General features: G+C 64.0%; 58 protein-coding genes and 1 riboswitch (2 of these 59 cut by a window edge). Of the genes, 31 read left to right on the top strand and 27 right to left on the bottom strand.

The genetic code is table 11. The features are described from left to right. From A3AU_RS0118080 to A3AU_RS0118070, 3 genes are all read left to right on the top strand, one after another. Window positions 1-95: the final stretch of an HlyC/CorC family transporter gene (locus tag A3AU_RS0118080; RefSeq protein WP_027054115.1), read on the top strand. The gene continues 796 nt to the left of window position 1, outside the view; only the last 95 of its 891 coding nucleotides appear in the window; its start codon lies off the left edge, out of view; it ends in the stop codon at window positions 93-95. Between the two features lie 84 nt (window positions 96-179). Further along, window positions 180-980 carry an alpha/beta hydrolase gene (locus A3AU_RS0118075; RefSeq protein WP_027054114.1) on the top strand — a complete coding sequence of 267 codons (801 nt, stop codon included), beginning with the start codon at window positions 180-182 and terminating at the stop codon, window positions 978-980. Between the two features lie 112 nt (window positions 981-1,092). Beyond that, a complete protein-coding gene (locus A3AU_RS0118070) occupies window positions 1,093-2,646 on the top strand; it encodes an acetolactate synthase large subunit (protein WP_027054113.1) in 1,554 nt (517 codons plus the stop codon). 30 nt (window positions 2,647-2,676) lie between these two features. On the opposite strand, the gene A3AU_RS0118065 is transcribed toward A3AU_RS0118070, so the two are convergent. Then, window positions 2,677-2,979 (bottom strand): BolA family protein, encoded by a 303-nt coding sequence (locus A3AU_RS0118065; RefSeq protein WP_027054112.1) that lies wholly within the window; start codon window positions 2,977-2,979, stop codon window positions 2,677-2,679. Window positions 2,980-3,159: 180 nt separating this feature from the next. Here A3AU_RS0118065 and A3AU_RS0118060 point away from each other — a divergent pair, with 180 nt between their 5' ends. The 4 genes from A3AU_RS0118060 to A3AU_RS0118045 all read left to right on the top strand — a co-directional run bounded on the left by A3AU_RS0118060 (window position 3,160) and on the right by A3AU_RS0118045 (window position 7,831). Beyond that, window positions 3,160-3,789 (top strand): J domain-containing protein, encoded by a 630-nt coding sequence (locus A3AU_RS0118060; protein ID WP_032917612.1) that lies wholly within the window; start codon window positions 3,160-3,162, stop codon window positions 3,787-3,789. A gap of 123 nt (window positions 3,790-3,912) precedes the next feature. Next, on the top strand, window positions 3,913-4,899 hold the full coding sequence (gene cobS / locus A3AU_RS0118055; RefSeq protein ID WP_027054110.1) for a cobaltochelatase subunit CobS: 987 nt from the start codon (window positions 3,913-3,915) through the stop codon (window positions 4,897-4,899). 11 nt (window positions 4,900-4,910) lie between these two features. Beyond that, window positions 4,911-6,809, top strand: a complete 1,899-nt coding sequence (gene cobT, locus A3AU_RS0118050; protein WP_027054109.1) for a cobaltochelatase subunit CobT — start codon at window positions 4,911-4,913, stop codon at window positions 6,807-6,809. Continuing rightward, entirely contained in the window at window positions 6,806-7,831 is a 1,026-nt protein-coding gene (locus A3AU_RS0118045) for an esterase-like activity of phytase family protein (protein WP_027054108.1), read from the top strand. The genes cobT and A3AU_RS0118045 overlap by 4 nt, the downstream gene beginning before the upstream one ends. Window positions 7,832-7,849: 18 nt before the next feature. On the opposite strand, the gene A3AU_RS0118040 is transcribed toward A3AU_RS0118045, so the two are convergent. From A3AU_RS0118040 to rpmB, 3 genes are all read right to left on the bottom strand, one after another. Continuing rightward, complete coding sequence (locus A3AU_RS0118040) at window positions 7,850-8,530, bottom strand: spermidine synthase family protein (RefSeq protein WP_027054107.1); 681 nt, start codon at window positions 8,528-8,530, stop codon at window positions 7,850-7,852. Window positions 8,531-8,610: 80 nt separating this feature from the next. Beyond that, window positions 8,611-9,291, bottom strand: coding sequence for a queuosine precursor transporter (locus A3AU_RS0118035; protein WP_027054106.1), 681 nt, complete (start codon window positions 9,289-9,291; stop codon window positions 8,611-8,613). 160 nt (window positions 9,292-9,451) lie between these two features. Further along, window positions 9,452-9,748, bottom strand: a complete 297-nt coding sequence (rpmB, locus tag A3AU_RS0118030; protein ID WP_027054105.1) for a 50S ribosomal protein L28 — start codon at window positions 9,746-9,748, stop codon at window positions 9,452-9,454. Window positions 9,749-10,007: 259 nt separating this feature from the next. On the opposite strand from rpmB, the gene A3AU_RS0118025 reads away from it, so the two are divergent. Genes A3AU_RS0118025 through A3AU_RS0118015 form a run of 3 tightly spaced genes read left to right on the top strand, consistent with a single transcriptional unit; the run spans window position 10,008 to window position 12,414 of the window. Beyond that, the gene (locus tag A3AU_RS0118025; protein WP_027054104.1) at window positions 10,008-10,796 is read left to right on the top strand and encodes a DUF3108 domain-containing protein; all 789 of its coding nucleotides are present in this window, start codon (window positions 10,008-10,010) and stop codon (window positions 10,794-10,796) included. Window positions 10,797-10,834: 38 nt separating this feature from the next. Next, a complete protein-coding gene (gene yddG, locus A3AU_RS0118020) occupies window positions 10,835-11,743 on the top strand; it encodes an aromatic amino acid exporter YddG (RefSeq protein WP_027054103.1) in 909 nt (302 codons plus the stop codon). Beyond that, on the top strand, window positions 11,740-12,414 hold the full coding sequence (locus A3AU_RS0118015; RefSeq protein WP_027054102.1) for a lysoplasmalogenase family protein: 675 nt from the start codon (window positions 11,740-11,742) through the stop codon (window positions 12,412-12,414). The genes yddG and A3AU_RS0118015 overlap by 4 nt, the downstream gene beginning before the upstream one ends. Here A3AU_RS0118015 and A3AU_RS0118010 read toward each other — a convergent pair. Together A3AU_RS0118010 and gloB are read right to left on the bottom strand one after the other, a co-directional pair. After that, window positions 12,389-12,829, bottom strand: coding sequence for a cupin domain-containing protein (locus tag A3AU_RS0118010; RefSeq protein WP_027054101.1), 441 nt, complete (start codon window positions 12,827-12,829; stop codon window positions 12,389-12,391). The two genes, A3AU_RS0118015 and A3AU_RS0118010, sit on opposite strands and share 26 nt — an antisense overlap. 19 nt (window positions 12,830-12,848) lie before the next feature. Next, complete coding sequence (gene gloB, locus A3AU_RS0118005) at window positions 12,849-13,616, bottom strand: hydroxyacylglutathione hydrolase (protein ID WP_027054100.1); 768 nt, start codon at window positions 13,614-13,616, stop codon at window positions 12,849-12,851. Window positions 13,617-13,757: 141 nt separating this feature from the next. Between gloB and A3AU_RS0118000 the strand changes: the two genes are divergently transcribed. The 3 genes from A3AU_RS0118000 to A3AU_RS0117990 all read left to right on the top strand — a co-directional run bounded on the left by A3AU_RS0118000 (window position 13,758) and on the right by A3AU_RS0117990 (window position 17,383). After that, on the top strand, window positions 13,758-14,546 hold the full coding sequence (locus A3AU_RS0118000; RefSeq protein WP_027054099.1) for a class I SAM-dependent methyltransferase: 789 nt from the start codon (window positions 13,758-13,760) through the stop codon (window positions 14,544-14,546). 127 nt (window positions 14,547-14,673) lie between these two features. Then, window positions 14,674-16,491 carry an ABC transporter ATP-binding protein/permease gene (locus tag A3AU_RS0117995; protein WP_027054098.1) on the top strand — a complete coding sequence of 606 codons (1,818 nt, stop codon included), beginning with the start codon at window positions 14,674-14,676 and terminating at the stop codon, window positions 16,489-16,491. Window positions 16,492-16,579: 88 nt separating this feature from the next. Beyond that, window positions 16,580-17,383 (top strand): DUF1194 domain-containing protein, encoded by an 804-nt coding sequence (locus tag A3AU_RS0117990; protein WP_027054097.1) that lies wholly within the window; start codon window positions 16,580-16,582, stop codon window positions 17,381-17,383. Between the two features lie 62 nt (window positions 17,384-17,445). Here the strand turns inward: A3AU_RS0117990 and A3AU_RS0117985 are convergent, their stop codons facing one another. After that, the gene (locus A3AU_RS0117985; RefSeq protein ID WP_027054096.1) at window positions 17,446-18,360 is read right to left on the bottom strand and encodes a glycosyltransferase family 2 protein; all 915 of its coding nucleotides are present in this window, start codon (window positions 18,358-18,360) and stop codon (window positions 17,446-17,448) included. Between the two features lie 348 nt (window positions 18,361-18,708). Between A3AU_RS0117985 and A3AU_RS0117980 the strand changes: the two genes are divergently transcribed. After that, window positions 18,709-19,029, top strand: coding sequence for a DUF1330 domain-containing protein (locus A3AU_RS0117980; RefSeq protein ID WP_027054095.1), 321 nt, complete (start codon window positions 18,709-18,711; stop codon window positions 19,027-19,029). Between the two features lie 14 nt (window positions 19,030-19,043). On the opposite strand, the gene metW is transcribed toward A3AU_RS0117980, so the two are convergent. Together metW and metX are read right to left on the bottom strand one after the other, a co-directional pair. Beyond that, a complete protein-coding gene (metW, locus tag A3AU_RS0117975) occupies window positions 19,044-19,658 on the bottom strand; it encodes a methionine biosynthesis protein MetW (RefSeq protein WP_027054094.1) in 615 nt (204 codons plus the stop codon). A 58-nt stretch (window positions 19,659-19,716) separates the two neighbouring features. Continuing rightward, window positions 19,717-20,886: a homoserine O-acetyltransferase MetX gene (metX, locus tag A3AU_RS0117970; RefSeq protein ID WP_027054093.1), complete on the bottom strand. Its 1,170-nt coding sequence runs from the start codon at window positions 20,884-20,886 to the stop codon at window positions 19,717-19,719. Between the two features lie 106 nt (window positions 20,887-20,992). After that, window positions 20,993-21,070, bottom strand: a riboswitch (SAM riboswitch). Between the two features lie 136 nt (window positions 21,071-21,206). On the opposite strand from metX, the gene hisC reads away from it, so the two are divergent. Together hisC and A3AU_RS0117960 are read left to right on the top strand one after the other, a co-directional pair. Continuing rightward, window positions 21,207-22,316 (top strand): histidinol-phosphate transaminase, encoded by a 1,110-nt coding sequence (gene hisC, locus A3AU_RS0117965; RefSeq protein WP_027054092.1) that lies wholly within the window; start codon window positions 21,207-21,209, stop codon window positions 22,314-22,316. Between the two features lie 19 nt (window positions 22,317-22,335). Next, window positions 22,336-23,271, top strand: a complete 936-nt coding sequence (locus tag A3AU_RS0117960; RefSeq protein ID WP_027054091.1) for a prephenate/arogenate dehydrogenase family protein — start codon at window positions 22,336-22,338, stop codon at window positions 23,269-23,271. Here A3AU_RS0117960 and A3AU_RS0117955 read toward each other — a convergent pair. Then, a complete protein-coding gene (locus A3AU_RS0117955) occupies window positions 23,268-24,197 on the bottom strand; it encodes a sugar kinase (protein ID WP_027054090.1) in 930 nt (309 codons plus the stop codon). The two genes, A3AU_RS0117960 and A3AU_RS0117955, sit on opposite strands and share 4 nt — an antisense overlap. Before the next feature lie 7 nt (window positions 24,198-24,204). Next, window positions 24,205-25,203 (bottom strand): DUF2125 domain-containing protein, encoded by a 999-nt coding sequence (locus tag A3AU_RS0117950; RefSeq protein WP_027054089.1) that lies wholly within the window; start codon window positions 25,201-25,203, stop codon window positions 24,205-24,207. Between the two features lie 137 nt (window positions 25,204-25,340). Here A3AU_RS0117950 and A3AU_RS0117945 point away from each other — a divergent pair, with 137 nt between their 5' ends. From A3AU_RS0117945 to A3AU_RS0117935, 3 genes are all read left to right on the top strand, one after another. After that, entirely contained in the window at window positions 25,341-25,862 is a 522-nt protein-coding gene (locus tag A3AU_RS0117945) for a gamma-glutamylcyclotransferase (RefSeq protein ID WP_027054088.1), read from the top strand. Between the two features lie 123 nt (window positions 25,863-25,985). Beyond that, complete coding sequence (locus A3AU_RS0117940; RefSeq protein WP_027054087.1) at window positions 25,986-26,933, top strand: aldo/keto reductase; 948 nt, start codon at window positions 25,986-25,988, stop codon at window positions 26,931-26,933. A gap of 87 nt (window positions 26,934-27,020) precedes the next feature. After that, entirely contained in the window at window positions 27,021-27,647 is a 627-nt protein-coding gene (locus A3AU_RS0117935) for a LysE family translocator (protein WP_032917606.1), read from the top strand. An 18-nt stretch (window positions 27,648-27,665) separates the two neighbouring features. Here A3AU_RS0117935 and A3AU_RS0117930 read toward each other — a convergent pair whose 3' ends face one another. Both A3AU_RS0117930 and A3AU_RS0117925 read right to left on the bottom strand, forming a co-directional pair. After that, window positions 27,666-28,454: a lysophospholipid acyltransferase family protein gene (locus A3AU_RS0117930; RefSeq protein WP_027054085.1), complete on the bottom strand. Its 789-nt coding sequence runs from the start codon at window positions 28,452-28,454 to the stop codon at window positions 27,666-27,668. Between the two features lie 72 nt (window positions 28,455-28,526). Next, window positions 28,527-29,438: a LysR family transcriptional regulator gene (locus A3AU_RS0117925; protein WP_027054084.1), complete on the bottom strand. Its 912-nt coding sequence runs from the start codon at window positions 29,436-29,438 to the stop codon at window positions 28,527-28,529. Window positions 29,439-29,539: 101 nt separating this feature from the next. Here A3AU_RS0117925 and A3AU_RS0117920 point away from each other — a divergent pair, with 101 nt between their 5' ends. The 3 genes from A3AU_RS0117920 to A3AU_RS0117910 all read left to right on the top strand — a co-directional run bounded on the left by A3AU_RS0117920 (window position 29,540) and on the right by A3AU_RS0117910 (window position 31,382). Then, entirely contained in the window at window positions 29,540-30,091 is a 552-nt protein-coding gene (locus A3AU_RS0117920) for a carboxymuconolactone decarboxylase family protein (RefSeq protein ID WP_027054083.1), read from the top strand. Window positions 30,092-30,150: 59 nt separating this feature from the next. Further along, entirely contained in the window at window positions 30,151-30,621 is a 471-nt protein-coding gene (locus tag A3AU_RS0117915; RefSeq protein WP_027054082.1) for a nuclear transport factor 2 family protein, read from the top strand. A gap of 128 nt (window positions 30,622-30,749) precedes the next feature. Further along, complete coding sequence (locus A3AU_RS0117910; RefSeq protein ID WP_027054081.1) at window positions 30,750-31,382, top strand: pyridoxamine 5'-phosphate oxidase family protein; 633 nt, start codon at window positions 30,750-30,752, stop codon at window positions 31,380-31,382. An 18-nt stretch (window positions 31,383-31,400) separates the two neighbouring features. Here the strand turns inward: A3AU_RS0117910 and A3AU_RS0117905 are convergent, their stop codons facing one another. From A3AU_RS0117905 to ftsE, 3 genes are all read right to left on the bottom strand, one after another. Beyond that, on the bottom strand, window positions 31,401-32,126 hold the full coding sequence (locus tag A3AU_RS0117905; RefSeq protein WP_027054080.1) for a YdcF family protein: 726 nt from the start codon (window positions 32,124-32,126) through the stop codon (window positions 31,401-31,403). A gap of 111 nt (window positions 32,127-32,237) precedes the next feature. Next, complete coding sequence (locus A3AU_RS0117900) at window positions 32,238-33,224, bottom strand: cell division protein FtsX (protein WP_027054079.1); 987 nt, start codon at window positions 33,222-33,224, stop codon at window positions 32,238-32,240. Then, complete coding sequence (ftsE, locus tag A3AU_RS0117895) at window positions 33,217-33,876, bottom strand: cell division ATP-binding protein FtsE (RefSeq protein ID WP_027054078.1); 660 nt, start codon at window positions 33,874-33,876, stop codon at window positions 33,217-33,219. The genes A3AU_RS0117900 and ftsE overlap by 8 nt, the downstream gene beginning before the upstream one ends. 189 nt (window positions 33,877-34,065) lie before the next feature. Here ftsE and A3AU_RS0117890 point away from each other — a divergent pair, with 189 nt between their 5' ends. From A3AU_RS0117890 to A3AU_RS0117880, 3 genes are all read left to right on the top strand, one after another. Beyond that, window positions 34,066-34,710 (top strand): hypothetical protein, encoded by a 645-nt coding sequence (locus A3AU_RS0117890; RefSeq protein ID WP_027054077.1) that lies wholly within the window; start codon window positions 34,066-34,068, stop codon window positions 34,708-34,710. 22 nt (window positions 34,711-34,732) lie between these two features. Further along, a complete protein-coding gene (gene hpt / locus A3AU_RS0117885) occupies window positions 34,733-35,275 on the top strand; it encodes a hypoxanthine phosphoribosyltransferase (protein WP_027054076.1) in 543 nt (180 codons plus the stop codon). 118 nt (window positions 35,276-35,393) lie between these two features. Next, window positions 35,394-35,765 carry a response regulator gene (locus tag A3AU_RS0117880; RefSeq protein ID WP_027054075.1) on the top strand — a complete coding sequence of 124 codons (372 nt, stop codon included), beginning with the start codon at window positions 35,394-35,396 and terminating at the stop codon, window positions 35,763-35,765. Here the strand turns inward: A3AU_RS0117880 and A3AU_RS0117875 are convergent, their stop codons facing one another. Then, complete coding sequence (locus A3AU_RS0117875; protein ID WP_027054074.1) at window positions 35,766-36,713, bottom strand: DMT family transporter; 948 nt, start codon at window positions 36,711-36,713, stop codon at window positions 35,766-35,768. Window positions 36,714-36,935: 222 nt separating this feature from the next. On the opposite strand from A3AU_RS0117875, the gene A3AU_RS0117870 reads away from it, so the two are divergent. Next, window positions 36,936-37,793 carry a LysR family transcriptional regulator gene (locus A3AU_RS0117870; RefSeq protein WP_027054073.1) on the top strand — a complete coding sequence of 286 codons (858 nt, stop codon included), beginning with the start codon at window positions 36,936-36,938 and terminating at the stop codon, window positions 37,791-37,793. Between the two features lie 48 nt (window positions 37,794-37,841). Here A3AU_RS0117870 and A3AU_RS0117865 read toward each other — a convergent pair whose 3' ends face one another. From A3AU_RS0117865 to argH, 5 genes are all read right to left on the bottom strand, one after another. Continuing rightward, entirely contained in the window at window positions 37,842-40,445 is a 2,604-nt protein-coding gene (locus tag A3AU_RS0117865) for a TIGR02302 family protein (RefSeq protein WP_027054072.1), read from the bottom strand. Window positions 40,446-40,561: 116 nt separating this feature from the next. Further along, entirely contained in the window at window positions 40,562-41,503 is a 942-nt protein-coding gene (locus A3AU_RS0117860; RefSeq protein ID WP_027054071.1) for a threonine/serine dehydratase, read from the bottom strand. 29 nt (window positions 41,504-41,532) lie between these two features. Then, entirely contained in the window at window positions 41,533-42,801 is a 1,269-nt protein-coding gene (gene lysA / locus A3AU_RS0117855; RefSeq protein WP_027054070.1) for a diaminopimelate decarboxylase, read from the bottom strand. A gap of 69 nt (window positions 42,802-42,870) precedes the next feature. Beyond that, window positions 42,871-43,077, bottom strand: a complete 207-nt coding sequence (locus A3AU_RS0117850) for a hypothetical protein (protein ID WP_027054069.1) — start codon at window positions 43,075-43,077, stop codon at window positions 42,871-42,873. A gap of 118 nt (window positions 43,078-43,195) precedes the next feature. Next, window positions 43,196-44,596 (bottom strand): argininosuccinate lyase, encoded by a 1,401-nt coding sequence (argH, locus tag A3AU_RS0117845; RefSeq protein ID WP_032917602.1) that lies wholly within the window; start codon window positions 44,594-44,596, stop codon window positions 43,196-43,198. Window positions 44,597-44,633: 37 nt separating this feature from the next. Between argH and tlpA the strand changes: the two genes are divergently transcribed. Next, entirely contained in the window at window positions 44,634-45,314 is a 681-nt protein-coding gene (tlpA, locus tag A3AU_RS0117840) for a thiol:disulfide interchange protein TlpA (protein ID WP_027054067.1), read from the top strand. A gap of 1 nt (window position 45,315) precedes the next feature. Here the strand turns inward: tlpA and A3AU_RS1000000138025 are convergent, their stop codons facing one another. Next, a complete protein-coding gene (locus A3AU_RS1000000138025; protein ID WP_335336348.1) occupies window positions 45,316-45,492 on the bottom strand; it encodes a hypothetical protein in 177 nt (58 codons plus the stop codon). 356 nt (window positions 45,493-45,848) lie between these two features. Here A3AU_RS1000000138025 and A3AU_RS0117830 point away from each other — a divergent pair, with 356 nt between their 5' ends. From A3AU_RS0117830 to A3AU_RS0117815, 4 genes are all read left to right on the top strand, one after another. After that, window positions 45,849-47,201 carry an extracellular solute-binding protein gene (locus tag A3AU_RS0117830; protein ID WP_027054066.1) on the top strand — a complete coding sequence of 451 codons (1,353 nt, stop codon included), beginning with the start codon at window positions 45,849-45,851 and terminating at the stop codon, window positions 47,199-47,201. Between the two features lie 111 nt (window positions 47,202-47,312). Continuing rightward, the gene (locus A3AU_RS0117825; protein ID WP_027054065.1) at window positions 47,313-48,197 is read left to right on the top strand and encodes a carbohydrate ABC transporter permease; all 885 of its coding nucleotides are present in this window, start codon (window positions 47,313-47,315) and stop codon (window positions 48,195-48,197) included. 7 nt (window positions 48,198-48,204) lie between these two features. Continuing rightward, window positions 48,205-49,119, top strand: a complete 915-nt coding sequence (locus A3AU_RS0117820) for an ABC transporter permease subunit (protein ID WP_027054064.1) — start codon at window positions 48,205-48,207, stop codon at window positions 49,117-49,119. 13 nt (window positions 49,120-49,132) lie between these two features. Further along, complete coding sequence (locus tag A3AU_RS0117815) at window positions 49,133-50,233, top strand: sn-glycerol-3-phosphate import ATP-binding protein UgpC (RefSeq protein WP_027054063.1); 1,101 nt, start codon at window positions 49,133-49,135, stop codon at window positions 50,231-50,233. Window positions 50,234-50,327: 94 nt separating this feature from the next. Here A3AU_RS0117815 and A3AU_RS0117810 read toward each other — a convergent pair whose 3' ends face one another. The 4 genes from A3AU_RS0117810 to A3AU_RS0117790 all read right to left on the bottom strand — a co-directional run. Next, on the bottom strand, window positions 50,328-51,410 hold the full coding sequence (locus A3AU_RS0117810; RefSeq protein WP_027054062.1) for an ABC transporter ATP-binding protein: 1,083 nt from the start codon (window positions 51,408-51,410) through the stop codon (window positions 50,328-50,330). After that, entirely contained in the window at window positions 51,407-52,987 is a 1,581-nt protein-coding gene (locus tag A3AU_RS0117805) for an ABC transporter permease (protein WP_027054061.1), read from the bottom strand. Before A3AU_RS0117805 ends, A3AU_RS0117810 begins: the two co-directional genes overlap by 4 nt. Before the next feature lie 163 nt (window positions 52,988-53,150). Beyond that, complete coding sequence (locus tag A3AU_RS0117800; protein ID WP_027054060.1) at window positions 53,151-54,158, bottom strand: iron ABC transporter substrate-binding protein; 1,008 nt, start codon at window positions 54,156-54,158, stop codon at window positions 53,151-53,153. 153 nt (window positions 54,159-54,311) lie between these two features. Further along, on the bottom strand, window positions 54,312-54,319 hold the end of the coding sequence (locus tag A3AU_RS0117790; protein WP_027054059.1) for a cytochrome P450. The gene runs 1,219 nt beyond the window's last position; only the last 8 of its 1,227 coding nucleotides appear in the window; its start codon lies beyond the right edge, outside the window; its stop codon occupies window positions 54,312-54,314.

Raw genomic sequence — 54,319 nt, 5'->3', positions numbered from 1 at the left:
AGAAGCAGGCCTTCACCTTCCACGGCAAGCGTTTCATCGTCATGAAGCGCGACAAGAACCGCATTGCCCGGTTGAGGATCAGGCCGGTCGCCTGACGCCACCTGGGCGACGTTACCAATCCTTCATTGGAACTTCGCGGCGTCCCGGTGCATTTTGCGCCGGGCGGTCAGGAGAAGATGATGATCGATCGGCGAACCCTGCTTCTGGTTTCGATCGCGGCTTTGCTACCAGCCGCGGCGTTCGCGCGACAGTCGCCGCCATCGGCCAAAACCTTCGACTACGGCCCGGCCAAGCTCGACATCTATGCGCCGGACGGCGCGAAAGACCTGCCTGTCGTCTTCTTCGTCCATGGCGGCGCCTGGGAGTTCGGCAAACGCAGCCAGGTCGGCGCCAAGCCGGCCTTCCTGCTTGCCAACGGCTTCTGCTTCGTCTCAATCGACTACCGCATGTTGCCGCAGGCCGATGTCGCCACCCAGGCCGCCGATGTGGAAAAGGCTTATGCCTATGTCAGGGCCAACATCGCCGGGCATGGCGGTGACCCAAAGCGCATCGTCGGCATGGGCCATTCGGCCGGCTGCCATCTGATCGCCTTGACCGGCCTGCGCGGTGGATTGCCCGGCGTCGCCGGGCTGCTGCTCGACGATACCAGGGCCTATGATCTCCCGGCGCTTCAGAAGAATGGCGGCATGGTGCGGGCCTATGCACGGGTCTTTTCCGATCCGTCGCAATGGGCCGCGCTTTCGCCGGCCAGCTATGTCGACGGCCGCAAGCATCCGCCGACCTTCATCGCCTATTCGCGCGCCGAAGGCCGTGGCGAGGAATCCAAAGCCTTTGCCGAGCGCCTGCGCGCCGCCGGCACCAAAGTCACCCTGTTCGACGGCAGTGCCTATACGCATATGTCGATCAACCGCGACTTCGGCAGGGATGGCGACGCGCTGACCGCTGCCGCACTGACATTCCTGAAATCGACGGTCGGCTGATCCCACCGATGTCCGCTCGCCCGTTGCCTGGATCAGGCTAAAAGCGGCGGCGGGATATTGCCGTGTAAGCGTCACTGGGTGCAATTGCTCCTCGTGAATGGGAGAAAATTGCATGAATGGCGCCGATGTCCTGTGCGACGTGCTGCTGGCAAATGATGTGACGGTGTGCTTCGCCAACCCCGGCACCTCCGAAATGCATTTCGTTGCCGCGCTCGACCGCAAGCCTCAAATGCGCTGCGTGCTCGGCCTGTTCGAAGGCGTGGTGACGGGTGCGGCGGACGGCTATGCGCGCATGACCGACCGCCCGGCCGCGACTTTGCTGCATACCGGCCCAGGTCTGGCCAACGGTCTGGCCAACATGCACAACGCGCGCCGCGCAAGGACACCGATGATCAACATCGTCGGGGACCATGCTTCCTATCATCTGCCGCTCGACGCGCCGCTCACCAGCGACATAGAGGGCCTTGCAGCGCCGATGTCGAACTGGGTTCGCCGCATCGCAGGACCCGACGATGTCCAGCGGGCCACGGAGGCGGCCTTTCGCGCCTCGCTGACGCCGCCCGGCGTCACGACGCTGATCCTGCCGGCGGATGCCGCCTGGGGCGGCGCCGACCCGGCCGCACCGGGCAAGGTCGTCCTTGCGCCGCCGCCGGCGATCGACATGGATGCCGTGCGCGAGATTGCTGCTGCGATCCGTGCCGCTCCGGGCCGTGTCGGAATGGTCCTTCGCGGGCGGGCGGCGCGCGCCGATGCGCTTGAGATCGCCGGGCAGATTTCGACGGGCAGCGATGTCCGCCTGTTCAGCGAGGTTCTGATCGCCCGCATGCAGCGCGGGCGCGGTCGTGTCGCGCCGACCCGCATCCCTTATCCGGTCGATGCGGCAATAGCGGTCCTGCGGGATATCGATGTGCTGGTGCTGGTCGGCGGCAACGAGCCGGTCGCCTTCTTCGCCTATCCGGGAAAACCGGGCAGGCTCGTCCGCGAAGACTGCCAGGTGCTGACGCTCGCCGCCCATGGCCAGGACCTGCATGCGGCGCTGGAGGCGCTTCGCGGCCAGCTCGGCGTCAGACCGTCGCAACAAACGCTGTTCGCGACCGCTTTCCCGGATGAGCCAACGCCGAGCGGCGGACTGACGGAAGACGCTATAGCGCTGTCGGTGGCGCGAAAACTGCCGGACAATGCGATCGTCTGCGACGAAGCGGTCACCTCGGCGCGGCGTTTCTTCGCGCTGTCGGCCTTCGCCGCGCCGCATGACTACATGATGGGTACGGGCGGATCGATCGGCGGCGGCATTCCGATGGCAACCGGGGCGGCGATCGCCTGTCCCGACCGCAAGGTGATCAATCTCGAGGCCGATGGCAGCGGCATGTACACGGTGCAGGGGCTGTGGACGCAGGCGCGGGAAAATCTCGACGTGGTGACGGTCGTCTTTTCCAATCGCACTTACGCGATCCTGCATGGCGAGATGCGCAATGTCGGCGTCAATGCGATCGGCGAGAACGCCAGGCGGATGCTCGACCTCGACCATCCGGCGCTGGACTGGGTCTCGCTGGCCAAGGGGATGGGCGTGGAGGCAGCCCGCGCCGACACATGCGAGCGCTTCGACGCACTGCTGGACAGCGCTTTGTCGCGGCGCGGGCCGTTCCTGATCGAGGCGGTGATCTGAAGGTTCCGGATAGTGCCTTGACGGTCTGAGCTACCAGCGCGTCTGTTCGCCCGGCGCCGCCGGCTCGATCGCCAGCGCGTGCACGCCGGCCTTCAATTCGTCCGCGAGCAGTTCGTTGACGGCGCGGTGGCGGTCGATGCGGCTCATCCCGGCAAAGGCGGCAGAGACGACGCGGACGCGAAAATGCGTCTCGCCGGTGCCGTCATAGGCGCCGTGATGGTCTGAGCCGTGATGATGATGGCCGGCGTGGAGATGGCTTTCGTTGATGATGACCAGACGCTCCGGCGAAAATGCCTTGTTGAGCTTGTCTTCCATGGTCGCCTGTATGGACATAGCCGTCTCCGTTCACCACATATGGCTGGCGCGCTTGGGTAAAAACCGGAAACCGGTTTCACAAGGGGCGCTGCCGCGCAACAAAATCCGTCATTCGCCTGCTTTATGCCGCGATTCAGCGGTTAGGGCGATGATCGTGAAAATGTCAATTCTTGTTTCGCATCTGCGAACGCCCCATAAATGGGTGAGATGAAGCCGTATCCCAAATATTTCGAGAAGATTCGCGTCCGCCCCGACAAGGACGCGGAGGTGAAGTCGCATTCGCCAATCTGTCAGTGGGACGGCTGCAAGGAAGCCGGCACGCACCGCGCGCCGGTCGGGCGCATGAAGGAGGGCGAGTATTTCCGCTTCTGCTTCGACCATGTGCGCGAGTACAACAAGGGCTTCAACTATTTCTCCGGCGTGCCGGACACCGAGGTCGCGCGCTTCCAGAAGGAAGCTATGACCGGCCACCGGCCGACCTGGAAGATGGGTGTCAACGGCGCCTCGACGCGTTCGTCGCCTGATATGGCGCAGATGCGCTCCGGCCGCGCCGGCTATTACAACCGCATGCGCGACCCGTTCGACCTGTTCAAGGGACCGAAGGATCCGCGCGAGGCGCGTGAGCGCAAGGCGAAGCCGCTTGAGGCCAAGGCGCTGGAAACGCTTGGCCTTGATACAAAGGCGACTGGCAAGGACATCAAGGCGCGCTATAAGGAATTGGTGAAGCGTCACCATCCGGATGCGAATGGTGGCGATAGAGGTTCGGAAGACCGGTTCCGCGATGTGCTGCAAGCCTATCGCGTGCTCAAACAGGCGGGCCTGTGCTGAGCGACCCTACGGTTCGTGTCGTTTTCCAACTTTCATAAGGTTGGAAAAGGCTCTAAGACCGCCCCCGAACAAAATCGATTGCCGGCGAAACGGGATGTTTCGCCCGTGGAGACGTTGAGAGATATGAACAAGGTCGATCGCGACATCGCCAACCTGCCCGACACGACGGTGTCGGTGAAGGAAAAATTCGGCTTCGACTCCAAGATGGTGGTGCCGGCCTATTCGGTGACATCGGAACATGTGCCCGATGTCGATCCGGACTATCTTTTCGACAAGGCGACGACGCTGGCGATCCTCGCCGGCTTTGCCTACAACCGCCGCGTCATGGTGTCGGGCTATCACGGCACCGGCAAGTCGACCCATATCGAGCAGGTCGCCGCCCGCCTCAACTGGCCCTGCGTGCGCGTCAACCTCGACAGCCATGTCAGCCGTATCGATCTCGTCGGCAAGGACGCGATCGTCGTCAAGGACGGGCTGCAGATCACTGAATTCCGCGACGGCATCCTGCCCTGGGCCTACCAGCACAATGTGGCGCTGTGCTTCGACGAGTATGATGCCGGCCGCCCGGACGTGATGTTCGTCATCCAGCGCGTGCTGGAATCCTCGGGCCGGCTGACGCTGCTCGACCAGAGCCGGGTGATCCGTCCGCATCCGGCGTTCCGGCTGTTCTCGACCGCCAACACGGTCGGCCTCGGCGACACCACCGGCCTCTATCACGGCACGCAGCAGATCAACCAAGCGCAGATGGACCGCTGGTCGATCGTCACCACGCTGAACTATCTGCCGCACGACAATGAGGTGAACATCGTGCTGGCCAAGGCCAAGCACTATCGCGACGGCAAGGGCAAGGACATCGTCAACAAGATGGTGCGCGTCGCCGACATGACGCGCTCGGCCTTCATCAATGGCGATCTGTCGACCGTGATGAGCCCGCGTACCGTCATCACCTGGGCCGAGAATGCCGAGATCTTCGGCAATATCGGCATGGCATTCCGGCTGACCTTCCTCAACAAGTGCGACGAGCTCGAGCGCTCGGTGGTGGCCGAGTTCTACCAGCGTGCCTTTGGCGAGGATCTGCCGGAGAGCGCGGCCAACGTGGTGCTGGGCTAAGCAGAGCCTCGATGGCGGGTCCGGGCGACAATACGCGCAACAAGTCGAAGACGGGGTCTGAAGCCGACAGCTTCAAGCGCGCCGTCACTGTTTGCATGCGCGCCATTGCCGGCGACAAGGACATGGAGGTCGGCTTCGCCAAGGACAGGCCGGCGCTGGCCGGCAGCCGCGCGCGTTTGCCCGAACTGCCGAAGAAAGCGTCGAAAACCGACATCGCCATCACCCGCGGCCTTGGCGATTCCATGGCGCTTAAGCGCGCCTGCCACGATCAGCGCATCCACACCAAGCTGGCGCCGGAAGGCAAGGCGGCCCGCGCCATCTATGACGCCGTCGAGCAGGCCCGCGTCGAGGCGATCGGCAGCCGCGCCATGCAAGGCGTCGCCGACAATATCGGCTCGATGCTGGAGGACAAATACGCCAAGGCCAATCTGGTCGACGTCAAGGACAAGGCAGACGCGCCGATAGAGGAAGCGCTCGCGCTGATGGTGCGCGAGAAGCTGACCGGCCGGCCGGTGCCGAAGAGCGGCGAGCGGCTGGTCGAACTCTGGCGGCCCTGGGTCGAGGAGAAGGCGAAGGCCGACCTCGACGGGCTGTCGGCCAAGCTCGACGACCAGCAGGCCTTCGCCCGCGTCGTGCGCGACATGCTCGCCTCCATGGAGATGGCCGAGGAACTCGGCGACGACCAGGAAACCGACGATTCCGAGGACAATGACGACAACCAACCGCAAGGCGAGGAGCAGAGCGAGGAGGGCGGCGAAGAGGATTCCGGCTCCGAGCAGTCGCAGTCCGAGGATGCCGAGGCTTCGGCCGATGACGAACAATCGTCCGAGACGGAGGCATCCGACGCCACCGCCGACGACCTGTCCGACGATGACGATGCGGATGCCGAGACGCCCGGCGAGGCGCGCCGCAACGACAATCCCTTCGCCAATCTGCCGAAGGAAATCGACTACAAGGTCTACACCACGGCCTTCGACGAGACGGTCGGCGCCGAGGAATTGTGCGAGGAAGAAGAACTCGACCGGCTGCGGGCGTTCCTCGACAAGCAGCTGGCCAATCTGTCCGGTGTCGTCGGGCGGCTGGCCAACCGGCTGCAGCGCCGGCTGATGGCGCAGCAGAACCGTTCCTGGGATTTCGACCTGGAAGAGGGCTATCTCGATCCGGCGCGGCTGGTGCGCGTCGTCATCGATTCGATGCAGCCGCTGTCCTTCAAGCAGGAGCGCGACACCAAATTCCGCGACACGGTGGTGACGCTGGTGCTCGATAATTCGGGCTCGATGCGCGGCCGGCCGATCACGGTGGCCGCGACCTGCGCCGACATCCTTGCGCGCACGCTGGAGCGCTGCGGCGTCTCGGTCGAGATCCTCGGCTTCACCACGCGGGCGTGGAAAGGCGGCCAGGCGCGCGAGAAGTGGCTGAAGGACGGCAAGCCGCCGAACCCCGGCCGCCTCAACGATCTGCGCCACATCATCTACAAGTCCGCCGACCATCCGTGGCGCCGCGCCCGGCGCAATCTCGGCCTGATGATGCGCGAAGGCCTGCTCAAGGAAAACATCGACGGCGAGGCGCTGCTGTGGGCGCACAACCGGCTGATCGCCCGGCCGGAACAGCGCAAGATCCTGATGATGATCTCGGACGGCGCGCCGGTCGACGATTCGACGCTTTCTGTGAATCCGGGCAACTATCTCGAACGCCATCTGCGCGCCGTCATCGAGCTGATCGAGACGCGCTCGCCTGTGGAGCTCCTGGCCATAGGCATCGGGCATGACGTCACGCGCTATTACAGGCGCGCCGTCACCATCGTCGATGCCGAGGAACTGGCCGGAGCCATGACCGAGCAACTGGCTTCGCTGTTTGCCGAGGAAAGCGCCCGCGACACGCGGCGTGGCGGCATGCGGCGCGCCGGATGATCTTTTCGCGGGCTGCGTTTCGGCGAACGGTCCTTGCCGCTAGCGCGCTCGCCGGCGTGGCCTTTTCGCCGGCGATTGCCGCCGGGCCGGCCGCAGTCGAGCCGGTCGAGGTGTCGGCGCGGCCGATAAGCCAATTCAAGATCGGACATGAAGAGAAGCAGTTCGGTCCGCTCGAATTCGTCGGCGGGCTGGAAATGACCTCGAAATCGCGTAATTTCGGCGCGCTGTCGGCTTTTCGCTTCCTGAAAGCGGGTAGCGATTTCATCGGCGTGGCCGACACCGGCTACTGGTTCTTCGGCACGATGGCGCGCGACGCCGACAGGCGGCCCGCAGCCGTCCAGAACTTCCGCATGCAGCAAATGGTTGACCAGAGCGGCCAGCCGATCGACGAGAAATGGGAAGTCGACGCCGAAGGCCTCGCCGTCAAGGATGGCGTCGCCACGGTCGGTTTCGAGCGCAACCACCGCGTCGCCCAGTTCCGGCTCGATCCGCCCAACATGAAGGCACCATTCAAGCAGCTGGATTTCCTGGTGCCGGCACGCGAGCTGCGCCAAAATCGCGGCTTCGAGACCGTCACCCATGCCAACGCCAACGGCCAGCACGAGGGCGGTCTCGTCGTGGTCTCGGAAAAGAGCCTCGACAAATCAGGCAACATCTATGCCGCCATCATCGAAGGGCCGCACAAGGGCGTCTTCACCGTCAAGCGCAACGGCGATTTCGACATCACCGATGGCGCCTTCCTGCCCGATGGCGATCTGTTGCTGCTGGAGCGCAGTTTCACCATGGCTGGTGGCCTCAAGACGCGGCTGCGGCGCATCCATGGCGAGAGCGTCGAGAAGGGTGCTGTCGCCGACGGGCCCGTGCTGCTGGACGCCGACATGGGCTACCAGATCGACAATATGGAAGGGCTCGACGTCTGGACCCGCGACGACGGCGCGCTGATGGTGTCGCTGATCTCCGACGACAACCATTCGATCCTGCAACGCAACCTTTACCTGGAATTCATCCTGCATCAGGATTGAATGGCGGGGGCCTGCTCGTCACGTCCGCGAGCCGTTGACCGCTATCCAGATGACATGACGCGCGCCACGCTTGCCGTTGGCGCGCGTGTTGACCTCCTCGACCGTGAAACCGGCCTGCTTCAGCCGTCGTGTGAAGCCGGCATCCGGTCCTTGCGACCACACTGCCAGCACGCCGTCCGGTTTCATGGCCGCGCGCGCGGCGGCGAGGCCAGCGAGGCTGTAGAGGGCATCGTTGCCCTTGTGGACGATGCCTTCCGGGCCATTGTCGACATCGAGCAGGATGGCGTCCCAAGCAGCGGGCTCGGATCGTATCAAGTGCCCGACATCGGTCTCCCTGACGGTGACGCGGGGATCGTCGAGGCAACCGCCAAACACGTCCGCCATCGGGCCGCGTGCCCAGGCAACGACCGCCGGTACCAGTTCGGCGACGACGACATCGGCGTCGTTGGCGAGTTCTGCCAAGGCGGCGCGCAAGGTGAAACCCATACCAAGGCCGCCGATCAGGACCCTAGGCCGCGGATGGCCCGCAATCCTCTGGCAGGACAGGTTCGCCAACGCTTCCTCGGAGCCGCTGAGGCGGCTGTTCATAAGCTCGTTGGTGCCGAGCATGATCGAGAATTCGGCGCCGCGCCGCTTGAGGCGCAGCTCCTGCGCACCGTCCGGGGTCTTGGCCGAATCAAGCTGGACCCAGGGGATCATGGTGTTTGTCCGACCGTGATCTTTTCCGAAAACCGGAGACCAGGTTTCGCTGACGCGGACCTTCGGTTCGGGATCATGGTCTAAGCCGCGACTGTCGGCTGGCTCCAGCGAGCGGCAAGCAGCCGGTAGGGGATGAGCGCGACCACGGCGATGATCAGCTTCACGCTGAGGTCGCCGAACGCCCAGGACACCCAGCGCATGGCATCGATATGGAAGATGCCCATCAGCGGCGCCGTTTCGAGTGCGAAGCTATCGTTCGGGCCGGCAAAGGCGAAAGCGGCCGAGAAAGCCACGGTGAAGAAGACCATCGTGTCGAACACCGAGCCGACCAGCGTGCCGACGATCGGCGCCCGCCACCAACTCTGCCGGCGCAGCCGGTTGAACACGGTGACGTCGAGCAGTTGCGCGGACAGGAAGGCTGCACCGGAAGCGGCGGCGATGCGCACAAGCCGGTCGGCCGCCGTCTCGAATTCGATCAGGCCGTGGCGAAACAGGAAGGGCGGCACCAGGATCGAGCAGACAACTGCCGTCATGAAGCCGACAAAGACGATCCGGCGCGCCACGGCAGGCCCATAGCGGCGGTTGGCAAGGTCGGTGACCAGGAAGGAGAAGGGATAGGTGAAAGCGCCCCAGGTGAGCAGGTCGGCCAGCGACAGGCCGCCGATCTGGCCCTGCATCGGGAATTGCACGAGGATGTTCGACGCCACGACGACAAGCGCCATAGCGGCCACGAAGGGCAAAGATCGCGAGAAGGAAGTCATTTTTTTATCCTGGGTAATGGAACCAGCGGAGCATTTTGCCGAAACCGGATCACGCTCGCTTTGTTCGAGCATCGAAACTATCAACCGCTTCGCGGCCTCGATCCGATGCTCCGGCCAACAAGAAGTTGGCCGGGCGGTTGTCCCCCGCCTGAAAGACGAATTAAGCGGCGGCCTGCTCGGCGATCTTCTTGGCGATCTGCTTCTTCAGCAGACGCGCGCGCTGCGACAGTTCCTTGACGTCGGCCTTGGCCAGGAAAGCGTCGAGACCGCCGCGATGTTCGACCGAACGCAGCGCGTTGGCCGAGATGCGCAGGCGCACATTCTGGTTCAGCGCTTCCGAAATCAGCGTCACATTGACGAGGTTCGGCAGGAAGCGACGCTTGGTCTTGTTGTTGGCGTGGCTCACATTGTTGCCGGTCATGACTGCCTTGGCAGTGAGTTCGCAGGTGCGGGACATAATTCTAACCTTCAATTCTCTCGGGACCTGCCAAACCTTTGTGCCCACGCCGGGTGGCGCGCGGTTCTGGTCAGGCGGCCTTATGGAAAAAGTTGGCGTTCCATAGTTGCATTTCACCGATGCGTCAAGCTCCGGCTTCGCCACGGAAGCGCCCGGCATTTCATATTAAGGCCGGATTTCATCCTATAAGCAGTCTCATAGGGACATGCCAGACCGGAGTCGCCCGCCTCCGGCCGAAAATCAAGGATCCGATCCCGCCATGCCTCGTTTGCCTCACGCGCTCGTCGCCGCGCTTGCCATCGCCTTGCCGTCCGCCGCATCGGCGGCCTCGCCACAGTCTTTCAAGGGCGAATACACGGTGTCGTTCTTTGGTCTCTCAATCGCGAGATCGACTTTCTCGAGCCACTACGAAAACGGCGCCTATGCGATCGAAGGCAGCGTGACCGCTGCCGGTCTGGCCAAACTGTTCGACGACACGCGCGGTACGATCTCGTCCAAAGGCACTATTGCGGGCAAGAAGATGGTGCCGCAGGCGTTCCGGGCCGACTACACCTCCGGCAAGAAGGCATCGGTGGTCGATATCCGCTTTGCCAATGGCGCGGTGACTTCGACGCAGGTCATCCCGGCACCGGGCAAGCGCGACCCCAAGGCCTGGGTGCCTATCGGTGCCGGGGACCTGGCATCGGTGCTCGATCCGATGGCCGCCACCGTGATCCATGCCGACAGTCTCGACCAGGTCTGCGGCCGCACGGTGAAATTCTACGATGGCGAGATGCGGGCCGACCTGACGCTGGCCTACGATTCGAAAGGCACGATCTCGGTGCCGGGTTACAAGGGCGACACCATCACCTGCCGGATGGGCTTCGAGCCGGTGGCGGGCTATCGCAAGGGCCGCAAGGCGCTCAACTATCTCAAGAACAAAAGCCGCATGATGGTGACGTTTGCACCGCTCGGCCAAACCGGGGTATATGCGCCGATCCACGCCACGGTTGGAACGCAGATCGGCACCTTGACCATCAGCGCCGGGCGTTTCGAAGCGGTACAATAGGCCTGCCCCCGGGAATTGGGCGCGCCACGGGAGAGGGCATGGCGCGCGCAACACTGATCGGCTTTTCGGCGGTCGCCATGTGGGCGCTTTTGGCGCTGCTCACGGATGCTTCGGGCAGAGTGCCGCCGTTCCTGTTATCGGCGATCACCTTCTCGATCGGCACCGGCGTCGGTCTTGTCGCGCGGCTGTTCATGCCGACCGCCGACAAAAGGCAGAAGATACCGCCGCAAGTGTGGTTGATCGGCATTGCCGGCCTGTTCGGCTACCACTTCTTCTATTTCACCGCGTTGCGCAACGCGCCGGCGGTCGAGGCAAGCCTGATCGCCTATCTGTGGCCGCTGCTGATCGTGCTCGGCTCGGCGCTGATGCCAGGCGAAAAACTGGTCTGGAACCATGTCGTTGGCGCGCTGCTCGGCCTTGCGGGGACAGTGCTGATCGTCACCAAGGGCGGCGGGCTGGCCTTCGATGCGCGCTACGCCTTCGGCTACGCCATGGCCGCCGTCTGCGCGGTGCTGTGGTCATCCTATTCGCTTTTGTCGCGGCGCTTCCCGTCGGTGCCGACCAGCATCGTCACCTGGTTCTGCGCGGCGACCGCCGTGCTCTCACTTGTCTGCCATCTGGCGCTGGAGCAAACCGTGCTGCCTGATAGCACCGGCCAGTGGCTGGCGGTGCTCGGCCTTGGCCTGATGCCGGTGGGCGCCGCCTTCTATGCCTGGGACATCGGCGTCAAGCGCGGCAACATCCAGGTGCTGGGTGCGGCAAGCTATGCGGCGCCGCTTTTGTCGACGCTGGTGCTGATCGCGGCCGGCGTCGCCGAGCCGTCGCTGCGCATTCTAGCCGCCTGCGTGCTCATCACCGGTGGCGCGGCCCTTGCGGCGAAGTCGCTGTTCCAGCGCAAGCCGACAACAGCCGAGGGCGGGGCATCCGAAGGCGGAGCCCGGGCATGACCATGCCGTTTGCCGGCGGCATCGACGCCAATGCCAATGCGACGCTGATCTTTTCGCTGGTGGCGGCGGTGATCTATGCCTTCACGCTGGGCATGCCGCCAACGCTTGCCCGCTCGGCGGCAAAGACGCTCGCAGTGGCGATGCTTGCCGTGCTTTCAGCACTGCAAGGCGGCCCGCTGTTGCTGGTCGTCGCCCTAGCGCTCAGCGCCACTGGCGACGCCTTCCTGTCGCGCGACGGAGAAAAGGCATTTCTCGGCGGACTGGCGAGCTTTCTCGTTGCCCACATCGTCTACATAACGCTGTTCCTGCATGTTGGCGGCGGTCTGGGATTGCTTGGCGCCGAATCCTGGCGCGGGGTGATCGCGCTGGCATTGGCGGTGTTTGTCATCGTCATGCTCGCCGCGCTGTGGCGTCGCGTCGGCCCCAGCCTGCGTATCCCGATCGCCATCTATGTCGTGGCGATCCTGGCGATGGGCATGGCGGCGCTGACCACCAACAGCACCTGGGTTATCGGCGGCGCCGTGCTGTTCATGGCATCGGACGGGCTGCTCGCCACGGAAAAGTTCCTGGTGGCGGCCATCTCGCCGCATCGCGGCTGGATGCGTTTTGCCGTCTGGGTCTTGTATTACGCCGCCCAGCTGGCGATTACGCTGGGTTTCCTGCTGGGGTAGGAGTCCAGCCCGGCTCGGCCAGTTCGAAGGCGGCGAACTCAAAACCCGGCGCGACCGTGCAGCCGACCAGCGTCCACTCGCCCAGGCTGCGCGCCGACTGCCACCAGCCCGCCGGCACGATGATTTGCGGCCGTTCGCCCCCGGCGAGATCGATGCCCAGCACCTGCTCTATAACAGCGCTGCCGTTTTCCCACATCGACAGCGCCAGCGGTGCGCCGGCGTGGAAATGCCACGCCTCGGCGGCGTCCCTGACCCGATGCCAGGCCGAAAGCTGATGCTCCTCCAGCAGAAAGTAGATGGCGGTCGAATGGCCGCGCGGACCGCCGGCTTCGTCGCGGAAGGTTTCCGCGTACCAGCCGCCTTCGGGATGCGGTTTCAGTCCGAGTATCGCGATGATTTCTGCTGAACTGGTCATCGGTCGAAGGCCCGCACGCTCAAAAATTGTCCTTGCGCTTGCGGATCTCGGCGAACACCTCGGCATCCCCGGCCTTTTCCATGCCGAGATGCTTGCGGATCGCCGGATCGTGCCAGCGCAGGAAAGGATTGGTCGACAATTCCTCGCCGATCGTCGTCGGCAGCGTCGGCTTGTTGTCGGCGCGCAGCGCCTCGATCCTGGCGGCGCGTTCCTTCAATGCCGAATTGGTCGGGTCGACGCTAAGCGCGAAACGAGCGTTGGCGAGTGTGTATTCATGGCCACAATAGATCACCGTCTCGGCGGGAAGGGCTGCAAGCTTCTTCAGCGATTCGTACATCACCGACGGCTTGCATTCGAACAGCCGCCCACATCCCAGCGCGAACAGCGTGTCGGCGGTGAACGCCACTTTCGACGCCGGCAGATGATAGGAAACGTGGCCGGCGGTATGGCCGGGGGTGGCGATCACTTCGATGCGCTCGTCGCCGAGATGAAGGACGGAGCCCTCTTCGACGGTTTCGTCGATGCCGGGGATCTTGGCCTTTTCCGCCTCCGGGCCGACGATGCGCAGCTTGAAGCGCTCCTTGAGCGCCAGATTGGCCTCGACATGGTCCATATGATGATGCGTGGTCAGGATCATCGTCGGCGTCCAGCCGGTGCGCTTGAGCGCGGCCAGGATCGGCGCTTCCTCAGGGGCGTCGATGATCGCGGTCTGCCCGCTTTTGGGATCGTGCACCAGCACGCCGAAATTGTCGCTGCGGCACATGAACTGTTCGATTTCGACCGCCATCACATCTCTCCGTCGGTTGCCGCAGACATAGGGCGTCGGCGCGTGGATGTCATCCTGGCGATGACAAATGTCACTCCTGGATGTCGGCCACAGTGGAGCGCCTTTGTTGAAACCTGCCGGTATCGCGGCTACATCCCTGAAATGCATTCCGACATCGTCGACCTTCGTTCCTTCTATTCGACAACGCTCGGCCGGTTCGCCGAGCGCTCGATCACCATGGCGCTGTCGTCGATATGGGCCACTGTCCCCAATGAACGGCTGGTTGGTCTCGGCTATACCTTGCCCTGGCTGGAGCGTTTCGGCACCGATGCCGAGCGGGTGTTCGCCTTCATGCCGGCGACGCAGGGCGCCGTGGTCTGGCCGGCGACAGGGCCGACGTCGACGGCGCTGGTCTTCGACGAGGAACTGCCGCTGGTCGATTCCTGCATCGACCGCATGTTGCTCGTCCATTCACTCGAACATGTCGAAAATCCGCGCGAGACGCTGAACGAGATCTGGCGGGTGCTGTCGCCCGCGGGCCGCGTCGTTATCGTCGTGCCCAACCGGCGCGGTGTCTGGGCGCGCTTCGAGCATACGCCGTTCGGCAATGGCCGGCCGTTCTCGCGCGGGCAATTGACGGAGCTGCTGCGCGAGGCGAATTTCACGCCTGCCGCATGGTCCGACGCGCTGTTTTTCCCGCCATCGCGGCGGCGCTTCATGATGCGCTTCCACAATGTGCTGGAGCGCGCAGGCCGGCGGCTGTGGCCGATCTTTTCCGGCGTCATCGTCGTCGAGGCCCAAAAGCGGCTGTATCAGGGCGTGCCGGTCGCCCAGCGCGCCTCGCGCCGCGTTTTCGTGCCTGTGCTGTCGCCACACGGCGCGACGCGGCTCGGACGTCGGGCCGAGGCCGGAGGCGCGACCGCACCGGCTCGCCAAATGAAACCTTCGTGATCAAGGTGGTAACCTTGCTCGCGCGGCATTTTTCCGACCTATCTCTCTCCCGGACTGGTTGACCGGCAGCGGCGGTCGGCTCTCTTCATCCGGTTCAGCATCGCACCTGAACGCAAGGACCTCTGATATGGCTGATCAATTGGACAATCAGGCCACCGTTCAGCCGGTCGCTGTGGCCAGCAGCCTGCGCGATCAGGTGACGACGATCAAACAAGCGCTGGTGGGCTCGCCGGTTCGCAAGTGGCTGCTGTGGACATCAGTCGGCATCATGGCCGTCATCATCGCGACGTCGATCGGCCAGGTCCTGCTCAACCGTTGGAACCAGCCCTTCTACGATGCGCTGGCGCGCCGCGACATGGCGGCCTTCCTGCACCAGCTCCTCGTCTTTGCGATGATCGCCGGCGGACTGCTGGTGCTCAATATCGGCCAGACCTGGCTCAACCAGATGATCCGGCTGAAGCTGCGCGAGGCGCTGACGCTGGACCTGATCGACCAGTGGATGCGACCGGCGCGCGCCTTCCGGCTGGCCAATGCCGGCGCCATCGGCGTCAATCCCGACCAGCGCATGCAGCAGGATGCGGCGCATCTGTCTGATCTGTCGACGGACCTCGGCGTCGGGCTCTTGCAGTCGCTCATCTTGCTCGTGTCCTTCGTCGGCGTGCTGTGGGAGCTGTCTTCGGGCTTCGTCTTCCACGTCAATGGCTGGGCGCTGGCCATACCGGGCTACATGGTCTGGGCCGCGTTCCTCTATGCCGGCACCGCCTCGTGGCTGAGCTGGCTGGTCGGACGACCGCTGATCAGCCTCAACAGTGACCGCTACACACGAGAGGCGGAGCTGCGCTCCTCGATGGTGCGGGTCAACGAGAATGTCGATGCCATCGCGCTTTATCATGGCGAGGATGATGCCCGGCGACGGCTCGAGCTCGACCTCGGTACGGTGCTGGGCGCCATGCGGCGCATCTACACAGCCCAGATCAACCTGTCCTGGGTGACCGATACCTATGGCTGGATCACCGTCGTGGCGCCGATCCTGGTCGCCTCGCCTGTCTATTTCTCGGGCGATATCAGCTTCGGCGGGTTGATGATGGCGGTCGGCGCCTTCAACCAGGTCCACTCTTCGTTGCGCTGGTTCATCAACAATATCGGCAGCATCGCCGATTGGCGGGCCACGCTGATGCGCGTCGCCGATTTCCGCATCGCGCTCAATGAAACAGATGTGCTGCACGACACCGAAAAGCGCATCAACTTCGATCAAAACGCCAATGGCAGCCTGACCTTCGAGACGCTTCATGTGGCTTCGCCCGAGGGCTGCACAAAACTCTCCGACAAGCATGTCGAGATTCGAGCTGGCGAACGCGTTATGATCACGGGAGAGCCGGGCGCCGGCAAGACGCTGTTCTTCCGCGCCATTGCCGGGCTTTGGCCGTGGGGCAGCGGAACCATAGGCCTGCCGGCGGGAGAAACCCTCATCTTCGTGCCGCGCGTCCCGTATTTGCCGGCCGGCACCTTGCGCGAAGTGCTCAATCACGCCAACGGGCATGCGCCGGCGACCGATGCCGACATTGCGGCGGTGCTGGCTGAGGTTGGTCTCGAGCGGCTGTCATCCTCGCTCGACCGTGTCGGGCGCTGGGACCATGAATTGGGCGATGACGAACAGCGTTTGCTGGGTGTGGCCAGGCTCGCATTGCGGCAGCCGAAATGGGTAGTCATCGACGAAGCCATGGATGCGTTCGACGGGCCCTCGCTGCGACGCGTGCTGTCGATGCTGGAGAAGCATCTGAAGGGCGCCACGATCATCAACATCGGACGCGGCCAGCACAACCCCCAGTTCTTTCCGCGCGGCCTGACGATCGTGAAGGATTCCGATGCTCAGGCGCTGAAGCCCTCCCGCGTCCGGGCCGGCGCCATCGACCCGCCGCCGGCTGCCGCCCGCCGCAAGAAATAGGGCCGTTTTCGCGTACTGTCGCGGCGAGCTTTATTTTGCCGCGATCGCAAGGGAAGATTTCCCGGAGAAGCGAACCTTGGCGGTGGCGATGCTCGATGCCCTGCGCCTGCTTGCCTGTCTTGCCTGTACCCAGCCAATGCCCGTTGCTTCGCCATCGGAGGCGCTGGCTGTCGACGTCGAACTGGTGCTGGCGGTCGATATCTCGCTGTCGATGGACGAGAAGGAATCTGCCCTGCAACGCGCCGGTTATGTCGAGGCGCTTCGGCATACCGACTTCATCCAGGCTGTCCGATCCGGCAATACGGGCCGCATCGCCATCGCCTATTTCGAATGGGCCGGCACGGTGCGCGATGACGCGATCATCGGCTGGCAGATCATCGACAGCGCCGAGAGCGCCAACAGCTTCGCCGGCAAGGTGGCGGCGCGGCCGTTCCGGAGTTTTCGCGGCACCTCGATTTCCACTGCTCTTGCCTTCGGCGCCGGGCTGTTCGACGGGACGAATTTCAAGGGCGAACGCAGCGTCATCGACATATCGGGCGATGGTCCGAACAATATCGGGCCGCCGGTCACCGCGATGCGCGATGCGGCAACCGCCAAAGGCATCGTCGTCAACGGCCTGCCAATCCTGATTAATCCGTCGCCGACCTTCAGCCATCTCGACCAGTACTATGCGCAGTGCGTGACCGGTGGTCCTGGTTCCTTCGTGCTGCCGATCCACGCGGCTGCCGAATTCTCAACCGCCATCCGGCGCAAGCTGATTCTCGAAGTGAGCGGCGTCCAGGACAAGGCCAGGGTCATACCCGTCGACGCCGACACGCCGATCGACTGTCTGCGGGGCGAACGCGACAGGCGGTTCCTGTCGGATCCCTATTTCCCCGAACTCGACCGGTGAGCCGCCGGCGGTCAAGCCGGCGCGGCAATCTGAAAGGGTTCTCTTCAGCGCAGCTATGAGCGTTAGCCGCGAACTTCATTGTAGAGGTCGCGACGCGTGCGTCGGCCACAGACATAGCCATTGACCAGTTCCGGCAGGGAATAGCCGAGCGCTGACGATGAGCGGTTGGTCATGTATCCGGCAAATGCCTGAGGTATACGGCCGTTGAGAAGATCGGCGAGGATCTGCCGCGCGATCATGAAAGGCGGGATGTGCGGATAGCGGCGGGCGATATCCGGATGTTTGGCCATCAGGCTCGCATAGGCTTCGATATAACCGCCCCGGCGGCTCGAGATCGAGTTCTGCGAATTGTGCTTCGTCCAGTCGATGTCCCCGGACAATTGCGCGCCGAAGCGTGCGGCGAGACGCAGCAGCAACTCCCGGTCCTGCATCCGGTTGATGTCGCTGTCATAGCCGCCTATGGCCAGCAAGGCCTCGCGACGAGCCGTTATCGCCGAACCGGCGACGAAAGCTGTCTGCACAAACACCGCGCGCTCCAGCATGGGCGGGCTCAGAAAGGCGGTGCGGTTGACACAATTGGTGGTTCGATTTCCTTTCAGGGAAACGTATGAGGAGAGCAGCACCTGAAGTGCTGGATTGTCCTCGAACCAGGCCAAGGTCCGTTCGAGCCGGTGCGGCAGGTAGACATCGTCGGAATCAAGAAATGTCACGACAGGCGCGCTCGCCCGCTCGATGCCGGCATTCCTGGCGGCGTTGGCGCCGCGCCATTTCGCGCCGATATAGACCAGCCGTGGGTCGTGAATGCGGGCCAGCGCGGCCCCGGTGCCGTCGGTCGAGCCATCATCCACGACAATGTGCTCGAGCCGCCGCATGGTCTGGGAAAGCACGCTTTGCACGGCGCGCAACAGCGTCTCACGCCTGTTATGCGTCGGCGTGACGACCGTGATGAGGGGAGGGGTGTCTGCGTTTTCGGACACGTCGTGTCGGCTCAATCCCCGGCTAGGCGGCTTCGATTTTTTGCAGTGACCGGACGGATACAACCATCCCTTTTCACGTCTCGGCTCAGATACGAGACGCTACAGAAGACATGTCCTGATGTCATGCTTTCGACCAGGGTTCCAGTCTCGCGAAGACGGTGAATTCGCCGTTCCGTGACTCGATGGCAACACCGCTGCGGGCTGAACTCCGTGCGGTCGCGTGTCTTCGTGCGGGTTGCTGCCGCGCCTTTTCCATTACCTCTCGCGTAATCGCACTCCCTCCTGCCCCCTGGCACATTGCGTCCATCGAGCCGGTAAATCGGCTTCGATCGACAAAGGAGTTGCGTCATGACCGCCTACGCCGTTGCCCATATGCGCCAAGTCACGATGGGTCCGCAGATCGTCGAATATCTGCACAGGATCGATGCCACGCTGGAACCTTTCGGCGGCCGCTTCCTCGTCCATGGCGGCGATGTCGAGGCGGTCGAGAACGAATGGCCGGGTCATCTGATCATCATCGAGTTCCCCGATCGGCGACGGATGCGCGGCTGGTATGGGTCGCCCGCGTATCAGGCGATCCTCTCGCTGCGCACCGATAACTCAGACTCAGTCGTCATCATGGTCGACGGCGTCGAGCATCCGCACAAAGCGACGGATGTTCTGCGATAGGTTGGCCGATGCGCCTATCGCTTCAGCAGGAACACCGCCTGCTGGCCGAAGAAGTTCCAGAACCACCAGGGCATGGACAGGCCGATCTTCTGGCCGGCGGCATCGAGCGCGGTTGCCTTTTCCACCGTCGCGCCGAGTTCCTCGCACAGATTGACGAAATCGCGGATGGTGCAGAAATGGATGTTGGGCGTGTCGTACCAGGAATAGGGCAGGTCCTTCGTTACCGGCATGCGGCCGTTGACGAACAGCGACAGGCGCACCCGCCAATGGCCGAAATTGGGGAAGGACACGATTGCCCGATTGCCGATCCGGAGCAGTTCGTCGAGTACCAGCTTCGGATTGCGGGTGGCCTGCAAGGTCTGTGACAGGACGACGAAGTCAAAACCCTTGTCGGGATAGAATTCGAGATCCTTGTCGGCGTCGCCCTGGATGACCGAGAGGCCGCGCGCAACGCATTCGTTGACGCCACGCTGCGACAATTCAAGCCCGCGGCCGTCGACCTGCTTGGTCTCCTGAAGCAATTCGAGCAATGAACCGTCGCCCGACCCGACGTCGAGCACGCGCGACTGCGGTGGGATGAGGTTGGCGACGACCTCGAGATCGACGCGCTGGCTGCCGTTGACACTCATGATGTCGCCTCCTGGATGGGGCGTGATCCTGGACGGACAAGTCCGCGACTTTCCCGGGTCATGCGCTCAGCCCCCTGGCGCGAGCCGCCGAGCCGATGAAGCCCTTGATGGCGGCAAACAGTTCCGGCTCGTCAAGCAGGAAGGCGTCGTGGCCGCGGTCGGTCTCGATCTCGACGAAGGATACCGAGGCGCCGGCGGCGTTGAGCGCATGCACGATGGAGCGGCTTTCTTCGGTCGGAAACAGCCAGTCCGATGTGAACGACACCAGGCAGAAACGGGTCTTGGTGCCGGCAAAGGCGTCCGCCAGCCTGCCGCCATGGTCGGCGGCGAGATCGAAATAGTCCATCGACCGCGTCATGTAGAGGTAGGAATTGGCGTCGAAGCGGTCGACGAAGGTCATGCCCTGATGGCGAAGATAGCTTTCGATCTGGAAGTCGGCGTCGAAGCCGAAAGTCAGGTGGTCGCGATCCTGCAGATTGCGGCCGAATTTGCGGTGCAGGGCGGCCTCGGAAAGGTAGGTGATGTGGGCAGCCATGCGCGCCACCGCCAGGCCCTTTTCCGGGCGCTTGCCGTGCTCGAAATATTTGCCGCCATGCCAGTCCGGATCGGCCATGACGGCTTGTCGGCCGACCTCGTGGAAGGCGATGTTCTGTGAGGAATGGCGGGCGCCGGTGGCAATCGGCAGCGCCGAAAAGACGCGCTCGGGGTAGCTCGACGCCCATTCCAGCACCTGCATGCCGCCCATCGAGCCACCGAGCACGCAAAACAGTTTTTCGATGCCGAAATGGTCGATCAGCATCTGCTGCGCGCGCACCATGTCACGGATGGTGATGACCGGCAGGTCGAGCCCATAGGGCTTGCCGGTGGCGGGGTTGGTCGAGGCCGGCCCGGTGGAGCCGAGGCAGCCGCCGATGACGTTGGAGCAGATGACGAAGAAACGGTTGGTGTCGATGATCCTGCCGGGGCCGATCAGCACTTCCCACCAGCCCGGTTTGCCGGTCACCGGGTTGGTGCTGGCGACATGCTGGTCACCGGTCAATGCGTGGCAGACGAGGATGGCATTGGAGCGGGCATCGTTCAGCGTGCCATAGGTCTGGTAGGCGATCTGGAACGGCGACAGAAGCGTGCCGGCGTCGAGCTTGAGCGGCTTGTCGGGCCCAAAGCGCAACACCGGGCTCGACGGCTGGTCGGCCTCGTTGTTGGTCTTTCCTGCACGCGGAGCGGCCATTCTCGTCTCACTTGCTGCATCGTATCAGCCGACAGATCGCCCGCCGATGCGTCGTCCGGCCGGCAGCGGACAATAAAAAACCGGCATTGCCATTCGCAAAGCCGGTTACGTCACGCAAACGGCCCTTTAGCGAATTGTTTAACGTGGCTGCAAGCCGACCGGCCAAATCACCACGGGACTGTCATTGTTCTTCTAGAACTCGTCCGCTCCGCCGTCAATGCCGTCTGCTGGCCCCACTGCCACCTCTCGACATTGCCGCCCATGGCTTGTATTTCCGCTGCGGCCTCCAGATGGGGGCATTTCGACGGATTTTACTGAAAATGACACAGACACCGGATCAGGCACGTCCAACCCCGCGCGCGGGCATCATGGACATCGACGCCTATGTGCCCGGCAAGAGCACGGCGCCGGCCGGCGTCGCCAAGGTCTACAAGCTGTCGTCGAACGAGAATCCGCTCGGTCCGTCACCGAAGGCGATCGAGGCCGCGCGGGAGATTGCTGGAAAGCTCGACATCTATCCCGATGGCACCGCCAGGCGGCTGCGTGAGGCGATCGCCGAGGCGCATGGCCTCAATGCGCAGAACATTATCTGTTCCAACGGTTCCGACGAGATCCTCGGTCTTCTGGCTCAGACCTATCTCGCCCCTGGCGACGAGGCCGTGTTCACCGAACACGCCTTCATGGTCTACAAGATCTACATACAGTCGGCAGGCGCGGTGCCGGTTGTGGTCAAGGAGACCGACGAGCGCGCCGATATCGATGCGATCCTGGCCGCCGTCACGCCGCGTACGAAAATCGTGTTCCTCGCCAACCCCAACAATCCGACCGGCACCTATGTGCCGTTCCAGGAGGTGCGCCGCCTGCATGCCGGCCTGCCCCGCAATGTGCTCCTGGTGCTCGACGCCGCCTATGCCGAATATGTCCGCCGCAACGATTACGAAGCCGGCATCGAACTGGCCGGCAGCGCCGAGAATGTGGTCATGACCCGCACCTTCTCCAAGATCGGCCTCGGCGGGGCGCGGATCGGCTGGATGTACGGACCCATGCACATCGTCGACGCCATCAACCGCGTGCGCGGTCCCTTCAACGTCAATGCGACGGCGATCGAGGCCGGTATCGCCGCGATCCGCGACCGCGCCCATGTCGAGCGTAGCGTGGCGCATAACGAGACCTGGCTTGCCTGGCTGAGCGCGGCGATGACCGGGCTCGGATTGCGGGTGACGCCGAGCGTCGGCAATTTCCTGCTCATCCATTTTCCCGACGACCAGAAGCATTCGGCGGCGGCGGCAGACGACTACCTGACGGCGCGCGGCTATATATTGCGGCGCGTTTCCGGCTACGGTTTCCCCAACGCGCTGCGCATGACCGTCGGCACCGAAGAGGCCAATCGCGGCGTCGTCGCCGCGCTGACGACATTCCTGAAAAGCTAGAACGCCCGAAAGCCGCACCATGACATCACCGATGTTTGAAAAGATCGCGCTGGTCGGCATCGGCCTGATCGGCTCGTCGCTGGCCCGCGTCATCCGCCGCGAAGGCCTGGCCGGCCACGTCGCCATCTCCACCCGCAGCGCCGCGACGCTGGCGCGGGCGCGGGAGCTTGGACTGGGCTCGTCCTACACGACGGATGCGAAGGAAGCGGCTCGCGACGCCGATCTGGTCATCGTCTCGGTGCCGGTCGGCTCATCGGGGGCGGTGGCGCAGGAAATCGCCCCGGCGCTGAAGCAGGGTGCGATTCTTACCGATGTCGGCTCGACCAAGGCCTCGGTCATCGCGCAAATGCAGCCACATGTGCCTGGCGGCGTCCATTTCATCCCCGGACATCCGCTGGCGGGTACGGAAAAATCCGGACCGGATGCCGGCTTTGCCGATCTGTTCGACAATCGCTGGTGCATCTTCACGCCTTTGCCGGACACCGATCCGGAGGCGCTGGAAAGGCTGTCGGAATTCTGGCGCCGCTGCGGCGCCAACATCGACACGATGGACCCGCAGCATCACGACATGACGCTCGCCATCGTCTCGCACCTGCCGCACATCATCGCCTACAACATCGTCGGCACAGCCGACGATCTGGAATCGGTGACCAAGACCGAAGTCATCAAATATTCCGCCTCCGGCTTTCGCGACTTCACGCGTCTGGCAGCATCCGACCCGACCATGTGGCGGGACGTGTGCCTGCACAACAAGGACGCCATCCTCGAAATGCTGGCGCGGTTTTCGGAAGACCTGGCGTTCCTGCAGCGCGCGATCCGCTGGGGCGACGGCGACAAGCTGTTCGACCTGTTCACCCGCACCCGCGCCGTGCGCCGCTCGATCATCGAGGCCGGCCAGGATATCGACGCGCCGGATTTCGGCCGGCAGGCGGTCGAGCGCCCGGCGAAGAGCTAGGCTGTTGCAGGCCAGGTCGCCGCGACCATCGCCAGCGTCTCGGGCCGGTCCGGTGCGCCGAGCCTGCCGCCGAAGCGCAGGCATTTGAGCGCGGCGGCGGCACTGGCAAAGCGCAAGGCCTGCTCGACCGGCATGGCTTCCGCCAGTCCGACGGCAAAGGCGCCGTGAAAGACATCGCCGGCGGCCAGTGTGTCGACCGCCTTGATCTTTGGCGCCGCGACATGACGGCATGATCCGGCTGTTCGATCGAACCACCATGTGCCTGCCGCGCCGCCGGTGACCGCGACGAATGCGTCGGTGCGGGAAGCCATGTCCTTGCAGGCCGTCTCCATATCCAACGCCTGGCCGCATATGATGCGGACGGCTGGCTCGGAGGCGACGATGTGCGAGGCCAGCGGCAACAGCTGCTCCAGCACCGCCAGCGGTGCTGTGTCGGCATCGAGGATCGCCGGCCGACCGGCGGCGCGCGCCGCCTTCAGGGCTAGCGCCGCGGCACCCGGCCAGCGCACGTCGACCAGCACGGCATCGAACACAGCGATGTCCGTGAAAGGCAAAGTCCCGGGATCGGCCTGCGCCAGACTGTCGTAGAAAGGCACGATGATGCGCTCGCCATGGGCGTCCACCAGGATCGAGGCCAGTGCCGAACGGGCGCCACTGACGCGGCGCACGTGGCTGCAATCGACACCCTCAGCCTCGATGCCGGCAATCAGCTGATCGCCGACTGTGTCATCGCCGACGCTCGCCCACAGCGACACCTCGGCGCCCAGGCGGTGCGCGGCGCAGGCGGCACTCGTGGCCATACCCGAGGCGATCTGGATACCGTCGGCGGCGATGAACTTTCCCTGATGCGTGGGCAGCGTTTCGACACGCAGGATGGTGTCCAGCGTCAGCGCGCCGACACTCAGGAGCCTCGCTGGGATTGCCATGGCCGCGCTATTGAACCGGCTTGATCTTGCCGAGCGGGATGAAACCGAGCGAGGCCTTGCCCTTGACCACTTTGAGCGGCATCGACGGTTCGCTGCCGAGCATGGCCAGCGCGGCAAAACCCTGCTCGATTGCATTCTTCTGCTCGGGTACGGCACCGGCCAGGATGGTCGCCACGGCTTTCGGATCCTTGATCCGGATCATCAGGTCGGCATCGACCAGGCCTTCCGTATCGACCGACAACGGCCCGGAAACGGTGACCCGCGCCGTGCCCGAGGACAGATCGAGGTTGCGGATCTCGACCTTTTGGCCGCGCAGGCTCTTCACCTGCGTTCCAATCAGCGCCACACCATTCTTCAGCGTGGCGTCGCCGCCGGCATCGAGCGCCGGCAGCACGCGCCCGCCGATCGCGTCCGGGTCGATCTCCAGATCGGTGAAGCTGCCGACATAGTCGATATCCCCGCCGTTCGGCTGCAGCTGGCCTGATGCCTTGCCGGCGCTGAACAACTCCACCGGATCGGTGTCGTCGGCCGGATCGGTCTGGCCCGACAGGCCGTCCGCCTGCAGTGCGATACGCCGTGGTAGCGGCCATGACAGTTTGACGTTGGCCTGCAGGTTGTCCCAGTCGATCCACAGCGGCACCATGCCGGGGACGGAGGTCCTGAGCGGGCCGCGCAGATCGGCGACGGGCGACAAAGGCTGGATGATCTGGGCGACGGCATTGAAGGAGCCGGCCGAGGCCGCGATATTCCTGGCATCGTCCTCATACGCCAGATTGTCGCAAGACACGGCAAAGCTCAGGGGATAACCGCTGACCTGGAGATTGGCGCAGCCGGCCTGGATGCCGCTCTTGTTGAGCGTGGCAACCGCCTTGTCGGCTTCCGTCCTGACCCTGTTGGCCAGGTAGAACCAGCCGGCGCTGTAAATGGCAAACAGCACAACGATGAACGCCACGAGCCAGAACAGGCCGCGGCGGGACTTTGGTTGGCGTTCGTCACTTGACGTCATGCTTTGGCTCTCATTAACGCATGGGTATTGGTGGACGGACCTTCGATTCCGACAACACTAGGTAGACAGAGACGAGCGGAAAAAACACCGGTTTCCGGTGCGGTGTTGCCATTCTTTTTGCAATCAGGCGCGGCGATATGGGCGATTTTTGGGTGTTTGGCTACGGTTCGCTGATCTGGCGGCCGGGTTTCGCGCATGTCGAGACACGGCGCGCCCATCTGCACGGCTACCGCCGCTCGCTTTGTGTCTATTCCTTCGTGCATCGCGGCACGCGCCATCGGCCCGGACTGGTGCTCGGCCTAGACCATGGCGGCTCCTGCGTCGGCCTTGCCTTCCGCGTGCCAGGCGAATTGCGCGACGAGGTCATCGCCTATCTGCGCGAGCGCGAGCTCGTCACATCAGTCTATCTCGAGCGCACGCTCAAGGTCCGCCTCGATGGTGGCGCGGCGGTCGAGGCGGTGGCCTACATCGTCGACCGCAAGCATGAGCAATATGCCGGGGCGCTGGACGCGGCGGATGCGGCGGCAATGGTGCGCGGCGCGGTCGGCCAATCCGGCAACAACGAGGATTATGTGCTCAGCACGCTGAAACATCTGGAAGCACTCGGCATCCGCGACCATTGGCTGGAGGAGGTGGCGCGGAAGATAGCACCTTTGTGAAGCGCTGGCTCTGCGGAAAAGGCCGCCAGGCCTTTGACCTCGATGCGGCAAGACCTAGGTTAGGGTCCGAACCCAGTGAGCGGGCGTCCTGCGCCCGGCCCCAAATCATCACGGAGATCAGTCTTGCAGAAACGCCGTCTCGGTCGCACCGACCTTTCCATCGCGCCGCTGGTCCTGGGCGGCAATGTGTTCGGCTGGACCGCCGACGAGAAAACCTCGTTTGACCTGCTCGATCGCTTCGTCGCAGGCGGCCTCGACGCCATCGACACGGCCGACGCCTATTCGCGCTGGGTGCCGGGCAACAAGGGCGGCGAATCGGAGACCATCATCGGCAACTGGATGAAAGATCGTGGCAACCGCGACAAGGTCGTGGTGATCACCAAGGTCGGCTCGGATATGGGGCAAGGTCACAAGGACCTGTCAGCCGCCTATATCGAAAAGGCCGTCGACGCCTCCCTGAAGCGGCTGCAGACCGATGTCATCGATCTCTATCTGTCGCACTGGCCGGACCCGACGACGCCATACGAGGAAACGCTCGGGGCCTACGAGAAACTGCTCGCCAAGGGCAAGGTCCGTCATGTCGGCTGCTCGAACCTCGACGCCGGCCAGTTGCGCGCCGCGCTCGACGTGGCAAGCCTGCGCGGCCTGCCTCGCTACGAGGTGCTGCAACCGGAGTATAATCTTTACGACCGCTCCTCCTTCGATGGGCCGCTGCGCGATCTGTGCGTGGCCGAGGACATCGGCGTCATCACCTATTTCAGCCTGGCCAAGGGTTTTCTGAGCGGCAAATACCGCAGCGAGGCCGATCTCGGCCAAAGCGAGCGCGGCGGCGGGGTGAAAGACTACCTCAATGCGCGCGGCATGCGTATTCTCGCCGCCCTTGACGCGGTATCCGCCAGGCATTCGGCCAAGCAGGCCGAGGTCGCGCTTGCCTGGGTCATTGCGCGGCCCGGCGTCACCGCGCCTATCGCCAGCGCCACCAAGCCCAGCCAGATGGACAGCCTGATCAACGCGGCGTCGCTGAAACTGACAGCCGACGACATGGCCGAGCTCGACAGAGCGAGCGGCTGAGGCTTCGGCCGCCTCCGCACGAACGTCCAAGACCACCCACCCTGTCTTGCCTTAGCGTCCTGCGCTCAAGGCAAGACAGAGGGTGCAATGACTGAGCCGCTTCTCTCGCAGCCGGAGCTTTGGCGACCGCTGCTCGCGCTGGTGTTGGCCTCGATCGTTGTCATGGGTAGCCCGGGGCCGGCAACGATAAGCGTCACCGCCGTTGGTGCCGCCTTCGGCCTGCGCGATTCGCTGCGCTATGCCTGGGGGGTCGTTCTTGGCACGATCGCGGTGCTGCTGGTTGTGGCGACCGGGATCACGGCGGCGCTTTCCTCGATGCCGAGGCTGGCGCCGGTGCTGGTTGTCGGCTCGGCGGCCTACATTCTCTATCTCGCCTTCAGGATCGCCACGGCGCCCCCGCTCGCGGCGGGCGCCGCCGACGCTTCGCGCCCGACCTGGCTGGCCGGGTTTCTTCTGGCTGTCGCCAACCCCAAGGCCTATGTGGCGATCGCCGCCGTGTTCGCCGGCGCCTCGTCGAAACAGGGTGGTGCCGAACCCGGCCTCTGGCTGGAGCTGGCGGTGCTCGCCGCGATGATCCTTGTCATCCACGCCTTGTGGCTGCTGGCTGGCGCCGCGTTCGCGCGCTTCCTGCGCAGGCCCGTCGCCTCGCGGATCATCAACCTGGTGTTCGCCGCGACGCTGGTGCTGACCACGGTGCTGGCTGTCTATGGCTGATTGCCTGCAGGAGGACCTTCAGGCCTTCGCGCCGAGCTCCCGCAACCGTTTCACCGCCGTCGGCGGCAGGGCCGGCGGGTTGGGCGCGCGCGATGCCTCGACGAGCATCTGATCGCAGGCGGCTTCGGTTTCGCCGATGAGCCGCGCCATGAATTCCTCCTTGCCGAGGCCCGGCGGAATCGGCTGCAGGAAGCGTGCCTTGATGGTGCCGGGATAGCGCAGGAATTTGCGGCGCGGCCAATAGAGGCCGGCGACATGGGCGACCGGCACCACCGGAACGCCAAGCTGCGTATAGATTTCGACGATGCCGTATTTGTAGGCCGGCTCGTCGCCCGGTGCGCGGCGCGTGCCCTCGGGATAGATAATCAACTGGCGTGGGTTGCGCGCCATCTCTTCCTTGGTCGCCGCGACCACCGCCTTCAAGGCCTTGGAGCGGCTGCCGCGATGAACCGGGATCATGCGCATCTTCATGATGTACCAGCCGAAGAACGGGATCCAGGTCAACTCGCGCTTGAGGATGTAGAGCGGGTCCTGAAGGAAGGGAAAGAACGCAATCGCGTCCCAGAACGACTGGTGCTTGGGCGCCAGGATGAAGGAGCCCTCGGGCAGGTTTTCCTGCCCGGCGATGTCGCTCCTGGTGCCGGCGATCTTGTCATAGAGCCACATGCAGCTGCGCGACCAGAATTTCGGCACGAACCAGGCGCGGTGACGGGGCGACAGGAAATAATAGGGGGTCCAGAGGATCATCTGGACTATCAGATTGACGTAAAAAACGAAGTTGAACGCCAGCGATCTGACATAGAGCATGGGGGAGGTCCGGTGAGGAAGTGTGCGTTGGTTACACCAAGCGGGCGCAAAAAGGAAACACCGCGATGCGGCTCATTCCTGCCAGGTCGCCTGCGCCAGACGTTCCCTGAGGCGCGGCGCGGCGAAGTCGAGGAAGGCGCGAAGTTTCACCGGCAACCGGCTCTGGCCCGCATGCACCAGGTTTACCGGCCAAGGCTCGGGTTCGAAATCCCTGAGCACGGGACGCAGCGCTTCTGACCGCACAGCGGCGACGACCTGGTAGGAGAGCACCCGCGTCAACCCGACCCCGGCGATTGCCGCGTCGATCGCCGCCTCGGCAGTGTTGACGCGGAGCCTCGAGCGGACCGGCACGGCAAAGTCGGCCTTGTCCACCGCGAAGGTCCAGGTGGCGAGAGAACTGAGGCCCTCGAAAGTGATGCAGCTGTGCGTCGCGAGACCTCCCGGGCTTTTCGGAGTGCCCCGGTCCGCCAGATAGGCCGGACTTGCGCACACGACATGACCAATCGAGCCGACCTTGATGGCGACCATGCGCGAATCCGGCAACCGGCCGATGCGGACGGCGAGGTCGATATGGTCCTCGGCCAATTGAGCTATCCTGTCACCGAGCGTCAGGCGGATATCCACCTGCGGGTACGCGGCGAGGAAGGCAGTGACGACCGGCAGCACATGAAGGCGGCCAAAGACAATCGGCGCGGTGATGATCAGCTCACCCGTGGGAGCGCTGTATTCCCCGCCGGCGATGCGTTCGGCCTCGCCGACCTCGTCGAGAATGCGGCGGCAGGCGGCAAGGTAGGCGTCGCCGGCATCGGTGAGCGTCAGCCGCCGTGTCGAGCGGTTCAGCAGGCGTGTCTTGAGATGCAGTTCCAGTTCGGACACCTTGCGGCTGACTGTGGCCAGCGGAACACCCGAACGGCGTGCGGCGGCTGAAAGACTGCCGTCTTCCGCCGCCGCGATGAAAAGGGACATGGCTTCCAGGCGATCCATCACTTCTTCCAGAAATTGGAAAGGTTGATTGCAAATATGGCACCTACATCCATTCTGTGGAAGGGTGCATATACGCCGTGCACATCAAGAAGGAAGGTTCCATGTCCCGCATCGCTACGCCAACGTCTATTGCCACGGCTCCCGCCGCAGCGCAGCCCCTGCTGCAGGCGGTTGAAAAACAGCTCGGTGTCGTGCCGAACCTGTTTCGAATGGTCGCCAACAGTCCGGCCGCGCTCGGAGGCTATCTGGGCATGTCGGGGGCGCTGGCCAAGGGCCGGTTGCCGGCGTCGACACGCGAGCGCGTTGCGTTGGCCATCGCCGAGATCAATGGCTGCAATTACTGTCTTTCCGCGCACACCTACCTGGGCAAGAACCTCGCGAGGCTCGACGAAGCCGAGATCATGGCCAATCGCCATGGTGGCTCCACGGACCCCAAGGCGGCCGCGGCTGTGCATTTTGCCGCCCGGGTTGCGCAAAGCCGTGGGCATGTCGGCGACGGGGATCTCTCTGCCGTCAGGCTGGCGGGCTACGATGATGGGGAGATCATCGAGATCGTCCAGCATGTCGCCCTCAACGTCTGGACCAATTATATCAACGAGGTTGCCCAGACTGTGATCGATTTTCCGGTTGTTTCCGCCCGCGATGCAGCCTGAATGTGGACAGGGTCGGCGGTGTCGGCCGATCCACCCCTTCATGTCGTCAGAGGAATGTCATGTCTGAAAGCCGCCCGCCACTTCCTCCCTTCACCGCCGAGACAGCAGCGCAGAAGGCGCGCATGGCAGAGGATGCGTGGAATTCGCGCGATCCGGCACGAGTAGCGCTCGCCTATACGGCCGACAGCCGCTGGCGCAACCGCGCGGAATTCCTGCAAGGCCGCGAAGCCATCCAGGCCTTCCTGACGCGTAAATGGAGCCGCGAGCTCGACTACCGGCTGATCAAGGAGGTCTGGGCCTTCCACGGTAACCGCATTGCCGTGCGCTTCGCCTATGAGTGGCGCGACGACTCGGGTTCCTGGTTCCGCAGCTACGGCAACGAGAACTGGGAGTTCGACGAGCACGGGCTGATGCGCCTGCGCATCGCCAGCATCAACGACCTGCCGATCGCGGAAGCCGAGCGGAAATATCACTGGCCGTTCGGGCGCCGCCCGGACGATCACCCAATATTGTCGGAGCTCGGACTTTAGACCGGTTCAGCGTTTGATGGAATCGCCGAACCGCTCTAACTCTTTGTTTTTACGCAATTCCGGACGGAAAACCGTTACACACTTTTCCTGGAATTGCTGGAGGCCGGCTCGAATTAAGGAGGCTTTCGATGAACGCGCATGCTTTCACCAGCGACGTCGCCTTCACGCCGACCGTCAAGGCGATCCAGGCGCGCAAGGGCTCGCGCCAGTCCTATGCCCGCGTCGAGGAGCGCGGCGGCTGGCAGGGCGTCATCACGCCAGACCTTGCCGCTTTCATCGCGCTGCAGACCAGCGTCTTCCTGTCGACGGCCAACAGCGATGGCCAGCCCTACATCCAGCATCGCGGCGGCCCGGCCGGCTTTCTCAAGGTGCTGGACGACAAGACGATCGGCTTTGCCGATTTCTCCGGCAATAGGCAGTTCATCACGCAGGGCAACCTAACAGACAACCCGCAAGCCTTCCTGTTCCTGATCGACTACATGCTGCGACAGCGCATCAAGATCTGGGGCACGGCCCGCGTCGTCGAGAACGATGCCGAGCTGATGGCGAAGCTGATGCCACGGGATTACAAGGCACGGCCCGAACAGGTCATCCTGTTTACCGTCTCGGCCTGGGATGCCAACTGCCCGCAACACATCCCGCAGCGCTTCGAGGCGGCTGACGTGGCGACAGCTCTCGGCGAGCGGGACCGGCGCATTGAGCAGCTGGAGCAGGAGGTTTTACGCCTGAAAGCCGCGTCGAAGGGGACAGACGAGGAATGACGGGGTCTCGCCGGGGGCTCAGCCGCCGGCCGCCGTCTCGGCCAGTGCGATGCCGTCAGGGGTCGGTTTCATCGGTACGATGCCGCGCGCCAGCGCCAGCAGGTATTTGGCGTATTCGGTGAACAGTACCCGCAAGGCCCGTGGCTTGGTCAGCCAGCCCCCATTGTCGAGATTGGAGTTGACCACTGGATAGGGTTCCAGCTTGGCGCCATGCAGCAACCGGCCCATTTCCAGCAGGCTGCGCGGCATGTGGTAGTTGTTGGTGACCAGGATCACCGTGCCATAAGCATGGCTTTCGACCCATTTGGCGCTTTCCTCGGCATTGCCGATCGTGTCGAGCGCGGCGCGGTCGATGTCGACGCAGCAGGAAAACAGCTTCTTGTCGCCACCGGTCGCGGCCTGGAGCTGGCGCCGGCTGGCGGAAGGATGCACGCCGCTGATCAACAGCCGCTCGCCCTTGCCCGACGCCAGCAGATCCATCGCCGCGTCGAGGCGAGACTGGCCGCCGGTCAGCACGATAATGGCATCGGCCTTGGCCGGATTGGCGGGGGTGGTCAGATGGGCGACCTTGTTGGCGAACCAGCCGAAGCCGGCGGCAAACAACATGACAAGGACGAGGAGGGAAAGCGCGGATATGCGCAGCGCGGTCCTTAAACGGCTAACTGGGCTGCGGTCGCGCAAACGAGCAACCACCACTGGCATCTGCCCAGCCGTCCCGGTCGAGTCCCGCACGTCCATAGCCATATGGTTAATCCCGAAATGCGGCCTTTGGTAGGTAAAAGACGCACTTTGCGTTACGCCGTTTCTCCATCCGTGATCACCCTGCTTCCATTCCCGCCAAAGCATGCACCCTTTTCATGCATCGGGCTGGCGAACGTCGATGTCGCTGAGATAGGCGACGACGGTGGCATGTGAGGTTGCCGCCGTCAGCGCGCCGATCACCAGCACCATCAGGACGACGCCGAGATAACCTGCCGAGCCGATGGCGAAATTGCCGAACAAAGCGGTTGCCTGATCGGCTTGCGGCGTTGCCATGTTGCGCGACGACCACCAGGAAAAGACGATGAAGACCAGCACCGCCGCAGCTCCGCCGGCGGCGGCGCCCTTCATGCCGGTGACCAGGAAATGGCGGCGGAATTCGCGTGCGATGAAGGTCGCCTCGGCGCCGACGAAATGCAGCACCTCGATGATGTGACCGTTGCCGGCCATGGCGCCACGGGTGGCGAAGACGACGGTCAGCACCGTGGCCGACAGCATCAGCGCCAGCACGGCGATGCCTATGGTCACCGTGGTGCGGGCCATGGCCACCAGCCGGTCGACCCAGGTGCGGTGATCGTCGAGCGACGCGCTCGGCAGCTTCGGCGTGATGGCGGCGCGCATGGCGGCGAAGTCGGGCGGGCTGTTCTCGTCGATGGTAACGATGATCAGGCGCGGCACCGGCAGTTCGTCGATGTTGAGGCCCGAACCCAGCCATGGCTCCAAGAGCCTGGCGGTCGCCTCGCGATCGATGATCCTCGTCGACTTCACACCGGGGAATTCGCCGGCGATCTGCGAGGCCTGGGTGAGGGCTGCCTCCATGTCGAGGCCGTCGGCCGGCTTGATCTGGATCGTCGCCTCGCGCGAGATCTGGTTCTCCCAGACCGAAGCGGTGTCGCGCACCAGCGTCACCGCGCCGAAGGTCAGGCAGGACAGGAAAGTCATGATGGCGATGACCAGGACGAGTGCCCGGCCGGCGATGTTCTGCGCCGGCACGATCGGCGCCATCCGACGCTGGGCGCGTGGCCTTGCCTCGGCCGCCTCGGCGTCCTGCTCGTCAAGGTGTTCGGCGGACAGCTCAGTCATAGATGTCCAGCCTTCCGCCGGCCAGGATCATGCGGCGCGCGTCGACCTGTTCCATCAGGCCGAGGTCGTGCGTGGCGATCACCACGGCGGTGCCGAGACGATTGAGCTCGATGAACAGCCGCAGCAGGCGCCGCGCCAGCGGAGGATCGACATTGCCGGTCGGTTCGTCGGCCAGCAGGATCTCCGGCTGCTCGATCAAGGCACGCGCGATGGCGGCGCGCTGCTTCTCGCCGCCCGACAGGACCGGCGGCAGCACATGCATACGCTCGCCCAGCCCCACCCATTTCAACAGCTCGGTGACATCGGTGCGGTAGCTCGTTTCCTCGCGCCCGCGCACCCGCAGCGGCAGCGCGACATTCTCATAGGTGGTCATGTGGTCGAGCAGGCGAAAATCCTGAAACACCACGCCGATGCGGCGCCGCAGATGCGGCAATTCGGTGCGCGAGATGCGCGAGCGGTCCTTGCCGAAAATGGTGATCAGCCCGCGCGTCGGTTTGAGCGACATGAACAAAAGGCGCAGCAACGTCGTCTTGCCGGCGCCCGAAGGTCCGCTCAGGAACTGGAAGGAGCGCTCCGGTATATGCAAGGAAATGTCACGGAGGATTTCCGGACCCATGCCATAGCGGAGGCCGACATTTTCGAAGCGAATCAATTTCGACGACCTGAGATTCCGGGTGGCGGCGAGCCAGCCTGTTCTGGAAGAAGACCATCGGCCGGCATGGTTAACCGGCGGTTAATTCCTGGGTTCTTTCGGCTCTTCAAGAGGGCTCCGGTGGGGAAGCGTTAACCATTTGTGTTTACGCAAAAGAAACGAAAAGCGAACACGCGCAATAACGGGGCCTTGATGGCTGACGAACGAACCGCGCGCCCGGTTTCCGGCGAAATCATGACCGATCCCCCGGGAATCGCCGTGGCGGACCGGATCGTGCGCGGCCCGGCGGCCGATATCGTCGATGCGGACTATGTGGTGATCTCGCGACCAATCCCACCGGTTGAAAACGTTTCGCCACAGCCGCGCTTGATCGTCACGCCGCCCATCGAGGGCATGGACATGTTGCGCAAGCCGGAAGCGCCGGCGGAACGGCCGCCGGCCGCGCGCGGCGGGCCGATCTTCTGGATCGCCGGAATCAGCGCCGCGTTGGCCGCCTTCTGGGTCTCCGGCGGGCATGCGCTGGTGCGCCAGGCACCGTTCCTTTCCGGGGCGCAAGCGTCGGCGTTGACGATTTCAGGCGTCACCTCGCGCGTCGACGCCTCGGGGGCGAATCCAGTGCTGTTCGTCGATGGCGAGGCGGCCAATGACGGGGTGGCGCCGGCGACAATGCCGCCGCTCGAAATCCGGGTTACAGGCAATGACGGCCGCACGACCCGCTATACGTTGGGGACATCCGGCCATTCGCTGGCATCAGGCGAAAGATTCGGCTTTGCCAGCCGGCTCGACGTGCCTAAGAACGGCGTAAAGACCGTTTTGGTTACTTTCGCTGACTAGGCGATCACCGGGGAAGACCACAATGCCAATCGTACGCGACAAGGACATCGAAGTCCTGTTTTCGGCATCAGCGATCGCACGGCGTAATCTCGAACTCGCCAAGGAGATCGCCGGGCACGACTATCATGATCTCTTGGTGATTTCGGTGCTGAAGGGCTCGTTCATCTTCGCCGCCGACCTTATCCGCGCCATGCATGATGTCGGCCTGTCGCCCGAGGTCGAGTTCATCTTCATCTCCAGCTATGGCGCCGGCACCACCAGCGGCGAGGTGAGGGTGCTGCGCGACATTGACAATGAGGTTGCCGGCCGCGACGTGCTGCTGATCGACGACATTCTGGAATCGGGCAAGACGCTGACCTTCACCCGCGACCTGATGCTGTCGCGCGGCGCGAGAAGCTGTTCCATTGCCGTGCTGCTCGACAAGCGCATGCGCCGCCAGACCGCGCTCACCGCCGATTATGTCGGCTTCGACTGCCCCGATTATTTCGTTGTCGGCTATGGCATGGATGTCGCGCACGCCTTCCGTGAATTGCCGTTCGTCGGCGTCGTAAAAGGCGATGCGTGAGGCCACCGCCGCCTGCCGACGAGGTCTGAAAAAGGCCTTAACGGCGTGGAAAAATTAGGCCCGTCGGCCGGTGGGTCCTTTCAGGAAACATCAACTTTTCGCGGCCAAATTGCCGGCCATGGCAAAGCTTCTGATCGTCGAGGACGATGAGTCCGTCCGCACCCTCGCTGCCCGCGCGCTGGAACGCGCCGGCCACGCAATCGATATCGCCGCCGACGGCGCTCAAGGCCTGGCGCTGATCCGCGCCGCGAGCGGCGGCTACGATCTCGTCGTCTCCGACATCCGCATGCCGGAGATGGACGGCATCGAGATGGCGATCGCGGCGGCCGCCCTTTTCCCGGCAATGAAGATCATGCTGATGACTGGCTATGCCGACCAACGCGAGCGCGCCGAGGAGTTGAACGGCATCATCCTCGATGTCGTGCAAAAGCCCTTCACGCTGGCCGAAATCCGCTCGCGCGTCGAACGGGCGCTGATCTGCTTCGCCTGATCACACCGGATCGGCGGTTGCAAGCACCGGCGCCGCGCTCTTGCGCCGTGCCGTGTTGAGCGCCAGCAGGCCAGCGCCGATGATCAGCGCCGCACCGATGACCGTGGTCGACCTGGGCACCTCGGCGAAGAACAGGAAACCCCACAGCGGCGACCACAGGATGCCGGTGTATTCGAAGGTGGCTACCCGGTTGGCCGGCGCCAGCCTGTAGCCCTGCGACAAAAGGATCATGCCGGCGGAGGCGACGAAACCGCAGGCGGCCATCTTGAGGAAATCCGGCAGTGTAGGCCATATCCACGGCCGCACCAGGAATTCGACGCTCGGGTGAACGGCGTGGGTTATGCCGGCAAGGTGGAATGTGCCGGCAACGACGGCTGCGCCAACGAGATAAGCACCGTTCTGGTAAAAGGCCATGACGGTGGACGATTCGGTATCGCCGATCTTGCGGGCCATCAGTTGCGAGAATCCGTAGAGCGCTGCCGAACCTAGCGACAGCAGCGCCGCCCAGTCGAACAGGCCGGCGCCGGGGCGCACCATGACGATGACGCCGAACAGCCCGATCAGCACGGTCGCCAGCGTCCGCCAGGACACGCGCTCGCCGAGATAGGGTCCGGCCAGCGCCATGATGAACAGCGGCGCCATGAAATAAAGCGCCACCGCGTCGGCCAGCGGCAGCGCTGCGATGGCCAGATAATAAACCGTGTAGGAGGTGAACTGGATGAAAGCGCGTATCGTCAGCAGGCCGAACCGCTTCGACAGGATTGCGCGCAAGCCGACATCGGCGTGGACGAGGACGATCAGAATCGGCAAGGCGACGATCGAGCGGATCGCCATCACCTCGGTCACCGGGTAACCGCTTGACACGGCTTTGACGAGCGGGTCCTGCAGCGAGAACACCAGCACACCCAGGCACAGGCTCAGGATGCCGCGCACCATCCTATTCTGCATCTGGGTTCCGGCTCCTGCGCGCATGATCCGAAGCTGCCGCCTGCGGGGTAAAAAGAACCCGCCACCGTTTCGGGCAGCGGGTACGAGTGAGGACTCTTTATTGGTCCGCGGCTGAAATCGCAGCCGCCTATCCAATGGGTAGGACAACTATCGTCCGGTATTTGACATGTTGCAAACGAATTGGAATGATAGCTGCAATCAGATTTTCTTATGGCTGGCACCATGCGACCAACTCTCGACAGCGACCTCCTGCGCACCTTCGTCGCGATTGCCGAGGCCGGCAATTTCACCAGGGCGGCCGAGCAGGCCGGCCGTACCCAGTCGGCCGTGTCAATGCAGATGAAGAAGCTGGAAGAGCTGGTCGGCGACAGCCTGTTCGAGCGCGGCTCACGCGGCGTCGCGCTGACGCGGCGTGGCGGCGAACTCATCGTCAACGCTCGCCGCATCGTCGCGCTGCTCGACGAGACGGCGGCGTCGATGTCGGCGGCGCCGCTCGGCGGACCGGTGCGCATCGGCATTCCCGAGGAGTATGGCCACGCCATCCTGTCGCGGGCGCTGGGCGCATTTTCCAAGCGCCACACCAAGGTCGAGGTCACGGTGCGCTACGCGCATTCCGAGGCGCAGATCGCGGCGCTCGCCGCCGGCGAGCTCGATCTGTGCGTGGTGTTCGAATGGCAGGATCCTTCCGGCGGCGAAGTGCTGATGCACGATCCGACCGTCTGGGTGACGTCTAACCTGCATCACATGCATGAGGAACGCCCAGTGCCGATCGCGCTCTACAACCGGGTCAGCTGGTGCAAGGACTTCGCCATCAAGTCGCTGGAACAGCGTGGGCTTGCCTATCGTGTCGCCTATTCCAGCGATACCACCGGCGGCTTGAAGCTTGCCGTCACCTCGGGCCTGGCGATCGCACCGATCTCGCGCAGCAACATTCCGGCGGACTGCCGCGAACTGACCGCGGCCGACGGCTTCGGCGACATCGATGCCTCGAATGTGGTCATGCACCGCAACCCGAATGCCTCGGGCGAGGCGATTGACGGCATGCAGGAGGCGATCCGCGACGCTTTCGTCAACAGGTAGGGCTGGCCAAGGAAGTCGCGCAAATGCGGCCGGCTGCGCTCGCCGTTGCTACTTCAGCTCCAGCAGCCGCTCCAGGTAGCTGCGCTCGATATCGGGGCTGAGCGCATTGCCAAGCCGTTTGCGGATCGCTTCCAGGATCTGGCGGGCGCGCTGGACGTCGATCTCGTCGGGTACTTTCACCGAATCGCCGAAGTCCGGTCCCTGGCTGGCACGCGGCCGGCCGAGCGGGTCACGGTCGGCATTCTGCTGACGTCCGCCTTCCTGGCTGCCGCCCTGATCGCCCTGCATGGCCTGCATCTGCTTCATCATGTCCTTGGCGCCCTTGCGCAGCGCTTCCAGTGCCCGGCCCTGGTGGCCGGTGGCCTCGTCGCCCTGGCCTTCGCCGAGCGCCTGCTCGGCGCTGCCCATGGATTTGCCGGCTTCGCCAAATCCTTCATTCGGCTCCATGCCCATGCCTTCGAGGCTCTTCTTCAGCTTCTCGAGATCGCTCTTCAACTGGCCCTGGCCTTCCTGCAACTGCTTCATTGCCTCGGCGAATTCCTGCGGCGTCATCGGCTTTTGCCTGGCGAGAGGATCGCGGTCCTGGCCAACGCCCGGCTTGTCCTGGTCCTCGCCACCACCCTGGCCGAGCTGCTCGTCACGGTTCTGGCCGCGCTGGCGCTCGCCTCGCTGCATCTGGTCCATGCGGAAGGTGTCGTTCATCATCTCCTGCTGGCGCCTCAGGATCTCGCCGAGCTTGTCGATCTGCTGGCGCATCTGGCTGTCCTGCTCACCGCCTTGCTGCTGACGGCCGGCCTGGAGATTGTTCATCATGTCCTGCAGCTGCGACAGCAATTGCTGTGCCTTGTCGCGGTCGCCCGACTTCGCCAGATTCTCGATCTGGTCCATCATCCGGTCGATGTCGCTCTGGCGCAGTTCCTGGCCGTTCTGCTGCATCTGCGGCGCATTCGGGTTTTGCTTGGCGCGTTCGGCGAATTCCTGCAGGAACTGGTTCATCGCCTCGCGCAGTTCCTTCATCGCCTTCTCGATTTCCTGGTCGCTGGCGCCGTTCTTGATGGCGTCCTGCAGCGCCTGCTGCGCCTGGCGCAGCCGCTTTTCGGCGGCCGACAGGTTGCCCTCCTCGATGCCGAGCGCGATTTCCCAGAGATAGGCGACCTCGCCGCGCAGCTGATCGTCGTTCGCGGCCAGCTTCAACCGGCTGCGCGCGCTCATGATGGCGAGGTAGTGGGACATGTTGTCGAACGTGTCTTCGGGCCTGAGCGTAATGGCGTCGATCAGGTCGAGCACGCGTGGCCTGGCATTGGCGTCGAGCGCCAGCAGGCGGCGCTGTTCGATCACAGCCCGCGCCAGCGGGTTGGCGAACGGCCGCTCGGGCATGACAAGCGTCTTGGTCTCGCTCGAGGCGGTGTGGCCGGCGTCATCCGTGGCGACAAGCGTCAACTTGATGCTGCTGCCGGCCCAGACATGCTCTGTCAGGTCCTTGGTGGTCTTGGCCGCATTCGACTTGCCGCCGCGGCGCGGCAGCGTCAGCGGCATTTCGGGCGGGCCGTAGAGCGGATGCGCGCCCGGCGGCTGCGGATCGGCAAGTTCGAAGACCGCCTTGGCGTTGGCGGCACCATAGTCGTCGTCGATCTGGTAGTTGAGTTCGAAGGCACCGTTGGCGGCGCGCTTGGGCTCGCCGACGAAACGGATCTGCGGCGGCTTGTCCGGGATCACGGCGAAGGCCCAGCGGCCGAGCTGGTCCTCGCCCGATTGCAGCGTCAGCGTGCCGTCGCCGGTCAGCTTGCCGATGAACTGGCGCACCTTCGACGGCGATGCGGGGGCTGGCGTCGCCGGGCTTGCGGCCGGCTTGGCGGCGGCCTGCGGCGCGGTAGGGTCGATAGCGCGCGCATTGCCATCCTTGTCGGCATAGGCAAGCGTCTCTTCGCCCGAGCCTCCGGTGACGCGCAAGGAGACATCGCTGCCCTCGGGCACATGAAACGTTGGCGTCGCCTGGTTGGCGTCGGCGGTCAGAAAGATCGGTGGCTTGCCGGTGTAGGCCGGCGGCGTCACCCAGGCGTCGATGCGCGGCGGCACGGCATCGTGCGCGCCATGCGCGCTGAAACCGTCGACCATCCTGCCGCCCGCCGGCCCGAAGGAGAAGGCGAAGGCAGTGACGAGCAGCAGCGCGGCCACCGCGCGCAGCCCCCAGGGGTCGCGCTCCGGCACTCGTGTGCGCGGCAGGTCGGGGCCAAGGCTGTCGAGCTTTGCGGCCATGCGCTTCTGATGTTCGCGCCACAGCGCTTGCGAGAAGCTGCTTTCCCGGCCGCTTGGCCGGTCGGCCTGCACCAGCACGGGGCTGTGCAGCAGCTCGTTGGCGGCCTCGATGCGGCGATCGACCTCGGAGGCTCCAGGCATACGGAAGAAGCGCAGCGGATAGAGCGCCGCCACTGCCGCCAGTCCGAACCCGGCGACAAGGCCGATGCGCGCCATATCCGGCAGCCGGGAAAAAACGCCAAACCAGGAGATGCTCAGGAACAGGCTGGCGACAATGACCAGCGGCAGCAGCAGCGGCCAGCCGCGCTCGACCATCATCGAGACCCGCGTCGCCAGCCGGCTCAAGGCCAGGCGCCCGGCGAGACCGCGATCACTAGAGGTGGGTCGTTGCGTCATCGGCCTTTCCTGGACTCAGGCGGGATAGCCCGATCCTCACGACTCGAAGAATACCAGCAAACACGGCAAAGGCGAGGCGCTTTCAAAAAACGTGAAGCCCGCCGCTATGGTTGCAATCAGAAATTAGCGGGGTTGGCGTTGGCACCACAGACCAGTACGGCAACGCGTTCGCCAGCTGCCGGCGCATAGCGGCCGGACAGGATCGCGGCGAAGGCGGCAGCACCGCCCGGCTCGGAGATGATGCGCACCTGGTTCCACAGCGCCTTCTGGGCAGCGATGATGTCGTCGTCGCTGACCAGGATGGAGCGTTCGACGAAGGCCTCGGCGATCGGAAACATCATTTCGCCGACGCGCTTCGGCGCCAGCGAATCGGCGGCGATGCCTTCAGCCGGCGCGTCGACGGGGTGACCGGCCTCGAAGGCCCGGTGAAGTGTCGGCGCGCCCTCCGGCTCGATGGCGACGATGCGGATGCGACCGGCATACCAGGCCGCGATGCCGCCGATCAGGCCGCCACCGCCGACGGCGACCAGCAGCGTATCGATCTCAGGCAAGTCCTTCTCGATTTCGAGGCCGAGCGTGCCCTGGCCGACCAGCGTTTCCTCCTGGTTGAAGGCGTGGATCTGCAAGGCGCCGGTTTCCTCGGCGAAACGTTCGCTGGCGGCCAGCGCCTCGGCATAGCGGGCGCCGCCGACAACGAGGTCGGCGCCATAGGAGCGGATGCGGTCCAGCTTGGCCTGCGGGCTTACTTCGGGAACGAAGATGGTCGCCTTGTGGCCAAGCCGCATGGCGGCGTAGGCGACGGCGGCGCCATGGTTGCCGCCGGACGCGGCCACGACGCCAGACGCGGGAACGGGCCGCTCGAGCAGATTTGTGAAGGCGCCGCGCGCCTTGAACGAGCCGGAATGCTGGAGGCATTCGAGCTTGAGGTCGACCGCCAGCGGCGGGCGGTCGAAATCGGCCATGTCGACGCGCAGCACCGGCGTGTGTCGGATATAGGGGCGGATGCGCGGTTCCATCGCGGCGATGCGTTCGCGTGTGACGGTAATGCGCTGCGACATGGTTTGCTCCTGGTCTTGCGATGCCAGCCTTATGCCAGCCAGTCCGGTACCGAATCCAGCCCGATCAGATCGTCATAGGTCAGGCGCGGGCGCACGACATGGAAACGGTCGCCGTCGACCAGCACCTCGGGCACCAGCAGCCGGGTGTTGTAGGTGCCGGCCTGCACGGCGCCATAGGCGCCGGCCGTGGAAACGGCGACGAGATCGCCGGCCTTCAGCCTGGGCAGGTCGCGGTCGAGGCCGAGATAATCGCCGGTCTCGCAGACCTGGCCGACCACGTCGACCATCATGCGCGGCGTGTCGGCGGGCGGCTGCACGACCGGCTTGATGTCGTGGAAGGCATCGTAGAGGGTCGGCCGGATCAGGTCGTTCATGGCGGCGTCGACGACCAGAAAATTCTTGGCGTCGCCTTCCTTCACGAAAATCACTTCCGAGACGAGAATGCCGGCATTGCCAACGATCAGCCGGCCCGGTTCGAACATCACCTTCAGCCCGAGCTTGGTGACATGCTTCCTGACGATCTGGGCATAGGCGTCAGGCAAAGGTGGCGGATTGTTGTCGACGCGGTACGGAATGCCCAGCCCGCCGCCGAGGTCGATATGATCGATGGCATGGCCATCGGCGCGCAGCGCGCCGACCAGATCGACCAGCAGGGCAAAGGCGTCGTCGAAAGGCTGCAGCTCGGTGATCTGGCTGCCGATATGGGTATCGATGCCGGTGACCTTGATGCCCGGAAGCGTTGCCGCCCGGGCATAGACCTGCCGCGCGCGCTGCCACGGAATGCCGAACTTGTTCTCGGCCTTGCCAGTGGAGATCTTCTTGTGGGTCTTGGCGTCGACATCGGGATTGATGCGCAGCGAGATCGGCGCCACCTTGCCCAGCGCCACGGCACGCGCCGACAGCAGCTCGAGTTCGGGTTCCGACTCGACGTTGAAGCAAAGAATGCCGGCCTCAAGGGCGAAATCCATCTCGCGCGCGGTCTTGCCGACGCCGGAGAACAGGATCTTGCCGGCCGGGACGCCGGCGGCCAAGGCCCGGCGCAATTCGCCTTCCGAGACCACGTCGGCGCCGGCGCCGAGCCTGGCCAGGGTCCGCAGCACGGCCTGGTTGGAGTTGGCCTTCATGGCGTAGCAGACCAGTGCGTCCAGCCCGGCAAAGGCCTGGGCGAAGACGCGGTAGTGCCGGGTCAAGGTGGCGGTCGAATAGCAGTAGAACGGCGTGCCGACCTGGGCGGCGATATCGGGTATTGCCACGTCCTCGGCGTGCAGCACACCGTCGCGGTAGTCGAAATGGTTCACGAGAGTGGTTCCGGAAAGTTGGAGCGCGACGAGACGGGGCTCAGAAGACCAAACCCGGCCCGACCGGTTCTAGATCAGCGGGTCGAGGAAGAACTTCTTGTCCTTGACCGGTTTTTCCGGCTCCGGCGGCAGTGGCTGTTTGGCCTTCTCGGCGTCCTTGCGGGCCTGTTCGGCGGCTTCATAGGGGGTGTCGAGACCAGCCTTGCGGCCGCAGGCGGTCACGGCGGCCATTGCCGCCAGCAGCGTCAGCGTCACCAAAATCCTGCTTCCGGTCATCGATCCATCCGTGCGAAACATTTTGTCAGCCGCCGCTTTTAGCCGAGTTCTCGGCGTATTGCACCCCGGGATATCGCCGATTGCACTATCCGGGATAGTGCTATCGCAATATCCGACATCACGCCTTTGCGATGCGCTTTTTCCAATAGCGGATCTGCTTCCTCACTTCCGACGGCGCCGTGCCGCCGAAGCTGGTGCGGCTCTTGACCGAGTTCTGCACCGCCAGCACCGAGAATATGTCCGTCGTGATGCCGGGATTGATCGACCGCAGGTCCTCCAGCGAAAGCTTCTCCAGGCTCACCTTCTTCTCCTCGGCAAGCGCCACGGCGCGACCGGTAACATGATGCGCCTCGCGGAAGGGCAGGCCGAGCGTGCGCACCAGCCAGTCGGCGAGGTCGGTCGCGGTGGCGTGACCGGAGCCGGCGGCCTTCTTCATCGCGGCTGCGTTCACCGTCATGTCCGAGACCATGCCGGTCATCGCCGCCAGCATCAGGTCGAGCGTCTCGGCGGCGTCGAAGACGGATTCCTTGTCTTCCTGCATGTCCTTGCCATAGGTCAAAGGCATGCCCTTCATCACCGTCAGGAGGCCGACCAGATGGCCGTTGACGCGGCCGGTCTTGCCACGCACCAGTTCGGCGGCGTCGGGGTTCTTCTTCTGCGGCATGATCGAGGAGCCGGTGGAGAAGCTATCCGACAGCCTGATGAAGCCGAATTGCGGCGTCGACCAGATGATGATCTCTTCGGCCAACCGAGACAGATGCGTGGCGCAGATCGCGGCCATGCCGAGGAACTCGAGCGCGAAATCGCGATCGGAGACGCTGTCCAGCGAATTGCGCATAGGCTCGCGGAAGCCGAGCGCCCTGGCGGTTTTGTGGCGGTCGATCGGGAAGCTGGTGCCGGCCAGGGCCGCCGCACCCAGCGGGCTCTCGTCCATGCGTTCGATCGCGTCGCGCACGCGCGACAGGTCGCGCGAAAACATCTCGACATAAGCCATGCAGTGATGGCCGAAGGTCACCGGCTGCGCCGCCTGCATATGGGTAAAGCCCGGCATGACGGTCGCCGCGTGCTCCTCGGCCCGCTCCAGCAGCGCCGTGATCAGGCCCTTCAGCGCCTCGGCGACGCGAAAGCACTCGTCCTTGACCCAGAGCCTCAAATCGACCGCCACCTGGTCGTTGCGCGAACGCGCGGTGTGCAGGCGGCCGGCGGCCGGGCCGATCAGGTCGGCCAGGCGAGCCTCGACATTCATGTGAATGTCTTCCAGCTTCGTTGAAAACTCGAAGCTGCCGGCCTCGATCTCTTTCAGGATCGTGTTCAGGCCGTGAGCGATTTTTTCTTGATCGGCCGCTGAAATAATGCCCGTCTCAGCCAACATTTCGCTATGCGCGATCGAACCCCTTATATCTTGCGCATAAAGTTTGCGGTCGAACGAGATCGACGCGTTGATCGCTTCCATGATCGCGGCCGGACCCGAGGCAAATCGTCCGCCCCACATCTGGTTGCTGGTCTTCTTGTCGCTCATCGCTATAAAACCCGTGCTTCGGAGCAGTTTTGAGAACATGGCAGACGGAAACAGATTTTTCCCGGCCCCGCGCCTGATCCTCGCCGCCCTGGTGGCGGGAGCGCTGGCCGGCGCGGTCGCGGTATATGTCAGCGAGAGCCGGTCTGGCAACAATGCACCGGCCCAGGTCGCCGTCGGCGACAGCAAGGACGACGTCGCCTGCGCCGCCAAGAGCAACCGCGCCAAGAAGGTTGCGGCTGCCGCCACTGGCGAGGTCGCGGCACTTCTGCCCGCCGATCCGCCGCAATCGATGAAGAGCCTTGCCTTCAATGGTCCGGACGGCAAGCCGATGACGATCGCCGACCATGCCGGCAAGACGGTGCTGCTCAACCTCTGGGCGACATGGTGCGCGCCGTGCCGTGCCGAAATGCCGGCGCTCGACGCGCTGCAGAAGGAGAAAGGCAGCGACGCCTTTCAGGTGGTCGCCGTCAATGTCGATGCCGGCGACGATGTGAAGCCGAAGAAATTCCTCAAGGACACTGCCGTCCAGGCGCTCGGCTACTACCGGGATTCGACCGTGGCGCTGTTCAACGACCTCAAGGCGCGAGGCCTAGCGCTCGGCCTTCCCGTCACCATGCTGATTGACGGCGAAGGCTGCCTGATCGCTCATATGAATGGCCCGGCCGAATGGTCTGGGCCCGACGCCAGGCGGCTGGTCGAGACGGCACTAGGATCGTAAGTTAGGCCGAACGCGCGCTTGACTTGAGCAGTACGAGGCCGCCGTCGTGGTGCTCGGAGGCGTGTATCAGGGCACGCTTGCCGTGGCCGGTCAGATCGTCGAACGCTTCGATCGGCGCGGGCTTGCCGAGATAGTAGCCTTGGCCGATCTCGCAGGCTTCGGCATTCAGGAATTTCAACTCCCCAAGTGTCTCCTCATGATCCGAACTCGGACTGCCGAGCCGGCGATTTCTAGCGCGCCGGGTTCTCCGCGTCTCGCTAGCCTGTCGGTGGTGGACACGTGCGTCAGCTACGTTACCCGCGGTTCCCCTTAGCCGTGTAATTGTGGAGGCCCACGGTCTTTACCTGCTCGCCAGCCGCCCTAGCTGGCTGAGATGCCGGTATGAATTTTGATGCCGGCCAAGCCGCCGAGGGAGAGGAGCGAGCAGCTGTGCAAAGGTCGGAGGGCCACAACAGAACTGTCACATACCTTCTCTAAGAGAGCCGGCAAGGACTTGCGCAAGACCCTTGTCAACAGCCACTCAAGAGGGAAACCATGACCATGATCAAGCGGGGCTTTGCTGCCCTTGCGGCCGGCGCGCTTAGCACCGCGCTCGCGATGCCTGCCTTTGCGGAACCGGTAAAATTCGATTTCTGGTTCGGCCTTTCGGGCGACCTCGCCCGCGTCGTCGACACGATGTGCAAGAACTTCAACGCCTCGCAGAAGGACTACGAGGTCGTCTGCACCAGCCAGGGCAATTACGACGCCACGCTGCAGAACACGATCGCCGCCTTCCGCGCCGGCAAGCAGCCGACCGTCGTCCAGGTCTATGATGTCGGCACCGCCACGATGATGCTGTCGGGTGCCTACAAGCCTGCCGACAAACTGATGGAAGAAAACGGCTACAAGATCGACTACGCCGACTATTTCCCCGGCATCGCGCGCTATTACGCGACGTCGAAGGGCGAGATGCTGTCCTTCCCGTTCAACTCGTCGACCCCGCTGATGTACTGGAACAAGGACGCCTTCGCCAAGATCGGCAAGACGGAGGCGCCGAAGACCTGGGAAGATGTCGGCGCCGACCTCAAGGCAATGAAGGACGCCGGCTACGAATGCCCGATGGCCATCAACATCTCGGCCAACGAAAGCTGGCAGCTGATGGAACAGTTCTCGGCGCTCCACAACCAGCCGATCGCCACCAAGAACAATGGCTATGACGGCCTCGACGCGCGTCTCGAAGTCAACAAGACCAAGTTCGTCCAGTACGTCACCGATCTCAAGAAATGGTATGACGCCGGCCTCATCAAGATCAAGTCCAAGGATCTCGGCCAGGACATGGTCCAGGCCTTCGCCTCGGGAACGTGCCAGGTCATCCTGACCTCGGTCGGCGACCATGGCACGGTCGGCAGGACGCAGAAGGAAGGCATGAACTGGGATGTCGCCGAACTGCCGGTCTATGCCGGCACGGAGCGCAAGAATTCGCTGGTCGGCGGTGCTTCGCTGTGGGTGCTTTCCGGCAAGTCGGATGCCGAATACAAGGGCGCGGCGGCCTTCTTGAACTTCATCCATGATCCGAAGACCGCCTTGTTCTGGTCGACCAATACCGGCTACATTCCGGTGACGAAGTCGGGCTTCGATTACATGAAAGGCCAGGGCTTCTACGACAAGGCTCCCTACAAAGGTCGCGAAGTCGCCATCGCCAGCCTGACCGCGTCCGAGCCGACCGAAATCACCCGCGGCATCCGGCTGGGTAACTTCACCCAGATCCGCGCCGAGTTCGGCACGCAGATGCAGGCGATCTTCGCCAACAAGGTCAGCGTTCAGGAAGGCCTCGACACGCTGGTCAAGAATGGCGACGCCATCCTCGACCGGTTCCAGCAGACCTATCCAGGCAAGACCTTGCCCTGATCGCTGGGATTTTTCAGGCCGCCCGCCGACTCCTGTGCTTCGAGTCGACGGGCGGTTGTTTCGCGTATTTAATGCAAACGTGACTGGCCGCTCGGCGGCATCGGCGGACCGATGGAAAAACGCGTCACTTTCAGCAGTTGGACGATCGGCATCCTGTTCGCGGTGCCGCAGCTCCTCCTGATCTTCACGTTCTTCTACTGGCCGGCGGGCCAAGCGGTCTATTGGTCGCTGACGCTGCAGCAGCCCTGGGGCGGAGGCAACATCTGGGTCGGGCTCGACAATTTCCGCTCGATCCTGGCCAACGCCGACTACTGGAACTCGATTACCGCCAGCCTCGTCTTTGCCGGGATCAGCACCGGGCTTGCGATGTTCATCGCGCTCGTGCTCGCCGCCTTGACCGATCGGCAACTCGCCGGCTCGCGCCTTTATCGCGTGGTGCTGATCTGGCCCTACGGCATCGCCGCACCCGCGTTGGCGCTGGCGTTCCGCTTCATTCTAGCGCCGGAGGCGGGGTTCCTTTCCGTCATCAACCGGATTTGGCCGGGGATCTGGGATCCGGGTCTCGATGGCGCGGACGCCATGGCATCGATCATCGTCGCCTTCTCGTGGAAATATGTCGGCTACAACTTCATTTTCTTCCTGGCCGCGTTCCAGGCCATACCCCGCTCGCTGATCGAGGCCGCCGCAATGGACGGTTCGGGCGTCATCAGGCGTTTCTGGGACATCCAGTTCCCGCTGATCACGCCGACCATCTTCTTCCTTCTGGTCATCAACATCACCGAAAGCTTCCAGGATTCCTTCGGCATCGTCGACATCATGACGTCAGGCGGCCCGGCGAATGCAACCAATCTGATGGTCTACAAGATCTATTCCGACGGCTTCAAAGGTTTGGATTATTCGGGCGCCGCCGCGCAGAGCATCATCCTGATGCTGCTCATCATCGTCCTCACCATCTTCCAGTTCCGCTTCATCGAGCGGCGCGTGCATTACGGGTGAGGATGACATGGTAGAACGCACCCCTTTCCTCAACTTCTTCACGCATTTGATTTTGTTCGTCGGTTTTGTCTTCTGCGTCGCGCCGTTCGCGGTCGTCGCCATCGCCGCGTCGCACAACCTGAGGGATGTCAACGATGTGCCGATGTCGCTGCTGCCGGGTAGCGACTTCTGGGTCAACATCAAGACGGCGTGGGTAACGGCCGGTCTCGGCCCCAAGCTGCTCAACAGCTTCATCGTCGCCGGCGGCGTGGCGGCCGGCAAAGTGATCATTTCGGCGCTCACCGCCTTCTCGATCGTCTATTTCCGTTTTCCTGGCCGGATGTTTATCTTCTGGCTGATCTTCGTCACCCTCATGCTGCCGCTGGAAGTGCGCATCGTGCCGACCTATGCGGTCGTCGCCAACGTGCTGTCGCCCTATCAGGCCATCCTCGACGTGACAGGCTTCAGCTGGCTGATCGAAAAGCTCTCGGGCGTGCAGGTCTCGCTCAACCTCGGGCTGCTTAATTCCTACCCCGGCCTGATACTGCCGCTGGTCGCCACCGCGACCGGGACCTTTCTGTACCGCCAGTTCTTCCTCACCGTGCCGGATGAACTGACCGAGGCGGCGCGTATGGACGGTGCGGGGCCGCTGCGGTTCTTCATCGATGTTCTTCTTCCGCTGTCGCGCAACAACATGGCGGCACTCGGGACCATCATGTTTCTGTGGGCCTGGAACCAGTATCTGTGGCCGCTGCTCATCACCACCGACCAGTCGCACGCGATGGCGGTGACCGAGCTCAAGCAGCTGATCCCCAATGTCGGCGGCACTCCGGAATGGCACATTGCCATGGCCGGCACGTTGATCGTCATGCTGCCGCCGCTGGTTGTCGTGGTGCTCATGCAACGCTGGATCGTGCGTGGCCTGATCGCTACCGAGAAATAACAGGAGACAAAAAATGGCCTCCATCACCATTCGCGGCGTCAAGAAGAACTACGCCAAGACGCAGGTCGTGCACGGTGTCGACCTCGACTTCGCGTCGGGGGAATTCGTCGTCATCCTGGGACCGTCCGGCTGCGGCAAGTCCACATTGTTGCGCATGATCGCCGGGCTGGAGGAGATCTCCGACGGCACGATCGCCATCGACGGCCTCGTCGTCAACAAACTGGAACCGCGCGAGCGCGGCTGCGCCATGGTTTTCCAGAACTACGCGCTCTATCCGCATATGAGCGTGGCGCAGAACATCGGCTACTCGCTCAAGGTCGCCGGTATTCCGGCGGCCGAGCGTAATCAGCGCATCCAGGCGGTCGCCCGCACGCTGGAGCTCGAACATCTGCTCGACCGCAAGCCGATGGCGCTTTCCGGCGGCCAACGGCAGCGCGTCGCCATGGGCCGCGCCATGATCCGCGAGCCAAAGGTGTTCCTGTTCGACGAGCCGCTGTCCAATCTCGACGCCAAGCTGCGCGTGCAGATGCGCTCGGAAATCCGCAAGCTGCATCGCCGGCTGAACGCCACTTCGGTCTTCGTCACCCATGACCAGGTCGAGGCGATGACGCTCGCCGACCGTCTGGTCATCATGAACGGCGGAAAGGTCGAGCAGGTTGGCACACCAAGTGAAATCTACACCCGCCCGGCGAGCCGCTTCGTCGCCACCTTTGTCGGCGCGCCGGCCATGAACATGCTCGAAGGCACCGTCGAGCTCGACGGGCTATCGCTGCTCGGCGGCAGCCGGCGCCTGGCCATGGCGCGCGCCGGCCTGCCGGTCGGCACCAAGGTCGCGATGGGTATCCGGCCGGAAGCCGTCCGCCTAGTAGCGTCCGGCAGCGCGGGCGCGCTAGATGCCACCGTCGACCTAGTCGAGGAACTGGGCGCGGGGCGGGTCATCTACGTCGATCTCGACGGCGCGCCGTTTTCGGTGATGACGTCGGAGGCGGTCCACCCCGAGCCCGGCAGCACTATCGGTTTGAAGATCTTGCCCGAAGACATGCATTTCTTCTCGTCGGAGACCGGAAGCCGTCTCGATGTCTTCAAGGCCTCCGTACCCGAGCCGGCACTCTGATTTTTCAGGCGTCATTGATCAGCGGCCGAGCTGCTTAGTTGAATCCGGAAATCGCATCTCGCTACCGCATGCCGGGCGCCGCAGCGTCAGACTTTCAGGCGAACACATGCGCCTTTCCCGACACGGTGAGCCGCACGATCTCGCCGACCGACGGCGCGTCCATGCCGGATTTGCGCAGGATCAAAGGCTTGTTGCCGATCGCCGCGGCGTCCGGTGGGTCGGCATTGTTCAGCAGCCGCACCGCGATCGTGCATGTCGAGCCGGCGAATTCCGATTCCGTCACTTCGCCAAACAGCATGTCTGATGTGCCCGACATGCCTTCGCGCGATGTTCTCTTCAGCGCAATCTGCTCCGGCCGCAACATGATGCGGGCGACGTCGCGGCTGTCATTGGTATCGACGGCGATGCGGCCGAGCGGCGAGTTGGCGAAGCCGCCCGAGATGCTCGCCGGCAGGATGATGGCGTCGCCGAGGAACTCAGCGATCATCCTGTCCTTCGGCTTGAGGTAGAGATCGCGCGGCGTGCCGACCTGCGAGAATTTGCCTTCTCTCATCACCGCCACCTGGGCGGCGAAGGACAGTGCTTCGGCCTGGTCGTGCGTCACCAGGATGGTGGTGATGCCGGCCGCCTCCAGAAGTTCGGCCACCGCTTTACGCATCGAGGCGCGCAGTCCGGTGTCGAGCGCGGAGAACGGCTCGTCGAGCAGCATCAGCCGCGGCTTCATCGCCATGGCGCGAGCGAGCGCGACGCGCTGCTGCTGGCCGCCTGAAAGCTCGTGCGGGCGGCGCTTGAGGATCGCTTTGTCCAGTCCAACGATATAGGCGAGTTCGATGATGCGCTCGGTGCGCTTGTCCTCGCCGCGGCCCAGGCCGAAACCGATATTGTCCGATATGGTCAGATGCGGGAACAGGGCGCCGTCCTGCGCCACAACGCCGATGCCGCGGCGATGCGCCGGGACAGCCGTGCCGCCATTGGCCAGCACCTCGCCGTCGAGCACGATGCGGCCTTCGTCCGGCGCCTCGAAGCCGGCGATCAGCCGCAGCAAGGTGGTCTTGCCGCAGCCGGAGGGGCCGACGATGGCGGTGCGGCTGCCGCTAGCGACATCGAGGTCGACGCCGGCCAGTGCGGCGACCGGACCATAATGCTTGTGCAGGTCGCGGATTTCGAGAGAGGTCATCGTCCGGCCATCCGTTTCGACTGGACATAGAGCAGCCAGGTCAGCGGCAGCGACATCGCCACCATGATGAAGGCGTAAGGGGCGGCCGAGGCGTAATCGATCTCGCCGCTGTAGGACCAGAACGCCATCGCCAGCGTGCGGGTGCCGTTCGGCGCCAGCATCTGGGTCGCGGTCAGTTCGTTCATGATGCCGAGCGCCACCAGCGCCATGCCGGCCGCGGCACCGGGCGCCGACAGGCGGATGGTCGTCGACCACAGCGCGTTGAGCGGGCGTCGGCCGAGGCTGGACGCGGCGCGTTCGAGCTCGACGGGCGCCTGGGCGATCGAGGCGCGCAGGCTGACAAGGGCTCGCGGCAGGAACATGAGTGCATAGGCGACCAGGATGGTGAACAGCGTCTGATAGAGCGGAAGCGCAATGCGCACGGTGATAGTGACCAGCGCCAGCGCGATGACGACACCCGGTAGCGAGCCGACGATGTAGTTGCAACCCTCCAGCAGGCGCTGCAAGGGTCCCGGCGCGCGGATCGAGATCCAGGCCATCGGCATGGCGGCGACGGTGGCAAGCAGTGCCCCTGCAAGCGCCAGGAACAGGGTCTGGCCGAGTGCCAGGCCAATCTCGTCGAGGCGCCAGACCTCGGCGCCGCCGGCGACGAGCCAGCGGCCGATGGTGACGAACGGCACGCCGAGCGCCAGCAGCGTGGTAAGGACAAGCAAGAGCAGGCTCGGGATGGTGGCATGGCCGAGGCTTGTGCGCGGCTGGTGGCGTGCCGCGCCGGAGCCGACACGGGCATAGCGTTCCTCGCCGCGCACCAGGACTTCGAGGCCCAGAAGCACGAAGCAGCAGGTCACCAGGACACCGGCCAGCATGTTGGCGGCCGGCCCGTTGAAGGTCGACTGGAACTGGTCGACGATCGCGGTGGTGAAGGTGTCGAAGCGGATGAAGACGTAGAGGCCATATTCTGCCAGCAGATGCAGCCCGACCAGCAGCGAGCCGCCGCAGATGGCGAGCCTGAGCTGCGGCACCACGACACGCCAGAACACCCACCACGGGCCGAGGCCAAGGGCTGCGGCCGCGTCCTCGAGAGCCGGGTCGAGGCGACGCAGCGCCGCCGAAATGGGCAGATAGAGAAACGGGAAATAAGCGATGACGGACACCAGGACGCCGGCCCACAGGCCGTGCAGCCCGGGCACCATGGTGATCCATGCATAGGAATGCACGAAAGCGGGAATGGCGAGCGGCGCCACGCACAGCCAGGCCCACAGCCTGGCGCCGGGCAGGTCGCTGCGCTCGGTCAGCCAGGCCAGCGCGACAGACAGGACGATGGCGATCGGGACGGTCAGCAACACCAGCAGCGTGGTGTTGACCAGCAGTTCCCCAACACGCGGCCGGAAGACCAACGCCGAGACGGTCTCCCAGCCGGTCTGCACCGCGATCCAGACGATGAAGGCGAGCGGCAAAAGGGCGAGCAGCGAGACGAAGACGGCGGCGGTGATCAGCCAGGGGGCGGCCCGCCGCTTAGCCCTTCGGCGCATCTTCGGCGGCTGGCGAGAGCGCGCGAGATCGACCGCAGACTGCATCGGCTCAGGCGCCGTTCGGTTGCGGCGCAGCGGCGGCAATTGAAGGATCGCTATGGCGGTCAGGAACACAGCTTGTCGTCATCGACGAGTCTCGAAAAATAAAACGCTCCCGCAGAATTCCCGCGGGAGCAAGGCCTGACGTCCTTATTAGGACGAACGGCAACTAAAGCAAGCCGGCTGCCGTCATCAGGTCGGTGACCTTCTTGGAGTTCAGCGTCGCGGCGTCGACCTTCGGCGCCTGCAGATCGGCGAGCGGCACCAGCTTCGGGTTGGATTCGGCATCCTTGCCGACGGCGTATTCGAAGGAGTTTCCGTTCTTCAGCACATCCTGGCCGCCCTTGCCGGTCACCCACTTCAGGAAGGCCTGGGCTTCCTTCGGATGCTTGCTCGAGGCGAGCACGCCACCACCCGAGACCGAGACGAATGCGCCCGGATCCTGGTTCTTGAAATAGTGCAGCGCGACGTTCTTGCTGTTCTCGCCGGTCTTGGCCTGATCGCCGAAGTAGTAATAATGGTAGATCACGCCGCCTTCGATCTCGCCGGCATTGACCGCCTTCATGACGGTGCTGTTGCCCTTGTAAGCGGTGAAATTGGTCTTCATCGCCTTCAGCCAGTCCGCTGTCGCCGCCTCACCCTTGAGCTGCAGCAGCGCGCTGACGATGGCCTGGAAGTCGGCGCCCGAAGGCGAGGCGGCCCAGCGGCCCTTCCAGCTCGGATCGGCGAGATCGAGCAGCGACTTGGGCAGCTTGTCGGCGCTCAGCTTGGACTTGTTGTAGGCGAATACGGTGCTGCGCGCGGCCACGCCCACCCATTTGCCGCTGGCTGCCTGATAGTCCTGCGGCACCTGAGCCAGCGTGTCGGCATCGACCGGCGCGAACAGGCCGGCATTCTCGACCAGCACCATGGCCGGTGAATTCTCGGTCAGGAACACGTCGGCGGGCGAGGCCGCGCCTTCGGCGACGATCTGGTTGGAGAAGTCGCTGTCGCCGCCATTGCGCAAGGTGACCTTGATGCCGGTTTCCTTGGTGAACCCTTCGGCCCATTCCTTGGCCAGGCTCTCATGCTGCGCGTTGTAGACGATGATGTCGGCATCTTCTGCCATCGCCGGCGCGGTGATCAGGCTGATTGCCAGTGCGGTAGCACCGGCAAGGGCGGAAAGAGCGTGTTTCATGGCGTCGTCCTTGGTTTAAGGTTGGCAGGGCTCTCCTATCGATACCTGAGCATGGTAGTCAACATTTATGATCTGCTACAATCGGTCGCGAGGGCACAAACCCCCGTGCCGGACCAACAATTCCTCGTGATGGCGATGCAATAACCGCGTGCTTCAGATCG

Source organism: Mesorhizobium erdmanii USDA 3471 (assembly GCF_000472705.1).
Classification (GTDB): domain Bacteria; phylum Pseudomonadota; class Alphaproteobacteria; order Rhizobiales; family Rhizobiaceae; genus Mesorhizobium; species Mesorhizobium erdmanii.
Note: the sequence above shows the minus strand (reverse complement) of the source record. Positions and strands in the feature narration are given on the sequence as shown.

What these genes read in the sequence shown, in the direction of transcription:
- A3AU_RS0117850 (WP_027054069.1), bottom strand. Translation starts at nt 43,077, where the DNA reads ATGACCGGAAGCAGGATTTTGGTGACGCTGACGCTGCTGGCGGCAATG.
- argH (WP_032917602.1), bottom strand. Translation starts at nt 44,596, where the DNA reads ATGAGCGACAAGAAGACCAGCAACCAGATGTGGGGCGGACGATTTGCC.
- A3AU_RS0117900 (WP_027054079.1), bottom strand. Translation starts at nt 33,224, where the DNA reads ATGACTGAGCTGTCCGCCGAACACCTTGACGAGCAGGACGCCGAGGCG.
- A3AU_RS0118070 (WP_027054113.1), top strand. Translation starts at nt 1,093, where the DNA reads ATGAATGGCGCCGATGTCCTGTGCGACGTGCTGCTGGCAAATGATGTG.
- A3AU_RS0117945 (WP_027054088.1), top strand. Translation starts at nt 25,341, where the DNA reads ATGGGCGATTTTTGGGTGTTTGGCTACGGTTCGCTGATCTGGCGGCCG.
- A3AU_RS0118035 (WP_027054106.1), bottom strand. Translation starts at nt 9,291, where the DNA reads ATGACTTCCTTCTCGCGATCTTTGCCCTTCGTGGCCGCTATGGCGCTT.
- metW (WP_027054094.1), bottom strand. Translation starts at nt 19,658, where the DNA reads ATGAGTGTCAACGGCAGCCAGCGCGTCGATCTCGAGGTCGTCGCCAAC.
- A3AU_RS0117995 (WP_027054098.1), top strand. Translation starts at nt 14,674, where the DNA reads ATGGCTGATCAATTGGACAATCAGGCCACCGTTCAGCCGGTCGCTGTG.
- A3AU_RS0117980 (WP_027054095.1), top strand. Translation starts at nt 18,709, where the DNA reads ATGACCGCCTACGCCGTTGCCCATATGCGCCAAGTCACGATGGGTCCG.
- A3AU_RS0118065 (WP_027054112.1), bottom strand. Translation starts at nt 2,979, where the DNA reads ATGTCCATACAGGCGACCATGGAAGACAAGCTCAACAAGGCATTTTCG.
- A3AU_RS0117865 (WP_027054072.1), bottom strand. Translation starts at nt 40,445, where the DNA reads ATGACGCAACGACCCACCTCTAGTGATCGCGGTCTCGCCGGGCGCCTG.
- rpmB (WP_027054105.1), bottom strand. Translation starts at nt 9,748, where the DNA reads ATGTCCCGCACCTGCGAACTCACTGCCAAGGCAGTCATGACCGGCAAC.
- A3AU_RS0117935 (WP_032917606.1), top strand. Translation starts at nt 27,021, where the DNA reads ATGACTGAGCCGCTTCTCTCGCAGCCGGAGCTTTGGCGACCGCTGCTC.
- A3AU_RS0117820 (WP_027054064.1), top strand. Translation starts at nt 48,205, where the DNA reads ATGGTAGAACGCACCCCTTTCCTCAACTTCTTCACGCATTTGATTTTG.
- A3AU_RS0117920 (WP_027054083.1), top strand. Translation starts at nt 29,540, where the DNA reads ATGTCCCGCATCGCTACGCCAACGTCTATTGCCACGGCTCCCGCCGCA.
- A3AU_RS0117910 (WP_027054081.1), top strand. Translation starts at nt 30,750, where the DNA reads ATGAACGCGCATGCTTTCACCAGCGACGTCGCCTTCACGCCGACCGTC.
- A3AU_RS0117800 (WP_027054060.1), bottom strand. Translation starts at nt 54,158, where the DNA reads ATGAAACACGCTCTTTCCGCCCTTGCCGGTGCTACCGCACTGGCAATC.
- A3AU_RS0118075 (WP_027054114.1), top strand. Translation starts at nt 180, where the DNA reads ATGATCGATCGGCGAACCCTGCTTCTGGTTTCGATCGCGGCTTTGCTA.
- A3AU_RS0117825 (WP_027054065.1), top strand. Translation starts at nt 47,313, where the DNA reads ATGGAAAAACGCGTCACTTTCAGCAGTTGGACGATCGGCATCCTGTTC.
- A3AU_RS0118045 (WP_027054108.1), top strand. Translation starts at nt 6,806, where the DNA reads ATGATCTTTTCGCGGGCTGCGTTTCGGCGAACGGTCCTTGCCGCTAGC.
- A3AU_RS0117860 (WP_027054071.1), bottom strand. Translation starts at nt 41,503, where the DNA reads ATGTCGCAGCGCATTACCGTCACACGCGAACGCATCGCCGCGATGGAA.
- hpt (WP_027054076.1), top strand. Translation starts at nt 34,733, where the DNA reads ATGCCAATCGTACGCGACAAGGACATCGAAGTCCTGTTTTCGGCATCA.
- A3AU_RS0118040 (WP_027054107.1), bottom strand. Translation starts at nt 8,530, where the DNA reads ATGATCCCCTGGGTCCAGCTTGATTCGGCCAAGACCCCGGACGGTGCG.
- A3AU_RS0117930 (WP_027054085.1), bottom strand. Translation starts at nt 28,454, where the DNA reads ATGCTCTATGTCAGATCGCTGGCGTTCAACTTCGTTTTTTACGTCAAT.
- A3AU_RS0117830 (WP_027054066.1), top strand. Translation starts at nt 45,849, where the DNA reads ATGACCATGATCAAGCGGGGCTTTGCTGCCCTTGCGGCCGGCGCGCTT.
- A3AU_RS0117915 (WP_027054082.1), top strand. Translation starts at nt 30,151, where the DNA reads ATGTCTGAAAGCCGCCCGCCACTTCCTCCCTTCACCGCCGAGACAGCA.
- gloB (WP_027054100.1), bottom strand. Translation starts at nt 13,616, where the DNA reads ATGGCGGTCGAAATCGAACAGTTCATGTGCCGCAGCGACAATTTCGGC.
- A3AU_RS0117955 (WP_027054090.1), bottom strand. Translation starts at nt 24,197, where the DNA reads ATGGCAATCCCAGCGAGGCTCCTGAGTGTCGGCGCGCTGACGCTGGAC.
- A3AU_RS0117815 (WP_027054063.1), top strand. Translation starts at nt 49,133, where the DNA reads ATGGCCTCCATCACCATTCGCGGCGTCAAGAAGAACTACGCCAAGACG.
- tlpA (WP_027054067.1), top strand. Translation starts at nt 44,634, where the DNA reads ATGGCAGACGGAAACAGATTTTTCCCGGCCCCGCGCCTGATCCTCGCC.
- A3AU_RS0117950 (WP_027054089.1), bottom strand. Translation starts at nt 25,203, where the DNA reads ATGACGTCAAGTGACGAACGCCAACCAAAGTCCCGCCGCGGCCTGTTC.
- A3AU_RS0117875 (WP_027054074.1), bottom strand. Translation starts at nt 36,713, where the DNA reads ATGCAGAATAGGATGGTGCGCGGCATCCTGAGCCTGTGCCTGGGTGTG.
- A3AU_RS0118000 (WP_027054099.1), top strand. Translation starts at nt 13,758, where the DNA reads ATGCATTCCGACATCGTCGACCTTCGTTCCTTCTATTCGACAACGCTC.
- A3AU_RS0117990 (WP_027054097.1), top strand. Translation starts at nt 16,580, where the DNA reads ATGCTCGATGCCCTGCGCCTGCTTGCCTGTCTTGCCTGTACCCAGCCA.
- A3AU_RS0117810 (WP_027054062.1), bottom strand. Translation starts at nt 51,410, where the DNA reads ATGACCTCTCTCGAAATCCGCGACCTGCACAAGCATTATGGTCCGGTC.
- A3AU_RS0118010 (WP_027054101.1), bottom strand. Translation starts at nt 12,829, where the DNA reads ATGACCAGTTCAGCAGAAATCATCGCGATACTCGGACTGAAACCGCAT.
- A3AU_RS0117880 (WP_027054075.1), top strand. Translation starts at nt 35,394, where the DNA reads ATGGCAAAGCTTCTGATCGTCGAGGACGATGAGTCCGTCCGCACCCTC.
- A3AU_RS0117805 (WP_027054061.1), bottom strand. Translation starts at nt 52,987, where the DNA reads ATGCAGTCTGCGGTCGATCTCGCGCGCTCTCGCCAGCCGCCGAAGATG.
- A3AU_RS0118060 (WP_032917612.1), top strand. Translation starts at nt 3,160, where the DNA reads ATGGGTGAGATGAAGCCGTATCCCAAATATTTCGAGAAGATTCGCGTC.
- A3AU_RS0117960 (WP_027054091.1), top strand. Translation starts at nt 22,336, where the DNA reads ATGACATCACCGATGTTTGAAAAGATCGCGCTGGTCGGCATCGGCCTG.
- cobS (WP_027054110.1), top strand. Translation starts at nt 3,913, where the DNA reads ATGAACAAGGTCGATCGCGACATCGCCAACCTGCCCGACACGACGGTG.
- hisC (WP_027054092.1), top strand. Translation starts at nt 21,207, where the DNA reads ATGACACAGACACCGGATCAGGCACGTCCAACCCCGCGCGCGGGCATC.
- yddG (WP_027054103.1), top strand. Translation starts at nt 10,835, where the DNA reads ATGGCGCGCGCAACACTGATCGGCTTTTCGGCGGTCGCCATGTGGGCG.
- A3AU_RS0118015 (WP_027054102.1), top strand. Translation starts at nt 11,740, where the DNA reads ATGACCATGCCGTTTGCCGGCGGCATCGACGCCAATGCCAATGCGACG.
- A3AU_RS0118025 (WP_027054104.1), top strand. Translation starts at nt 10,008, where the DNA reads ATGCCTCGTTTGCCTCACGCGCTCGTCGCCGCGCTTGCCATCGCCTTG.
- A3AU_RS0117905 (WP_027054080.1), bottom strand. Translation starts at nt 32,126, where the DNA reads ATGGCTATGGACGTGCGGGACTCGACCGGGACGGCTGGGCAGATGCCA.
- A3AU_RS0117870 (WP_027054073.1), top strand. Translation starts at nt 36,936, where the DNA reads ATGCGACCAACTCTCGACAGCGACCTCCTGCGCACCTTCGTCGCGATT.
- metX (WP_027054093.1), bottom strand. Translation starts at nt 20,886, where the DNA reads ATGGCCGCTCCGCGTGCAGGAAAGACCAACAACGAGGCCGACCAGCCG.
- cobT (WP_027054109.1), top strand. Translation starts at nt 4,911, where the DNA reads ATGGCGGGTCCGGGCGACAATACGCGCAACAAGTCGAAGACGGGGTCT.
- A3AU_RS0117925 (WP_027054084.1), bottom strand. Translation starts at nt 29,438, where the DNA reads ATGGATCGCCTGGAAGCCATGTCCCTTTTCATCGCGGCGGCGGAAGAC.